At 38.5% G+C, this 57,671-nt stretch carries 45 protein-coding genes and 2 pseudogenes (2 of these 47 cut by a window edge); 38 read left to right on the top strand and 9 right to left on the bottom strand.

Features of this window, described 5'->3' with window-relative positions:
- The 3 genes from rpoB to msrA form a co-directional block, all read left to right on the top strand.
- Nucleotides 1–3,047: the 3' portion of a DNA-directed RNA polymerase subunit beta gene (rpoB, locus tag EM4838_RS13900; protein WP_010733925.1), read on the top strand. The gene continues 571 nt to the left of window position 1, outside the view; only the last 3,047 of its 3,618 coding nucleotides appear in the window; its start codon lies beyond the left edge, outside the window; it ends in the stop codon at nucleotides 3,045–3,047.
- Between the two features lie 80 nt (nucleotides 3,048–3,127).
- On the top strand, nucleotides 3,128–6,781 hold the full coding sequence (rpoC, locus tag EM4838_RS13895) for a DNA-directed RNA polymerase subunit beta' (protein WP_019722521.1): 3,654 nt from the start codon (nucleotides 3,128–3,130) through the stop codon (nucleotides 6,779–6,781).
- Nucleotides 6,782–7,069: 288 nt separating this feature from the next.
- Nucleotides 7,070–7,594: a peptide-methionine (S)-S-oxide reductase MsrA gene (gene msrA / locus EM4838_RS13890; RefSeq protein WP_010733927.1), complete on the top strand. Its 525-nt coding sequence runs from the start codon at nucleotides 7,070–7,072 to the stop codon at nucleotides 7,592–7,594.
- 91 nt (nucleotides 7,595–7,685) lie between these two features.
- Here msrA and EM4838_RS13885 read toward each other — a convergent pair whose 3' ends face one another.
- Complete coding sequence (locus EM4838_RS13885) at nucleotides 7,686–8,360, bottom strand: prepilin peptidase (RefSeq protein WP_071867570.1); 675 nt, start codon at nucleotides 8,358–8,360, stop codon at nucleotides 7,686–7,688.
- Between the two features lie 56 nt (nucleotides 8,361–8,416).
- Here EM4838_RS13885 and EM4838_RS13880 point away from each other — a divergent pair, with 56 nt between their 5' ends.
- The 3 genes from EM4838_RS13880 to EM4838_RS13870 all read left to right on the top strand — a co-directional run bounded on the left by EM4838_RS13880 (nucleotide 8,417) and on the right by EM4838_RS13870 (nucleotide 10,960).
- Entirely contained in the window at nucleotides 8,417–9,970 is a 1,554-nt protein-coding gene (locus EM4838_RS13880) for a gluconokinase (RefSeq protein ID WP_071867595.1), read from the top strand.
- Nucleotides 9,971–10,136: 166 nt separating this feature from the next.
- Complete coding sequence (locus EM4838_RS13875) at nucleotides 10,137–10,604, top strand: Dps family protein (RefSeq protein WP_062805959.1); 468 nt, start codon at nucleotides 10,137–10,139, stop codon at nucleotides 10,602–10,604.
- A 140-nt stretch (nucleotides 10,605–10,744) separates the two neighbouring features.
- Nucleotides 10,745–10,960 carry a hypothetical protein gene (locus EM4838_RS13870; RefSeq protein ID WP_233433741.1) on the top strand — a complete coding sequence of 72 codons (216 nt, stop codon included), beginning with the start codon at nucleotides 10,745–10,747 and terminating at the stop codon, nucleotides 10,958–10,960.
- 29 nt (nucleotides 10,961–10,989) lie between these two features.
- Here EM4838_RS13870 and EM4838_RS13865 read toward each other — a convergent pair whose 3' ends face one another.
- The 3 genes from EM4838_RS13865 to EM4838_RS13855 all read right to left on the bottom strand — a co-directional run bounded on the left by EM4838_RS13865 (nucleotide 10,990) and on the right by EM4838_RS13855 (nucleotide 14,828).
- Nucleotides 10,990–11,973 carry a hypothetical protein gene (locus tag EM4838_RS13865; protein WP_071867569.1) on the bottom strand — a complete coding sequence of 328 codons (984 nt, stop codon included), beginning with the start codon at nucleotides 11,971–11,973 and terminating at the stop codon, nucleotides 10,990–10,992.
- Nucleotides 11,974–12,129: 156 nt separating this feature from the next.
- Complete coding sequence (argH, locus tag EM4838_RS13860) at nucleotides 12,130–13,515, bottom strand: argininosuccinate lyase (protein ID WP_071867568.1); 1,386 nt, start codon at nucleotides 13,513–13,515, stop codon at nucleotides 12,130–12,132.
- Nucleotides 13,516–13,616: 101 nt separating this feature from the next.
- Nucleotides 13,617–14,828 carry an argininosuccinate synthase gene (locus tag EM4838_RS13855; RefSeq protein WP_071867567.1) on the bottom strand — a complete coding sequence of 404 codons (1,212 nt, stop codon included), beginning with the start codon at nucleotides 14,826–14,828 and terminating at the stop codon, nucleotides 13,617–13,619.
- A 376-nt stretch (nucleotides 14,829–15,204) separates the two neighbouring features.
- On the opposite strand from EM4838_RS13855, the gene rplM reads away from it, so the two are divergent.
- Nucleotides 15,205–15,633 (top strand): 50S ribosomal protein L13, encoded by a 429-nt coding sequence (gene rplM / locus EM4838_RS13850; protein WP_153830627.1) that lies wholly within the window; start codon nucleotides 15,205–15,207, stop codon nucleotides 15,631–15,633.
- A gap of 15 nt (nucleotides 15,634–15,648) precedes the next feature.
- Entirely contained in the window at nucleotides 15,649–16,041 is a 393-nt protein-coding gene (rpsI, locus tag EM4838_RS13845; protein WP_010733940.1) for a 30S ribosomal protein S9, read from the top strand.
- 200 nt (nucleotides 16,042–16,241) lie between these two features.
- On the opposite strand, the pseudogene EM4838_RS16915 reads toward rpsI, so the two are convergent.
- Nucleotides 16,242–16,352: pseudogene (locus EM4838_RS16915) on the bottom strand (hypothetical protein); the annotation flags it as partial.
- Between the two features lie 977 nt (nucleotides 16,353–17,329).
- Between EM4838_RS16915 and EM4838_RS13840 the strand changes: the two are divergent.
- Nucleotides 17,330–18,538 carry a DNA cytosine methyltransferase gene (locus EM4838_RS13840; protein WP_081367481.1) on the top strand — a complete coding sequence of 403 codons (1,209 nt, stop codon included), beginning with the start codon at nucleotides 17,330–17,332 and terminating at the stop codon, nucleotides 18,536–18,538.
- Complete coding sequence (locus tag EM4838_RS13835; RefSeq protein WP_081367482.1) at nucleotides 18,480–19,820, top strand: Eco57I restriction-modification methylase domain-containing protein; 1,341 nt, start codon at nucleotides 18,480–18,482, stop codon at nucleotides 19,818–19,820. The genes EM4838_RS13840 and EM4838_RS13835 overlap by 59 nt, the downstream gene beginning before the upstream one ends.
- A gap of 83 nt (nucleotides 19,821–19,903) precedes the next feature.
- On the opposite strand, the gene EM4838_RS16910 is transcribed toward EM4838_RS13835, so the two are convergent.
- The gene (locus tag EM4838_RS16910) at nucleotides 19,904–20,107 is read right to left on the bottom strand and encodes a transposase (protein ID WP_108173767.1); all 204 of its coding nucleotides are present in this window, start codon (nucleotides 20,105–20,107) and stop codon (nucleotides 19,904–19,906) included.
- A 1,320-nt stretch (nucleotides 20,108–21,427) separates the two neighbouring features.
- Between EM4838_RS16910 and EM4838_RS13830 the strand changes: the two genes are divergently transcribed.
- From EM4838_RS13830 to EM4838_RS17175, 3 genes and pseudogenes are all read left to right on the top strand, one after another.
- Nucleotides 21,428–22,642, top strand: coding sequence for a hypothetical protein (locus tag EM4838_RS13830; protein ID WP_081367471.1), 1,215 nt, complete (start codon nucleotides 21,428–21,430; stop codon nucleotides 22,640–22,642).
- Between the two features lie 19 nt (nucleotides 22,643–22,661).
- Nucleotides 22,662–22,952, top strand: coding sequence for a hypothetical protein (locus EM4838_RS13825; RefSeq protein WP_071867940.1), 291 nt, complete (start codon nucleotides 22,662–22,664; stop codon nucleotides 22,950–22,952).
- A gap of 580 nt (nucleotides 22,953–23,532) precedes the next feature.
- Nucleotides 23,533–23,730: pseudogene (locus EM4838_RS17175) on the top strand (Fic family protein); the annotation flags it as partial.
- Between the two features lie 26 nt (nucleotides 23,731–23,756).
- On the opposite strand, the gene EM4838_RS13820 reads toward EM4838_RS17175, so the two are convergent.
- Entirely contained in the window at nucleotides 23,757–24,224 is a 468-nt protein-coding gene (locus tag EM4838_RS13820) for a hypothetical protein (protein ID WP_081367470.1), read from the bottom strand.
- A gap of 1,485 nt (nucleotides 24,225–25,709) precedes the next feature.
- Here EM4838_RS13820 and EM4838_RS13815 point away from each other — a divergent pair.
- The 9 genes from EM4838_RS13815 to EM4838_RS13775 all read left to right on the top strand — a co-directional run bounded on the left by EM4838_RS13815 (nucleotide 25,710) and on the right by EM4838_RS13775 (nucleotide 35,337).
- Nucleotides 25,710–26,042 carry a hypothetical protein gene (locus EM4838_RS13815; RefSeq protein ID WP_071867939.1) on the top strand — a complete coding sequence of 111 codons (333 nt, stop codon included), beginning with the start codon at nucleotides 25,710–25,712 and terminating at the stop codon, nucleotides 26,040–26,042.
- Between the two features lie 27 nt (nucleotides 26,043–26,069).
- Nucleotides 26,070–26,891, top strand: coding sequence for a WxL domain-containing protein (locus tag EM4838_RS13810; RefSeq protein ID WP_071867938.1), 822 nt, complete (start codon nucleotides 26,070–26,072; stop codon nucleotides 26,889–26,891).
- Nucleotides 26,892–26,926: 35 nt separating this feature from the next.
- Nucleotides 26,927–27,703, top strand: coding sequence for a WxL domain-containing protein (locus tag EM4838_RS13805; RefSeq protein WP_071867937.1), 777 nt, complete (start codon nucleotides 26,927–26,929; stop codon nucleotides 27,701–27,703).
- Between the two features lie 30 nt (nucleotides 27,704–27,733).
- Entirely contained in the window at nucleotides 27,734–28,486 is a 753-nt protein-coding gene (locus EM4838_RS13800) for a WxL domain-containing protein (RefSeq protein ID WP_071867936.1), read from the top strand.
- Between the two features lie 227 nt (nucleotides 28,487–28,713).
- Nucleotides 28,714–29,859, top strand: a complete 1,146-nt coding sequence (locus EM4838_RS13795) for a WxLIP family cell surface protein (RefSeq protein WP_071867941.1) — start codon at nucleotides 28,714–28,716, stop codon at nucleotides 29,857–29,859.
- A 147-nt stretch (nucleotides 29,860–30,006) separates the two neighbouring features.
- Nucleotides 30,007–31,371 carry a helix-turn-helix domain-containing protein gene (locus tag EM4838_RS13790; protein ID WP_071867935.1) on the top strand — a complete coding sequence of 455 codons (1,365 nt, stop codon included), beginning with the start codon at nucleotides 30,007–30,009 and terminating at the stop codon, nucleotides 31,369–31,371.
- Nucleotides 31,337–31,801 carry a hypothetical protein gene (locus tag EM4838_RS13785; RefSeq protein ID WP_071867934.1) on the top strand — a complete coding sequence of 155 codons (465 nt, stop codon included), beginning with the start codon at nucleotides 31,337–31,339 and terminating at the stop codon, nucleotides 31,799–31,801. Before EM4838_RS13790 ends, EM4838_RS13785 begins: the two co-directional genes overlap by 35 nt.
- Before the next feature lie 225 nt (nucleotides 31,802–32,026).
- Nucleotides 32,027–34,459: a hypothetical protein gene (locus tag EM4838_RS13780; RefSeq protein WP_071867933.1), complete on the top strand. Its 2,433-nt coding sequence runs from the start codon at nucleotides 32,027–32,029 to the stop codon at nucleotides 34,457–34,459.
- 92 nt (nucleotides 34,460–34,551) lie between these two features.
- Entirely contained in the window at nucleotides 34,552–35,337 is a 786-nt protein-coding gene (locus EM4838_RS13775) for a class A sortase (RefSeq protein ID WP_071867932.1), read from the top strand.
- A 138-nt stretch (nucleotides 35,338–35,475) separates the two neighbouring features.
- Here EM4838_RS13775 and EM4838_RS13770 read toward each other — a convergent pair whose 3' ends face one another.
- Nucleotides 35,476–36,963 (bottom strand): helix-turn-helix domain-containing protein, encoded by a 1,488-nt coding sequence (locus EM4838_RS13770; protein ID WP_071867931.1) that lies wholly within the window; start codon nucleotides 36,961–36,963, stop codon nucleotides 35,476–35,478.
- A 538-nt stretch (nucleotides 36,964–37,501) separates the two neighbouring features.
- Here EM4838_RS13770 and EM4838_RS13765 point away from each other — a divergent pair.
- The 10 genes from EM4838_RS13765 to tkt all read left to right on the top strand — a co-directional run bounded on the left by EM4838_RS13765 (nucleotide 37,502) and on the right by tkt (nucleotide 48,548).
- Nucleotides 37,502–39,829, top strand: coding sequence for a WxL domain-containing protein (locus tag EM4838_RS13765; RefSeq protein ID WP_071867930.1), 2,328 nt, complete (start codon nucleotides 37,502–37,504; stop codon nucleotides 39,827–39,829).
- Nucleotides 39,830–40,756: 927 nt separating this feature from the next.
- A complete protein-coding gene (locus tag EM4838_RS13760; protein WP_071867929.1) occupies nucleotides 40,757–42,241 on the top strand; it encodes a BglG family transcription antiterminator in 1,485 nt (494 codons plus the stop codon).
- A complete protein-coding gene (locus EM4838_RS13755; RefSeq protein WP_071867928.1) occupies nucleotides 42,231–42,641 on the top strand; it encodes a PTS sugar transporter subunit IIA in 411 nt (136 codons plus the stop codon). The genes EM4838_RS13760 and EM4838_RS13755 overlap by 11 nt, the downstream gene beginning before the upstream one ends.
- 30 nt (nucleotides 42,642–42,671) lie before the next feature.
- Nucleotides 42,672–42,983, top strand: coding sequence for a PTS fructose transporter subunit IIB (locus tag EM4838_RS13750; protein WP_019722933.1), 312 nt, complete (start codon nucleotides 42,672–42,674; stop codon nucleotides 42,981–42,983).
- Nucleotides 42,984–42,998: 15 nt separating this feature from the next.
- The gene (locus EM4838_RS13745; protein WP_071867927.1) at nucleotides 42,999–43,448 is read left to right on the top strand and encodes a fructose PTS transporter subunit IIA; all 450 of its coding nucleotides are present in this window, start codon (nucleotides 42,999–43,001) and stop codon (nucleotides 43,446–43,448) included.
- Between the two features lie 21 nt (nucleotides 43,449–43,469).
- Nucleotides 43,470–43,784 (top strand): PTS fructose transporter subunit IIB, encoded by a 315-nt coding sequence (locus tag EM4838_RS13740; RefSeq protein WP_010734014.1) that lies wholly within the window; start codon nucleotides 43,470–43,472, stop codon nucleotides 43,782–43,784.
- A 25-nt stretch (nucleotides 43,785–43,809) separates the two neighbouring features.
- A complete protein-coding gene (locus tag EM4838_RS13735) occupies nucleotides 43,810–44,910 on the top strand; it encodes a PTS fructose transporter subunit IIC (protein WP_071867926.1) in 1,101 nt (366 codons plus the stop codon).
- A gap of 31 nt (nucleotides 44,911–44,941) precedes the next feature.
- Complete coding sequence (fsa, locus tag EM4838_RS13730) at nucleotides 44,942–45,595, top strand: fructose-6-phosphate aldolase (protein WP_071867925.1); 654 nt, start codon at nucleotides 44,942–44,944, stop codon at nucleotides 45,593–45,595.
- Nucleotides 45,596–46,285 carry a D-allulose 6-phosphate 3-epimerase gene (gene alsE / locus EM4838_RS13725; protein WP_071867924.1) on the top strand — a complete coding sequence of 230 codons (690 nt, stop codon included), beginning with the start codon at nucleotides 45,596–45,598 and terminating at the stop codon, nucleotides 46,283–46,285.
- Nucleotides 46,286–46,553: 268 nt separating this feature from the next.
- Nucleotides 46,554–48,548 (top strand): transketolase, encoded by a 1,995-nt coding sequence (gene tkt / locus EM4838_RS13720; RefSeq protein WP_100917286.1) that lies wholly within the window; start codon nucleotides 46,554–46,556, stop codon nucleotides 48,546–48,548.
- 126 nt (nucleotides 48,549–48,674) lie between these two features.
- Here tkt and EM4838_RS13715 read toward each other — a convergent pair whose 3' ends face one another.
- Nucleotides 48,675–49,826, bottom strand: coding sequence for an ROK family transcriptional regulator (locus EM4838_RS13715; RefSeq protein ID WP_071866494.1), 1,152 nt, complete (start codon nucleotides 49,824–49,826; stop codon nucleotides 48,675–48,677).
- A 258-nt stretch (nucleotides 49,827–50,084) separates the two neighbouring features.
- On the opposite strand from EM4838_RS13715, the gene xylA reads away from it, so the two are divergent.
- The 6 genes from xylA to xylB form a co-directional block, all read left to right on the top strand.
- Complete coding sequence (gene xylA / locus EM4838_RS13710; protein ID WP_071866495.1) at nucleotides 50,085–51,392, top strand: xylose isomerase; 1,308 nt, start codon at nucleotides 50,085–50,087, stop codon at nucleotides 51,390–51,392.
- Between the two features lie 103 nt (nucleotides 51,393–51,495).
- Nucleotides 51,496–53,112, top strand: a complete 1,617-nt coding sequence (locus EM4838_RS13705; protein WP_071866496.1) for a glycoside hydrolase family 43 protein — start codon at nucleotides 51,496–51,498, stop codon at nucleotides 53,110–53,112.
- Nucleotides 53,113–53,152: 40 nt separating this feature from the next.
- Nucleotides 53,153–54,664: a sugar ABC transporter ATP-binding protein gene (locus EM4838_RS13700; RefSeq protein ID WP_071866497.1), complete on the top strand. Its 1,512-nt coding sequence runs from the start codon at nucleotides 53,153–53,155 to the stop codon at nucleotides 54,662–54,664.
- Between the two features lie 41 nt (nucleotides 54,665–54,705).
- Nucleotides 54,706–55,671 carry an ABC transporter permease gene (locus tag EM4838_RS13695; protein ID WP_071866498.1) on the top strand — a complete coding sequence of 322 codons (966 nt, stop codon included), beginning with the start codon at nucleotides 54,706–54,708 and terminating at the stop codon, nucleotides 55,669–55,671.
- 25 nt (nucleotides 55,672–55,696) lie between these two features.
- Nucleotides 55,697–56,746, top strand: coding sequence for a sugar ABC transporter substrate-binding protein (locus tag EM4838_RS13690; RefSeq protein ID WP_010734026.1), 1,050 nt, complete (start codon nucleotides 55,697–55,699; stop codon nucleotides 56,744–56,746).
- Between the two features lie 41 nt (nucleotides 56,747–56,787).
- A protein-coding gene (xylB, locus tag EM4838_RS13685; protein ID WP_438745416.1) for a xylulokinase crosses the window boundary here: on the top strand, nucleotides 56,788–57,671 show its 5' portion. The gene runs 652 nt beyond the window's last position; 884 of the gene's 1,536 nt are visible here — the first part of the coding sequence; the start codon lies at nucleotides 56,788–56,790; its stop codon lies off the right edge, out of view.

Raw genomic sequence — 57,671 nt, 5'->3', positions numbered from 1 at the left:
CATTGACTGTGTTAGTTCGTGCATTAGGTTTCGGTTCAGATGACACGATTTTTGAAATCTTTGGGGATAGTGAAACATTACGTAACACGATCGAAAAAGATTTACACAAAAATGCAAGTGATTCTAGAACAGAAGAAGGATTAAAAGATATCTACGAGCGTCTTCGCCCAGGCGAACCAAAAACAGCAGATAGTTCACGTAACTTGCTGAATGCCCGCTTCTTTGATCCAAAACGTTACGACTTAGCAAATGTTGGTCGTTACAAAGTAAACAAAAAACTAGACTTGAAAACACGTCTATTGAACTTAACGTTAGCTGAAACATTGGTTGATCCTGAAACAGGCGAGATCATTGTTGAAAAAGGAACAGCTTTGACCCATCAAGTGATGGAAACATTAGCACCGTTCATCGACAATGGTTTGAACTCTGTGACTTACTACCCAACAGAAGATGGCGTAGTCACTGATCCAATGACTGTCCAAGTGATCAAAGTCTTTTCACCAAAAGACCCAGAACGTGAAGTCAACGTGATCGGTAACGGCTATCCAGACACAACAGTGAAAACTGTTCGTCCAGCGGATATCGTTGCTTCAATGAGCTATTTCTTGAACTTGATGGAAGGCATCGGCAACGTGGACGATATCGACCACTTAGGAAATCGTCGTATCCGTTCTGTCGGAGAACTTTTACAAAATCAATTCCGTATCGGATTAGCACGTATGGAACGTGTCGTACGTGAAAGAATGTCGATCCAAGATACAGAAACATTGACACCACAACAATTGATCAATATCCGTCCAGTTGTTGCAAGTATCAAAGAATTCTTTGGTTCTTCACAATTGTCTCAGTTCATGGACCAAACCAATCCATTGGGCGAATTGACACACAAACGTCGTCTTTCTGCCTTAGGACCTGGTGGTTTGACTCGTGACCGTGCCGGCTATGAAGTACGTGACGTTCACTACTCCCACTATGGCCGTATGTGTCCGATCGAAACGCCTGAGGGACCAAATATCGGGTTGATCAATAGTTTATCTAGTTACGCGAAAGTAAACAAATTTGGTTTTATCGAAACGCCTTATCGTCGTGTTGATCGTGAAACAGGACGTGTGACAGAGCAAATCGATTATTTAACAGCTGACATCGAGGACCATTATATCGTTGCCCAAGCAAACAGTAAGTTGAATGATGACGGTACATTTGCTGAAGAAATCGTCATGGCTCGTGCCCAAAGTGAAAACTTAGAAGTATCGATCGATAAAGTCGATTATATGGACGTTTCACCGAAACAAGTAGTTGCGGTAGCGACAGCATGTATTCCTTTCTTGGAAAACGATGACTCCAACCGTGCCTTGATGGGTGCCAACATGCAGCGTCAAGCAGTGCCATTGATCAATCCACAAGCACCTTGGGTTGGTACTGGTATGGAATATAAATCAGCTCATGACTCAGGAGCTGCGTTACTATGTAAACACGATGGTGTAGTTGAATTTGTTGATGCTTCTGAGATCCGCGTACGTCGCGACAATGGCGCATTAGACAAATACTCAGTGACAAAATTCCGTCGTTCAAACTCTGGAACAAGTTACAACCAACGCCCAATCGTTCATTTAGGTGAGAAAGTCGAAAAAGGGGATACCTTGGCAGACGGCCCATCAATGGAACAAGGTGAAATGGCTCTAGGACAAAACGTCTTAGTCGGTTTCATGACTTGGGAAGGATACAACTACGAAGATGCGATCATCATGAGTCGTCGTCTTGTCAAAGACGATGTGTACACATCGATCCATATTGAAGAATATGAATCAGAAGCTCGTGATACAAAATTAGGACCTGAAGAAATCACTCGCGAAATCCCGAACGTCGGTGAAGACGCATTGAAAGACTTAGACGAAATGGGGATCATTCGTATTGGGGCAGAAGTCCAAGACGGTGACTTATTAGTCGGTAAAGTAACACCAAAAGGGGTAACTGAACTTTCAGCAGAAGAAAGATTATTGCATGCGATCTTCGGTGAAAAAGCACGTGAAGTACGTGATACTTCTCTACGTGTACCGCATGGTGGAGGCGGGATCGTTCACGATGTGAAGATCTTTACTCGTGAAGCTGGCGATGAATTATCACCAGGTGTCAACATGTTAGTTCGTGTGTATATCGTTCAAAAACGTAAAATCCATGAAGGGGATAAAATGGCCGGACGTCACGGTAATAAAGGGGTTGTTTCCCGTATTATGCCGGAAGAAGATATGCCATTCTTACCTGATGGAACACCGATCGACATCATGTTGAACCCACTAGGGGTACCATCACGTATGAACATCGGACAAGTATTGGAATTGCATTTAGGGATGGCTGCACGTCAATTAGGCATCCACGTTGCAACACCAGTATTTGATGGTGCAAGTGATGAAGACGTATGGGAAACAGTTCGTGAAGCTGGTATGGCTAGCGATGCGAAAACTGTTCTTTATGACGGACGTACAGGTGAACCATTTGACGGACGTGTGTCTGTCGGTGTGATGTACATGATCAAACTTGCTCACATGGTTGACGACAAGTTACATGCACGTTCAATTGGACCTTACTCACTAGTTACGCAACAACCATTAGGTGGTAAAGCGCAATTTGGTGGACAACGTTTTGGGGAAATGGAAGTTTGGGCACTGGAAGCATACGGTGCGGCTTATACCTTACAAGAAATCTTGACATACAAATCAGATGACGTAGTCGGACGTGTGAAAACATACGAAGCAATCGTCAAAGGTGAACCAATTCCAAAACCAGGTGTACCTGAATCCTTCCGCGTATTAGTCAAAGAATTACAATCACTAGGATTAGACATGCGTGTCCTAGACATCCAAGACAGCGAGATCGAACTTCGCGACATGGATGACGAAGACGATGATTTGATCACAGTGGATGCTTTGACAAAATTCGCTGAACAACAAACAGCAAAAGAACTAGAAAAACAAGCTGCTGAACAAGTCGAAGATGAAAGACAAGATATCATCCAAAACTTTGAAACCGCAGAAGATAATTTAGACTAATCCGGTCTGAGATACTGTGAGGCGGTCGAAGATCAGCCGCCTTACGGTTTTGCCATTAAACGAAATGGAGGGAACCCCTTTTGATCGATGTAAATAAATTCGAAAGTATGCAAATAGGTTTGGCTTCTCCCGAAAAAATCAGAAGCTGGTCTTACGGTGAAGTAAAAAAACCTGAGACGATTAACTATCGTACCTTAAAACCTGAGCGCGAAGGGTTGTTCTGTGAGCGGATTTTTGGTCCTACAAAAGACTGGGAATGTGCCTGCGGAAAATATAAACGTATCCGTTATAAAGGAATCGTTTGTGATCGCTGCGGTGTGGAAGTGACTCGTTCAAAAGTTCGTCGTGAACGTATGGGTCATATCGAATTAGCAGCACCTGTTTCACATATCTGGTATTTCAAAGGTATTCCTTCTCGTATGGGTCTTGTATTAGACATGAGCCCACGCGCATTAGAAGAAATCATTTACTTTGCCTCATATGTTGTCATTGAACCAGGAAACACAAGCTTAGAGAAAAAACAATTGTTGACTGAACGCGAATACCGCGAAAAACGTGAACAATATGGTCAAGAATTCCAAGCAGCAATGGGCGCGGAAGCAATCAAACAATTACTTGATAACGTTGATTTGGATGGCGAAGCGGCTGAATTGAAAGAAGAGTTGAAATCTGCACAAGGACAAAAACGTACACGCGCGATCCGTCGTTTGGACATTTTAGAAGCATTCCGTGCTTCTGGCAATGAACCAAGCTGGATGGTCATGGACGTTATCCCTGTCATCCCACCAGATCTACGACCAATGGTCCAATTAGAAGGTGGACGTTTTGCAACAAGTGACTTGAACGATCTATATCGTCGTGTGATCAACCGTAACAATCGTTTGAAACGTTTGTTAGACTTGAATGCACCAGGAATCATCGTTCAAAATGAAAAACGGATGTTACAAGAAGCGGTAGATGCGTTGATCGATAACGGTCGTCGTGGCCGTCCTGTTACAGGACCAGGTAACCGCCCATTGAAATCTCTTTCTCATATGTTGAAAGGGAAACAAGGTCGTTTCCGTCAAAACTTACTTGGTAAACGTGTCGACTACTCTGGTCGTTCAGTTATCGTCGTAGGTCCTTTCTTGAAAATGTACCAATGTGGATTACCAAAAGAAATGGCGATCGAATTGTTCAAACCATTCGTGATGCGCGAATTAGTTCAACGTGAACTTGCTTCAAACATCAAAAATGCGAAACGCAAAATCGAACGTCAAGAAGATGAAGTTTGGGATGTCTTAGAAGACGTCATCAAAGAACATCCAGTTCTATTGAACCGGGCACCTACGCTTCACAGATTAGGTATCCAAGCATTTGAACCAGTTCTTGTCCAAGGTCGTGCGATCCGTTTGCATCCATTGGTATGTGAAGCATACAATGCCGATTTCGATGGAGACCAAATGGCCGTTCACGTACCGTTGAACGAAGAAGCACAAGCAGAAGCACGTATGCTGATGTTAGCTGCTCAAAACATCTTGAATCCAAAAGATGGTAAACCAGTTGTTACACCTTCTCAGGATATGGTTTTAGGAAACTACTACCTAACAATGGAAGAAGAAGGTCGTGAAGGCGAAGGAATGGTCTTTAGAGACCAAAACGAAGCAGTCATCGCATGGCGTAATGGCTACGTTCATTTACATTCACGTATTGGTGTGAACCCAACGACATTAGGGGACAAACCATTTACAGAATGGCAGAAAGAACGCACGATGATCACGACTGTTGGTAAGATCATCTTCAATGAGATCATGCCACCAGAATTCCCTTACTTGAATGAACCAACTGACTTCAACTTGACTGTCCAAACACCGGACAAATACTTTGTTGAAGCTGGAACAGATATTCCTGCTCACATCAAAGAACAAGAACTAGTTTTACCATTCAAGAAGAAAAACTTAGGAAACATCATCGCCGAAGTCTTCAAACGTTTCAAAGTAACTGAAACATCTAAGATGCTTGACCGTATGAAAGACTTAGGATACAAACATTCAACACATGCAGGTATCACTGTAGGGATTGCCGACATCAGTGTCTTGAATGAAAAACAAGTGATCATTGACGAAGCACATAAACAAGTAGAGTCGATCACGAAGCAATTCCGTCGTGGTTTGATCACTGACGACGAGCGTTATGAACGAGTAATCGCTGTTTGGAACTCTGCGAAAGACAGCATCCAACAAAAACTGATGGAAGGTTTGGAAGCGAAAAACCCAATCTTCATGATGTCAGATTCTGGTGCCCGTGGTAACATCTCCAACTTTACTCAGCTTGCTGGTATGCGTGGATTGATGGCCGCACCGAATGGACGTATCATGGAATTGCCGATCATTTCGAACTTCCGCGAAGGACTTTCTGTCTTGGAAATGTTTATCTCAACTCACGGGGCTCGTAAAGGAATGACCGATACAGCCTTGAAGACAGCCGATTCTGGTTACTTGACACGTCGTTTAGTTGACGTTGCCCAAGATGTCATCATTCGTGAAGAAGATTGTGGCACTGACCGCGGTCTTGAGATCCAAGCAATCCGTGAAGGAAATGAAATCATCGAATCTCTTGAAGATCGTTTGATTGGACGTTACACTCGTAAAGAAGTTCGTCATCCTGAAACCAACGAAATGATCATCGCCGGAAATCAATTGATCTCTGAAGATGTCGCAAAACAAATCGTTGATGCAGGTGTTGAAACTGTAACGATCCGTTCTGTCTTCACATGTAACACAAAACATGGTGTCTGCAAACATTGTTACGGACGTAACTTGGCAACTGGTTCTGACGTTGAAGTCGGAGAAGCAGTTGGTACGATCGCCGCTCAATCAATCGGTGAACCAGGTACTCAGTTAACAATGCGTACGTTCCATACGGGTGGGGTTGCCGGAGATGATATCACTCAAGGTCTTCCTCGTGTCCAAGAAATCTTTGAAGCACGTAATCCGAAAGGGCAAGCAGTGATCACTGAAGTAACAGGGGATGTCATCGATATCTCTGAAGATCCTGCTACACGTACCAAAGAAGTAACAATCAAAGGGAAAACAGATACACGTACGTATACAGTGCCTTACACTGCACGTATGAAAGTCGCTGAAGGCGATATGATCCATCGTGGTGCACCATTGACAGAAGGATCAATCGATCCAAAACAATTGTTGCAAGTACGTGACGTTCTATCTGTTGAAAACTATCTATTACGTGAAGTACAACGCGTTTACCGTATGCAAGGGGTAGAAATCGGCGACAAACATATCGAAGTAATGGTTCGCCAAATGCTTCGTAAAGTGCGCGTCATGGACCCAGGCGATACAGAAATCTTGCCAGGTACACTGTTAGATATCGCAGACTTCAAAGACCAAAACTACAATACGTTAGTTGCTGGTGGCGTTCCTGCGACATCTCGTCCAGTCTTGCTAGGTATCACAAAAGCATCATTAGAAACAAACAGCTTCTTATCAGCTGCATCCTTCCAAGAAACAACTCGTGTCTTGACTGATGCTGCGATTCGAGGCAAAAAAGATCCACTTCTTGGTTTGAAAGAAAATGTTATCATCGGTAAGATCATTCCAGCTGGTACTGGTATGCCACGTTACCGCAACATGGAACCAAAAGAAGTTGGCGTTGCAAGTGAAAACGTGTATAGCATTTCTGACATCGAAGCACAAATGGCTGCTGAAGATGCGATGAACGAGCAAACGCGATAAACCATGAGTTCACATAAAGAAGGTCAAGTTCCTGTTTGAGGGACTTGACCTTTTTTTTTGTGGATAAACTAGAATCAAGAAAGTAAAAGGTAACTGTGGATAAAAGAAATGGCAATAGATATCCACAGGGGATAATTATTATGTGTACCAAAATTTATCCACAAGTTTTCAAATAATAAAAGAAAAACAATAAAAATAGGCTAAAAATACCGGTAGGGGGTAAAACAAGCATATTACTATTTATTTCAATGAAAACGAGTATGATAAAACCAAAGGAGCTGATAAGAAATGGCAGTGAAAAAAGCTGTATTTGCAGGTGGCTGTTTTTGGTGTATGGTCAAACCTTTTGAAACACAACCAGGTATCCTCTCCGTTACTTCCGGTTATACTGGAGGACATGTACCAAATCCAACCTACGAACAAGTGACGACTGGAACAACTGGTCATACTGAAGCGGTAGAAATCGAATATGATCCTGAAATCATCACCTATGCACAATTGGTCGAGATTTATTGGCAACAGACCGATCCGACAGATGCTTTAGGGCAGTTTGCTGATCGTGGGGACTCTTATCGTCCGGTCATTTATTATAGTGATGAAGCAGAACGTGAAGCCGCAGAAAACTCAAAACAACAGTTACAAGCAAGTGGCCGTTTCGATCAACCGATCGTCACAAAGATCGAACCTCGTACGACCTTTTATCCCGCAGAGGAGTATCATCAAGATTACTACAAGAAAAACAAGATCCATTATCAGTTGTATCGTGAAGGCTCTGGTCGGGCGGGATTCCTTAGAAAAAACTGGAAAGACTAGCAGTATAAGTTACTAGAAAATATGAATTTTAAGTAATAAGAAAAGAGGAAGGTCGGACATTTTGTTCTAGATGCTTCTTCTTTTTTGTGTACTAGCGGAAATAGAGGACCAACCATAAGGCAATACTCAGAAAAGGAACAAAAGGGAGATGCTTTCTTTTCTTATGGAGTAAAGCAGTGACACAAAAATAACTTAAACCAAGACAACTGGCGATAAACATAAGCATGAGAAAATGTGTGGAGGCTAACCCACCACTCCAACTAAGTAAGAGTAACGTATCACCTGCCCCTAAATAAGCTTGCCCATAACGCAGCAAACCGTAACTGATCAAGCCGAACGCAAAGCTGGTTTCTAAGTGAAACTGCTCAGTCAGCACCCAGTAGGCCCATAAGAAAGTCCATGAGAAGTAAAGAATGCGAGTGTCGATCGCAAGGTAAAAAATATCCATCAACGAAAATAAAAAAGCAGTGAATAGCCAAATCAAATGAACTGTATCTGGCGAATAGCATCCTGCATACATAAATAGCGTACCGCTGATCAACTCGGCCAGTGGATACATGGGTGAAAGTTTGGTCTGACAAGAGCGGCAACGAAATCGTTGCATGAGGATCGAAAGTAATGGAATCAACTCATACCAACGCAATGTTTGGTGACAGTTGACACAATGTGAACGAGGGGAAATAATAGAAAGGTCTTGAGGAACGCGTTGTGCGACCAAGCACAAAAAAGAACCAAAGCAACAACCAATGATAAAATAAAGAAACATCAGACCAACCTCCTTTTGATTAAGATACGCAAAAAAGGAGAAGAGAGGTGGAAAAAATAATGATTGCAGTCGGGGTCGATATCGGTACTACGCAAACGAAAGCAGTTGCATTCAATGAACAAGCAGAAGAAGTAGCTACAGCCTACTTTCATTACCCGCTGATCCAAGAAATCCAAGGGATGGCTGAACAAGATCAGGAATTGATCGTCCATGCAGTGTATACGGTCATCAATGAAGTGATCCAACAATTGCCAGCACAGACAATCCAATTCATTTCATTTTCAACAGCCATGCACAGCTTGATTTTATTAGATAAAAATAAAAAACCTTTAACTCGTATGTTTACTTGGGCAGACACTCGTGCCGTCAATGAAGCAGAAAAATTAAAAGCAACTGAAAAAGGTCGAGTGATCTATGAACGGACGGGTACGCCGATCCATCCAATGACACCATTGATCAAAATCAATTGGTTGAAAAACGAGTTTCCTGATTTATTTGAGCAAGCGGTTTATTTTGTAGGGATCAAAGACTATCTTTTTTATGAGCTGTTTGCTGAATTAGTCAGTGATTATAGTACTGCTTCTGGCACAGGGTACTTCGATATCCACCGTTTCCAATGGTCAGAGCCTATTCTTGAAGAGTTAGGGATACAAGAAGAGCAATTACCGAGAGTAGCACCTGCGACTACCCAGTTCACGAAATTAACAGAACAAGCTCGTACGAGATTTCATTTTGATCAAGAAATTCCATTTATTTTAGGTGGAGCCGATGGGCCATTATCCAATTTAGGCTTAGGTGCATTTGGTGAGACGACGGCAGCGCTGACTGTCGGTACCAGTGGCGCATTACGATTTATTTCGAATCGCCCAAAGCTCCATCCAACAATGGAAACCTTTTGTTACGTTTTGGATCAAACACACTGGGTCATCGGAGGAGCAACAAGTAATGGCGCAGGGATCTTTGATTGGGCGGTCCATACATTGATGCAAGATGTCGTTCAACGAGCTAAGGAACAAGGAGAAGATCCGTATCAAGCAGTCCTTTCAGAAATCGCTTTTGTCCCGCCTGGCGCCAATGGGCTGATTTTTCAACCGTATTTATTGGGTGAACGAGCACCTTTGTGGGATGCGGAGGCATTTGGAAGTTTTATTGGTCTGCAACGATGGCATACAGAAAAAGACATGATGCGAGCGGTCCTGGAAGGGGTTTGTTTTAATCTCAAACGAATTTTGCGAGGTATCTGTCCACCCGATCAAGTGATTGAGTTACGTGCAACTGGTGGCTTTGCTCAATCAGTGTTATTTCGGCAGATCATGGCAGATGTATTGGGACAACCTATCCGTTTTCCAAAAGTTAAAGAAGCCTCAGCGTTAGGGGCAGTCATATTAGGTTGGCAGAGTCAAGGCAGAATCGAAACATTAGGTGAAGCTTCCGCATATATTGAATTAGCACAACAAGTGGCTGTTCAGAAAAAAGCCAGCCGCATATACAACAAAATATATCCTTTGTTTGTTTCGACACAACAAGAATTAAGCCGCTATTCTCAGTTATTTGCGGAACTACGAGAGGATCTATCAATAGAGATGATAGATGAAGAAGGCGAATCGTAAATGATGACATTAGTTATATTTTCTATTTGGTTGGCGGATTTTTTGCTATTTAAAAAAAGCATTACTCTGGGGATGAAAATCGTTCTCATCTAAAGGATTTTAGTGTACTTTTCCCTCAAAGTTTACTATGATTTTAATATAGGCAAATGCGAGGAGGCAGAATTACATGAAATTTCAACAAACAAAAGAAGTATTGAATCAATTAGTAGCAGATTTAAGCCAAATGTCGGTGATCGTCCACCAAACTCATTGGTATATGAGAGGTCCTGGATTCTTGACATTGCATCCAATGATGGACAGCTTCATGGACGACTTGAATGAACAATTAGATGAAATCTCAGAACGTTTGATCACATTAGATGGTTCACCTTATTCAACGTTACGTGAATTTGCAGACAACACAAAAATCCCTGATGAAGTTGGTCGTTGGGATCGCACGATGGAAGAACGTTTAGAAACATTAGTCGCAGGTTACCGCTATTTAGCAGATCTTTTCCAAAAAGGAATTGAAGCTGCTGGTGAAGAAGGCGACGATCCAACACAAGATATCTTCATTGATTTTAAAGCAGCAACAGAAAAACGCATCTGGATGATACAAGCACATCTAGGTAAAGCACCAGGAATTGACGCATAAACAAGCGAATCACAACTATAAGAGACACCCTGTTGACACACATCCTTTGAGACGTGTTTCGACAGGGTGTTATTTTTTCTATTAATTACAGCAGAAATTTATTTTCTGAGAATGGGAAAAAGAAATGGTTCTCGTTGTTGATGGTTGTAATGTTGTTGTCGTCGGTTTTCCAACCGACACTCTTAGCCTTTGCGAGTGATCGATCCTTCAAAGAAGCAACCTCACGTCCGGCTGTTGAGATTGATTTAAGTGGCACATCGCCAGCAAAAGATGAAAAAACATGGAACGAATGGGTAAAACTCCGAGGATTTACGGATACCCTTACAAGAGTCTTTCTGTCATTTTTTTGTAATTGACTGAGCATTGAGTACACCCTTTTGAATATTCAGGAGTGGATTTGTCGTAGCCCGCGTTCTTTGGAATCAAGGGCTTCAGATTGGAATTTTTCAGTGGAATAATGATCACGCCAGTAATATAGATTATGTAACTGATATTGATGAATAATAGCTAAAGTAGGGTTATTCAATCGCTCTCTTAAATCAAGATAATCAATATTCAACATCCATTTACTGTAAAAATCTCCATATATACCAAAGCTTATGTTATAGGGAGAACAACCAAATAGAGGAATATCTTCATAGCAAATCTCATATTCTTCCTCCGATAGACCACGTCTATCGTCGTCTAGGTCGTCTTCCTCTGGATCATAAGGACACTCAGCAAGAAAATATCCATCACTTGGACCAAAATCAATAAATGAATCATCATGGGTCACAGTTAGTCGAGAATCTAATTGATTTAACTGAGTTTCTAGAAATTCCGTATTCTTTTCTACAGCGGCCAAAGGTCGATGCTTAGGGTCAGTGAAGGTGATTAGTCGACTACTTTTTCTACCTTCACCGATCATCTGTGAAGTTCTTTGATAATGAGATGCGATTGTTTGTTGGAATTGTTCTTCTGGAAATAAATCCTTCCAGTAAGATAAGTTTTTTGCTTGATAAGTGTGAATAACAGTTAATATCATATCGTCAATTGCTTGTAGCGTTTTTCGATCCGAATGATTTACTTTTCCGTAATGTTCATCAATTTGTTCGCCATAAGGTGTAAAACAATAGAGCGTATAAAATTGATATTTCAATCGATACTCCGAATACACAAAATGTTCCATCGGATGATTTGGCACACGAGGATCCCAGTAAATCGACGAAAGTTGTGGAAAGACCTCTGGACCATAATCAATAAAGTTATCATTATGTATCAAAGTCAAATCTGGATCGATTGCATGAAATTTTTGTGTAAGTTCTTCTGTCATTTTTTTGATCGCTGCTTGTGGTCGACGGTTGGGATCGACAAAGGGGAAGAAATGCATAATAGTTTTTCCTTTCTGTATGAAAAAGTTTTTTAAAATAAAGTATGACATGTTTATTCTTGAAAGACTGAACTTTTTTTACATATTTTTGAAAAATGTAAACTAAAAAAGAACATCTTGAGACAACGTGTGGAAACATTGTCTCAAGATGTTCTTTTAGTTCTTGTCTATTTTCAACTGATGTAGTGCTTGTTCAATTTGTCTTTCTACTTGGTCAAAACCTGTACCACCTAATGAATTGCGACGTTTTACGGCAGTTTCCGGAAGTAAGGTGTCGTAAATATCGGCTTTGATCAGCGGGCTGATTGCTTGGAATTCTGTTAGTGGGATGTCTTGTAATGAACAACCTTGTTGCGTACAATGTAAGACGAGTTTACCGACAATCTCATGGGCCTGACGGAAGGGGATGCCTTTTGCAGCCAAGTAATCGGCTAACTCAGTCGCATTGGAGAAATCTTTTTGAGTGGCTGCATACATTCGGGCTTTGTTCACTTCCATGGTTTTGACCATGCCTTCCATGATCGAGAGACTAGCTAAAATCGTTTCACTCGTATCGAACATGCCTTCTTTATCTTCTTGGAAATCTTTGTTATAGGCTAAGGGCAAGCCCTTCATCAACGTGAGTAAACCAAATAAATTACCATATACTCGACCTGTTTTTCCACGAATCAATTCTGCCATATCTGGGTTTTTCTTTTGGGGCATGATCGAACTGCCTGTTGAAAAAGTATCCGAAAGTTCAATATATTGGCATTCATAACTACACCAAAAAATGATTTCTTCGCAAAAACGTGACAAGTGCATCATCAACAAAGAAGCATTACTTAAAAACTCTAGAATAAAATCACGATCACTGACGGCATCAAGACTGTTTGCATAGACAGCAGAAAAGCCTAATTCAGTCGCGGTGAATGAACGATCGATAGGGAATGTCGTACCTGCTAATGCCGCACTGCCTAACGGGGAAATATCGATTCGTTTCAGGCTTTCTGTGAAGCGTTCATGGTCACGAGTAAACATCTGATAGTACGCTAAGAGATGATGGCCAAAGGAAATCGGTTGGGCGTGTTGCAGATGAGTATATCCTGGCATGATCGTAGCCGTATGCTCCGCTGCTTTTTCCACGAACGTTTGGCGCAACGAATGAAGTTTGTCGATCAGTTCAAGTACCGTTTCTTTTAGATACAAGTGCATGTCTGTTGCGACTTGGTCATTACGGCTACGAGCAGTATGTAGTTTCCCGGCAACAGGTCCGATTTCCTCATGCAGGCATTTTTCAATATTCAAGTGGATGTCTTCATTTTCCACCGAAAAATGCAAAGTGCCATTCGTTAAGCGTGTTTGCAGTTTTTCCAAACCAGTGATGATCTGTTGCGCTTCTTCCTCGGACAAAATCCCAGTATGGACCAACATTTTCACATGGGCGAGACTACCTAAAATATCTTGTTCAGCTAATTTTTGATCAAAGGAGATCGAGGCGCCGAATGTATCGATCCATTGTTCACTTTTTCCTTGAAACCGTCCACCCCAAAGTTTATCCATGTGATTCCTCCTATGTTTTGAATGAAAGAAAAGAAGGTAAAAGGTCCTGTTTGAGTTCGCACTCAGCTTTTACCTTACTTTTCTTTTGATTGCTTTACTCGCTACTCTGATCCTACGGCTGTTTGTTGCTTCGTTTGAACTTCCGCATAGACTTTCGATGGCAGACCCCAAAGCTTGATAAAACCGACAGCAGCTTGTTGATCGAAGGTATCCGCTGAAGTATACGTTGCTAGTTCTTCGTTATACAGACTATTGGCTGATTTACGTCCTTCAACGATGACATTTCCTTTGAAAAGTTTGACGCGGACCGTCCCATTGACTGCAGTCTGGGTTGCCTTCAAGAAAGAGATCAACGCATCGGTCAATGGATTGAACCAGAGACCATCATAAATCATTTGGCTCAACTGTTGCTCGATCATTGGTTTGAAATGTGCTAATTCACGAACGAAGGTCAAATCTTCCAGTTCTTTATGTGCCTGCATCAAAGTGATCGCTCCAGGGCATTCATACACTTCCCGCGATTTGATCCCTACCAGACGATTCTCCACATGATCGATCCGTCCGATTCCATGCTTGCCGGCTAATTGATTCAAAGACAAGATCAATTCAGACAAAGGTAAACTTTCTTGATTCAAAGCAACTGGAACGCCTTGTTCAAAAGTGAGTTCAATGATATCCGGCTGATCAGGTGTATACTCCAAGGCTGTCGTAATATCATAAGCACCTGCTGGCGGAGTCGCCCAAGGGTCTTCTAACACACCACACTCACAAGCACGTCCCCACAAGTTTTGGTCGATAGAATATGGATTCTCCAAATCTGCTGGGATCGGCACATCATTTTCTTTTGCATAGGCGATTTCTTCTTCCCGAGACCATTGCCATTGACGAACCGGTGCAATGATTTTCATTTCAGGTGCCAAGGCATTGATTGCTACTTCAAAACGAACTTGGTCATTGCCTTTTCCTGTACAGCCATGAGCAATCGTCGTTGCACCAGTTTTTCGAGCTAATTCCACTAATTTTTTTGCGATCAAGGGGCGAGAAAGCGCAGAAACCAGTGGGTAAGACTGCTCGTAAAACGTATGACCTTGTAGCGCGATCAATGCAAATTCTTGAGCAAATTCCTCTTTAGCATCGATGGCATAAGACGCAATTGCGCCAACTTGAAGTGCTTTTTCTTTAATAAAAGCTGTATCTTTGCCTTCACCAATATCTAGGCAACAAGCAATCACCTCATAATCTTTTGCCAACCATTTGATTGCTACAGAGGTATCTAATCCACCTGAGTAAGCCAATATAATTTTTTCTTTCATAAAATCGCCCCTTTATTTTTAAGTGTTTTCAAAATAGATGTTTCAAATGATAACACCATAAAAATAAAAAAGCAATCAATAAATTAAATAAAAATACATAAATAAAGATAAAATAAAAATAATATTCAATAAATATAGAAATAAACAGTTTTTTATACAACCGGGTATATCTTTTTAAAAGACATCAAACTAGTGAGAAATCTAAAATGAAAGGAAAATTAAATTTTTCAGAAGCACAGAAAAACGTTGACATTATCGGTATTTGCAGGTAATATGTTAAATGGTATTGTTTGCCCCACAAAGAGCCCCGGAAACTCGAAGTGTATGTCAAACATCAGAACTTAAATTGGAGGAAAATAACGTGCGTACAACATATATGGCCAAACCAGGCGAAGTAGAACGTAAATGGTATGTAGTAGACGCAACTGATGTTCCATTGGGACGTCTTTCAACAGTTGTTGCATCTGTACTACGTGGAAAAAATAAACCAACTTTCACCCCTCATTTGGATACTGGCGATTTCGTCATTGTTATCAATGCAGATAAAGTGAAATTAACAGGTAAAAAAGCGACTGATAAAATTTATTACCGTCACAGCAACTACCCAGGAGGATTGAAATCAATCTCAGCTGGTGAATTGCGTGCTAAAAATTCTCGTCGTTTGATCGAAACTTCTGTAAAAGGCATGCTACCTAAAAATACTTTAGGCCGCAAACAATTTACAAAATTGAATGTATACGGTGGAGCAGAACATCCACATGCAGCACAACAACCAGAAGTTTTAGACATCACAAACTTAATCTAATAGGAGGGAATTTCATTGGCACAAGTTCAATATATCGGCACAGGCCGTCGTAAAAATGCAGTTGCTCGCGTACGCTTAGTACCAGGAACTGGTAAAATTACTATCAACAAAAAAGATGTTGAAGAATATATTCCACATGCTGACTTGCGTGAAGTTATCAATCAACCTTTCGGCGTTACTGAAACAAAAGGCGCATATGACGTATTTGTTAACGTAAACGGTGGAGGATACGCTGGACAATCAGGAGCTATCCGTCACGGAATCGCTCGTGCATTGCTAGAAGTTGATCCTGACTTCCGTTTAGCTCTTAAACGCGCTGGGTTACTTACACGTGACGCACGTATGGTTGAACGTAAAAAACCAGGTCTTAAGAAAGCTCGTAAAGCTTCACAGTTCTCAAAACGTTAATCTTTTATCAAAGATTCGAGACACTCTCCATTTGGAGGGTGTTTTTTTTTGATTTCTAAAAAAAATTAGAAAATTGTCTTTTAAAGGCTCTTCGACAAGTGGTGTTGGCGAGTTCAAATTGAAAGAATTTCACCGAGAATAAATTGAAGCAGAAATGTGTTTCGATTTATTCTTTTTTGTTCTAGATTGATATTGGAAAACTAAGCTTGAATCAAGTAAATACGGTGACAAAAATTGCGGTAACCATAAGCTACAAGTGTGATGACTTTGATTGTATTGTCTCTTCCTTCCGACGTCCTGTTACTATAAGGTGTTTGGAAAGCTTTTTAAATTCCTTTTCTATATTTATTTAAGGGAGTGAGTATCCTTGATTTATAATTATTTTACGTCTGAACTTTTAATTTGCAGACTATTATCATTTGAAGTCAGACTTATTGATTCACGAGTAAGAATTGCATCTTGTTCATTCAGTATTATAGAGTTTAAGTCCAAGTAATGCTCCACAATGATAAAGCAATAAGTACTAAGGTTTCAAAGTAATTACGATGACTGCTAGTAAGATATTAACGCAATATATTCATCTCAGTAATGGAAAGTACATTATTTCTCTTTTCAGCATCTTTTTCTCTAGTTTTTATCAAGCCTGTAAAGTTAGTGTTTAATAATCTTCTACCGCAAGTATTTTTATATAATAAAACATAACAGAAAAGTTATATTTTTTGAAAGTAAATATGAATTTAATTTTTTATAATTATAAGCATTATATAAAAATAATGCTAAGTCTCTTGATCATAGAGATTTAATTTTTTTTAGATTCCAGAAAATTTCTATTGAATAATTTATGGAGATAGGATGTTCCTGAAAAAGATTTATGAAGCTCATTAAGAAGCTCATTAACAAGAAGAGATGCAAATGATAGAATAAATTTTTAGCTTGATTCCTAATCTGGGTGAATTGTTGAGGAAAGATTATGATTTGTTTATAGATGCGCTGGAGCAGAGAGTATATTATAGAGATTTATCCTTAGAAGGTAGGTGATTGGTGTTATTAGATGGGTCAATGAGTAGATATATATGTCAACTTTAACTTGATTTGCTTTTAAAAGGCTATATAGCTTCTATTGATTTGTAATTTGTTATTTAATAATAGATACTGATTATATAGGAATGTAGATGTAAAGATTGTATCTAAGTCCTTCTCAAGTGCTACAAAATGTGTTACAATAGATTCTATATTTTGATAGATACAGTAAAGATTATGTTCATGGATGAGAAAGAGGTGAGTTGTTTTGAATTACATTAGTTTATTTAGCTCGTCAGGTATAGGTTGTTTCGGTTTTAAACAAGAAGGGTTTGAGGGTGTTGCAACATCAGAATTAATTGAAAGACGTTTAAATGTGCAACGAGCAAATAAAAAAGTGAAATATTCTGACGGGTATATACTTGGTGATATTACTAAACAGTCTGTAAAAAATAAATTATTTTTTGCTGTGGACCAGTATAAAAAGTTAGAAAATGTTTCGGATATCGATGTAATAATTTTTACAGCTCCTTGTCAAGGTATGTCCGTTGCAAATCATAAAAAGAATGATGGAACAATTGAGCGAAATTCTTTAGTTGTTGAGGCATTAGAAATAGTTAAAGAAATTAAGCCTAAATTTTTTATTGCTGAAAATGTGCGAGCATTTATGAATACAAAATGTATAGATCATAACGTTGAAAAAAAGATTTCAGCTGCATTTAACGATTGGTTAGGCGAAGATTATTGTTACGAGTCTCAGGTTATAAATTTTAAAGACTATGGTGCTAATAGTAGTCGCACCCGTACTTTAGTTATAGGGGTAAGAAATGATCTTACAAATTTGACTAGTCCTTCTTTCTTATATCCTACAAGGGAAAGTACAAAAAATTTAAAAGAAGTAATTGGGCATCTGCCTAGTCTGGATAAGATGGGAGAAATCTATCCGACAGATATATATCATAATTTTAAAAGATATAGAGAGGACATGCGTTCCTGGATTCACGATGTAAAACCAGGACACTCAGCTTTTGAGAACGATGAACTTTTAAAAAGACCACATCGTCTTATTGATGGTGAAATTGTTCCAAATGTTCAAAAAAATGGTGATAAATATACTCGACAGCGTTGGGATGCAGTAGCACCGTGTATTCATACACGAAATGATATAATGGCTAGCCAAAATACTGTTCATCCAGTTGATGATAGGGTTTTTAGTATTAGGGAATTAATGTTAATGATGAATATTCCAAGTACATTTAAATGGAGTGAAATTCCAGAAATTTCATTAAATAGCATGTCCCTCTCTAATAAAGAGAAATATTTGAAACAGAATGAAATTAATATTCGACAAAGTATTGGCGAGGCAGTACCAACCATAATCATGCAGAAGATAGCAAAAAATATTAAGGTGATATTAAATGAATCTAAACAAGAAAAAATTAAACCAACTGATAAACGATTACAACCTTCAGCATAGAGAGGATGTTCTGCGATTTGTAAAAAAAAATCCTGAGAATCTAGAAATAAATGATTTATCAAGGATAGCTGAATTAGTAAATAATTCTAGAAATGACACCGCAGCCTACTATACAGATGCGTCTATTTTGGATACGCTAAAAAATTTTCTTCCAGATATAAAAAAAAAAGAAATACATGTCCTTGAGCCGTCTGTTGGTGTTGGGAATTTTTTGCAGTCAATAATTGATAAATATCAGCATGCAGACAAGCTCATTATTGAAGTAAATGATATTGATTCAAAAAGTATCGAACTATTGAAAGTATTGAACAGTTACAGAAAAATTCCTAATAATGTTGAGATAGTATATCACAATGAAGATTTTTTAAGTCCGTTTTTCATTTCAAGTACAACGAAATATGATTTGGTAATAGGAAATCCTCCATTTTTAAAATTAAATCAAAAAAATGGTTTGCAAGATTACGCAATTACATTTAATGATATGACCACTAATAATATATCTGGTTTTTTTATGCAAAAAGCGACGGCTATTTCTAATTATGTAGCTTTGATTTTGCCAAAATATTTTTTAAATAATTCTGATTTTGGGGAAACTAGAAATAGAGTAAAACCTTACTCTATTGAAAAAGTCATAGATTTCGGGGAAAAGGGCTTTAAAGGGGTTTTGATTGAAACAATAGCAATTTTAGTTGATACAACTAAAGAACCTGATATAACTTTAAGTTATTCTGTAACAAAAGATTTTTATAATAAGCAAAAACAATCAGATTTAACAAGTGATGAATTTCCCAGTTGGTTACTATATAGGAATGATTTTTTTAATAAAATTGCTTCCAACATGGTGTTTTCTGTATTCAAAGTTTTTCGAGATAGGCAGTTAACAAATACTGTACTTAAAGATTCCGGCGATGTTAGAGTTTTAAAAAGTAGAAATATTGCTAGGGATGGTTCAGGAATTATATCAATTGAGGGATACGATAAATATATAGACTTTGAAGAATTATCACGATTTTCAATCGGTAACTACTATGAACGAGATGACGTCTACTTAAGTCCAAATATGACGTATTACCCTCGAGTAATAAAAAAACCTAAGAAGACAGTTGTTAATGGATCAGTAGCTATTTTAGAAAATATATCCGATTACAGTATCACTGATAAGCAGTTAGAATTCCTTAACAGTTCAACTTTTGAAGAATTTTATAAAATTGCCCGCAATTTAAGTACAAGAAGTTTAAATATTGATTCAAATTCCGTTCAATTTTTTGGGCTGTATAAATAATTAAAAGTATTCAGTTAATTACGGAATGCTTTTTGCACAGACTCTTCGACAAGTAAAGTTGGTGAGTTCAAATTGAAAGAATTTCATCGCGAATCAATCGAAGTAGAAATGTGTTTCGATTGATTCTTTTTTGTTCTGGATTGATATTGGAAAACTAAGCCTTGAATCAAGTAAATACGGTGACGAAAATTGCGGTAACCATAAGCTACAAGTGTGATGACTTTGATTGTATTGTCTCTTCCTTCCGACGTCCTGTTACTATAATGTGTTTGGAAGGCTTTTTTAATTCCTTTTTAATATTTATTTAAGAGAGTGAGTTTCTTACGAAACCACTCAGGAAGTTTTATATCTTAGGTAGGCGCCACTTCGAAAAATTGTTCGTATCTTTTTTATAGTGATAGAGAAAGAATTGACCTGTGTCATAGGCTCGCTTCAATGTAGAATCATAGCTTAGTAGTTTATCAACGGTGCTTTTTTTAGTCATCGGTCGCTTAAAAGGATAATCATAACGATAGCGTGAGCTATCCAATAGATAAAAATCCTTTAGAAATAACTTCTAGTAACGTTTAAGTCGTTTGTACTGCATGCGATCTTTGTTGCTATAAGTATCCATGATTTGAATCTGTAAATGATTCAATGCCCGCTAGATATGCTGGATAATATAAAAACAATCCGTGACAATTTGTGCATGGGGAAAAATACTTTTGGCTAACTCAAAATATCGAGTATTCGTATTTTGACGATATATTAGATCTATTGGACATACTCTTTTGTTCAACGGGTGTGACGAGATAGATAGGCACGTAGATAAACTAGTTTGCGACTTTCAAGAAGACCTAGAATTTGATTCATTTGGTCATCCATGAAGATAAAGTTCATTTTCCCAACACAGGATTTCGCCGCTTTAAATTTATCAAAGCAGAGAATAGAAAGCAAGTAGTCAAAGCGAGCTTTCACGTTCTTCCCCGCTACTTTCATGATTCGAAAAATCGTTACGTCTGATACGAAGTATCGAACAGTAATGTATTTTCTACTGGAGTTGATCACTAATTCGGTCATGATTTTTGTTTAAAGTCGACAGAAATCGAACAATTTCTATCGACTAAAGAAGTTTCAGCCGAGAAATTTGCACCACATTTTTTACATAGAAAGCGATTTTTTTAAGATTTAAGATAGTTTTATGTACATGAATCGGTAATAATTGAAACGTGGTTTGGTAGCTACCAAATTTAATCACTTGTCTTTCATTTTTAATTCCATATTTTGTACATCAAGAAGAATTGTGATCTAAGCGTCCATAAATTACTTAGGAGGTAATGCCTCTAGCAAATTTGTAGGGGGAATAATATTTTTATCTGTTAAACTGAGTAATTTATTAGTATGATCATCCATAGAGATATCCTTTCTTGATCGAGTTTATTTTAGACGACTGAATTCTATCAATTTGGATCTATCTGTTTTTACAAAAAATAGTCTTAGTAGAAAACAAAATTGTTTTCCACAAACACTAGACATTTTAGAACGTTTGTTTGTAATGATAGTTAATGAAATTTTTAATCAATAATGATAAAATGGAAAAAAGTACAAATATGGATGGAGATATCTGGATGATTACAGAAATGGAAGTTAAGCAATTTTTAACTCTAAAAAATTATGATATTCGAATAGAGAAAAATGGACGTTGGATTGACCAAAAATGTACTCCTGATGTTGTAAACATTATTGCAGATTGTGTATTGCAATATATTTTTGATTCGGATAGTTTAGAAGCTTTTTCAAGCGTAGATATTTGGCATTATAAATATACAAAAGAAAATATTCGAGATATTTTTAACAAACCAAGTACAGAGCATGAATTATCAAAAAATGAGTACGATAAATTTTTTGCACAGCCTTTGGAGATGTTAGCAAATGCAAAAGTGTTAAATAAATCAAAAAAAGGAAATAGAAATATTTACAGTATAAATGACTTAGATATTCTAGAATACATTTCTCTGCACGAAAGAAATGCGCTTAAATTTATTTCTAGCTATTGTGAGAGAGTACTGGTTGATAGTGATATCTGGGATTGGTTCGAAGATTTTTTTAATACTCAAACGCAAGAAGCTTACTTAAGTTTAAAAGATAATTTTGAAAATTTCATTATTTCTAATACTCCAATTAATGGAATTATAGAAGTAAGAAGAATTTTTACTAAAGTTATAAATCCATTGGCGTATACTCTTCGAAAATGTGGAACATCTAGAGGGAGAATTTCTAAGTATCCAATTACTTACTCGGAACTAATGTATAATCGTGAGAATTTTCGGGATTCTAATCATTTTAAACCTAAAGGTATGACCCGACAGGAATGGAATAAACAGCGAAAAATTAAGATTAATGTTAAATATTTCAAATATCAGTCCATTAAAGCAAAAAAATATTTGCGAAAATTTAATGACCAATTTCGCAATTCTATTTCAGAGTTGAATGATGATTATTCAGCAGGTGCAGCAATCCATATGCATCATATCTTTCCAGAGCATCAGTATCCAGAGATTTCAATGTTTTTAGAGAATTTAATTGCGCTGACTCCATCGCAACATATCACAAAAGCTCATCCTATGGGAAATACACAAAGAGTTGATGTGCTATATCAAGAACTTTTGTTAAAAACTAAGGCGAACTCAATTGAAGAAAATTTATTTGATGAAAATATTGATACTATTTATACGTTTGATAATTTTATTAAAGTTTTAAATGTTGGGTTTGGTTCAAGATATGAAGTAGAAGAGAACGATTTTGTTACTGCAATGTCAATTATCTCCAATCATTATTCATAATTAAAAAGGAGGAGCTATAATGAGTAAGTTAGTCTATGGGAGAAATGGTCAAGTTGTGTTTAATAATGAAGATGAAAAAAAAGAAGCATTTGATTACCTTTTAAGTGGGACGCCAAATATTAATTTCGTCAAAGAGAATAATCAAAACCAAGGTGCCTGGGGACCAGAGTATCGAATTCATTTTATTAGTAAAGATGGAGTACCTGCTGCTTTGTTAAGAAATATGACAGCAGGACGAGGTGGGATTGTTGGAAGAATAAATTGTGCGGAATTGATGGAAGAACTGGTAAAGTCTGGGCTACATTTTTAAATAATTTCTTGGAAATTCTTTATCTAAAGAGCCAGCAAATATACTTACTTATGAATTCATTACTACGACTTTTTTCGGTGCAAACACTAACAAAAATAATCTGATTTTATTACATTCATCTAAATCTACGAGGTAATGATGGCATAAAAACAAAGATTGATGAGTGTATATTTGGATAGAATTACTAATAAAATTCTTAATTTATGCTCAAAATGTTACTTACTGAAATTATTGCGAATTTATTAGCTTACGAATACAGTATGAGACGGAGATCTCGCGGGAAATCGAATACCAATCATTTGTATCGTTTCAAGACATTTTCCAAATTTGGGGAGTGTCTTTTTTTGCTCTTCGACAAGTAGTGTTGGCGAGTTCAAATTGAAAGAATTTCACCGAGAATAAATCAGAGCACAAAGAAGCGATTGTAAAAAAGATTTAGTCAATTTGAAGAAAGTAAGATAAATTTAGCCAATTACTCCGCCAATAGGTGTTTTTCTCCGCCAAATGAGATGAAATGGCGGTGAAAGATGTCTAGTATCGTGAGTTGAAAAAACTTTATTTTAGTAATAATCTGCTGAATATGATAACTAATATTCTTGAGTATAAAGGAAAGCAGGAGATGTATACTACGACAACGAATAGACGCTTGAAACAAATCGTGTCAGAAAAAAATTAAGTTTCGTAATCGGGATGGTTACGAATTCATGTCAGTTATGAATATATTCGAGTAGTGCCGAGTAATATTTTAACGTTACACAAGAACCTTTATAGTGCTAGTCATGCTCTGGTTTTTTATTCTTTAAATCATTCAAATAGAGAGCGATTCTCAAAGTTTGAAACATAGTCTAAAAAATAAATATCTCTATTATCTAAGTGCTCTTGTTCGATTCCTTGGCGTATTCTAAAGTCGATAGCTAATAAATTGCAATTTGTTTCCATAATCCCGAGTGACTCCTCGAAGATAATATAAATTGTTTCTTTCTTTAATCCAGGGAGTGTGATTGGATTTTTTGCATATGACTGATAATAGATGTTGCTTTTTGAATTGTCTGATACATAAAATAGGCGAAATTCGATCTTTTTTTCTTTTCGAGCATAGATCGAGTGAAGAACATTGATTTTTAACATTTCAAGATGTTCTTTATAAATAATGGAAATAGGGGTCTCTTTTACATCAACTAGTTCTTTCAATGTAGCTAAAGGTTCATTTCTCGTTTTCACACAATGTATTTTTTCTTTATATTTTTCAAAAAGAAAATCCGAATCTAGCAATATTCTGTTCCTCCTGAAATGTCATCAATTTATTACTACAGTAGCGTTATTTATCAATGCGGATCTCCAGCCAAAAGAAAGATAATAAGCTTGTAATGTCGAAGCATAAACATTTGCACGGGACTCGCTTGTAGGAATACTCATCGTACTAACATAACAGGTTCCAGTAGCTGCAGCAGTTGTTCCTTGATAAAAATTATTTACATTTAAGTAAGTATATGGATTTAGCAAGCTCAAATTCGTTACTCTAATATTGCTGGCACGCCATATATTAATTGGGTCTGTACCGACCAAGCAATGTATAATTGACAGGTGGTTTCACTCATTCTAATTATATATCCTGAAACAACGGTGATGCCTTTAGATAAGCTATTGTTATCCAGTTTAGCATTTTTTTCTTTATTTAAGTTTATTGTAGCCTGTTCTAAAGTATATTTGAAGGTAAATCTCTTCTATTTATTATTGTTGTATCAATATTTATTTCATTAGAAGGAGCCATTTGATCACTATAGACAATACTCTGAGTAACCATAATAATAGATAACACACTGAAAAGAAAAATAGAAATTTAAAAAAACTTTTTTGGTTAAAAACTTTTTTCATTAATTCACTAACTTATCCTCACTTTTTTTAGCAAGCGCTTGCAATTGCAGTTTATGGAAACGAATTAGATTATAATGTAACAACAATATATTTATTGTTGATATAACAAACAATATCTTTAATAAATTTAATTAAGTGAAAAATTATAGTAAAAACAAAGGTTCAAGACTATTGAAATTGGAGATCTTCCACCTAAAATAAAGGGATAATTTATTTTTTTTGTCATTGAGCAGTATTTATCTGAATATCTATTGAAGTGGTGGATTACAAGTATAGAGAAAATAATGGGATCATAAAAAAATAGTGTTAGAGCGATTACTTCAGCACATAAAGAGACTGGGACAATCGTCCTTTCGCACCTCCTGAAACCAAAAAAACGGTGGGAACAGAAGTAGCCTCTTTTTTTATATCTATTTATTAGGATACATAAGACGTGAGTGGATGATCGAATGTAAGCATCTACATTCTATGATCAAAGAATGAAATTTTTCAGATAGTTATCTTCATAGTTATCAAAATTTAATTATTTTGTTCTTTTTTTTTATACTATTTATTATTTATTTTAATTAATTACAAGTTTTATTTTAATAAATATGAAATGGACAATACCAATTATTCTATTAATAAAAGGATTTGTAAATTATTTAATACAGAAGAAATAAATATTAGACAACTTGTTTATACAAATTTAATAGTTATTTTATATTTTTTTTAAAATTTTTTATAAGAGTGACTCGATAAAATAGTGTATATTTTTCCAAGGCTTTTACAGAGGTGACTTTTTGTTTAATTTTTTTTCAGGAACTAACAGAAAATTAAGATGATGAAGAAACCGCAGAAAGGTATGATGAACGAGTACTAAGGAGGAGGAAGCAGGGAAAGATGTTTAAGTCAAAGCAAAAATGGATGACTTGTTTGGTTTTGCTTTTGCTGTTATTAAGCAGTAATGCAACTGTCGGTAGGGCAGATACTCAATCTTATGGAAGTTATGGAGAGACCGGATTTTATGGTAAATATGAATATATGACTCCCCCTAGCTCCGGACATTTAACAGAGGATGAGAAAAATGTTCTTTTGATAGCTCCAGACGAACAAATGAAAATACCAGCTGCCGGTGATAGCTCCAATGTTCTAATGTACGTTCTAACTGTTATTACTATGTTGGCTAGCTTGATTTTATACCGAAAATTGAGCCTAAATAAAAAAATCGCCTAAGCGAAAAAAGGAAGGAACAAATAAAAAATGAAAAAAATACAAAAATATTCTTTAGTAATGCTTGCCGGTGTTGGAATGATCTCTACATACGGAGCAACACTTGTCAATGCAGCAGCTGTTGGGCAGTACGATTCAAAGTCTTCGGTTGAATTTAAACAAGGGACAACGGTTACCCCCCCAGTCGATCCAGAAGACCCAGATCCAAGTATTCCGGTCGTACCGATTGATCCAACTGATCCAACAAATCCTCCAGGACCTGGCACGGGCGGGCCACTAGCGATTGACTTTGCTTCCTCGTTAGCGTTTGGTGAACAATCGATTACTTCTAAAGATGAAACTTACTATGCGCATCCTCAAGCATTTGACAATGGAAATACGACTGAAAACTATGTACAGGTAACGGATACCCGTGGGAATTTCGCTGGTTGGACATTATCAGTAGCGACAGATGCACAATTCCATTTAGACACAGTGGACCCAAGTGTGACAGATGAAAGCAGTGCTGAAGTAGGTGACTATTTAACAGGAGCACAATTATCTTTCAGTGGTGGTCATGTGAATACAGAAAAAGGCATAGATTCGTCTATCTATCCTAAAGAAGTAAAAACAGGTTCGTACGCAGTTTCTACCGCAGAAACAGTAATCGTTGCAGCAGCTAAAAACCAAGGGATGGGTACATGGACTTACGGATTGGGTACACCAACAGATTATGATACAACCGCAACAAGTGCAGATGCTATAGCAACAAAATCACCAATCACACTATCTGTACCAGGTGCCACAGTAAAAAAAGCGGGAACTTACACAACGAACCTTAATTGGACACTATCCGATACACCAGCAAACTAATGAAATTTAGATATTTTCCAAGGAAGGAGGACTATATGAAGAAGTTTTTATTGGCAAGCGTACTTTCTATGCTACTTAGTGTTACTGCCACTCAAATGGTTGATGCAGAACATCATGAAGATTTAGGAGAGTATGATGCGGTAAGATTTCAATCATCGAAAAAACCGACACTTCCTGTAGATCCCACCAACCCGGAAATTCCAGTTGATCCCATGAATCCTGACGGTTCTAAGCCTAATCCTGGAACAGGAGGGGCGTTGTCAATTGATTTTGCCAGTAGTTTAGATTTTGGGATGAATCAAATATCCAATAAAGATGAGTATTATGAAGCCCAGGCACAAAAGTATTTTAATGATCCGAGTTTAATCACCCCGAACTTTGTTCAAGTCACAGATAATCGCGGAACATTGACTGGATGGACGCTGAAAGTAAAAGAAACTCAACAGTTTCACACTGAAGAAGATGTCCAATACAAAGAATTAACTGGTGCAACGTTGTTCTTTCTGAAACCAGAACTGGTAAGTAACAGTAACTCTCCAAACCCAACTGCCTATGAAGTATTAGGAATGGTTCCCAATCAAGAAAGTGTAATAACCAGGGCAGAGTTCAATCAAGGAGCTGGGACATGGATCACTCGATGGGGAGATTTAACAGATTTATCCGAAAAAAAAGAAATAATTGAAGGAAAAGAGAAAACGACTACATTCACTTCCGCGATTCAATTGTTTGTTCCTGGATCAACCCCTAAAGATCCAGTGAGCTATAAAACGAATTTGGTCTGGATTCTTTCGGATCTACCAACAAACAAATAAAAAATGAGTCATCAAAAAGGAGAAATTCACATGAAAAAAGTAACATTGTATACAACAGCCGTATTAGCGTCATTGATCGTAACAGGTATAGCAACAACTGCATCAGCCGACGAAGTAGCAACTTACGATGCCTATGGAGCAATCAAATATACACCATCTACTAACGTAACTGACCCTATTGATCCATTGAACCCAACACAGCCAGTGACACCAGAAAATCCTGATCCAACTATCCCGGTTGTTCCTGGAACGCCTGGACCATTATCTATCGACTTTGCTTCATCATTTGATTTTGGAACACAAGAAATCACATCAGAAGATATGGTTTATAGTGCAGCAGCACAAAAGTACAAAGATGCTACAGGTAATGCAACTACTGGTCCAAACTATGTCCAAGTGACAGATAATCGTGGGACACTAGCTGGTTGGTCTTTAACTGTTAAAATGGGTGATTTTGCTTCGACAGATTCAGCTTCTGCTGGTAAACCTGGAGCAACTTTAGATGGTGCTAAAGTGTACTTGACTAATGCAACGATTGCTTCAGCATCTAAAACACCTGCGGATAAAGTAAAAACAATCACTACACTAGATCCAAATGTTCAATCAGACATCGTCATGGGTGCGACAGATGGAAATGGTGCTGGTACAAACTTGGTAGACTTTGGTAACGATTCAACAAAAGATTCTTCTGTAAAATTGGAAATTCCAGGTGCTTCAACAAAATTAGCAAGCAGCTACAAAGCAACAATGACTTGGTCATTAAGTGATACACCAGCAAACTAAAATTAGTAGAAAACAAATGAAACCAGATATGTCCGAATTCGGGAAGTAAAAGGAAGAACCCGGAAATACCCCCCTATTTTCGTCATTCTCCAGTATTTTTTGAATACAACATATTTGAAAAAAATAAATCTTTAAAAGAAGAGAGTGTGTCGAAAGTTTATCCGAAAAGTTCGGAAGCTTTTGGCACAACTTTTCTACATATAGAAACGAAGGAGAGCGCAACAGAAATGAAAAGGGCAAAATTTTATTTAACGATGTTCGTAATGGTGATGGTAATGATGATAACTAATCAAGTTGTCAAAGCCAACGAGTTTCAATTTTCAATGACACCAGTCTTACCAGAAAACCAAGCAGAAGATGTTTCTTATTTTGATTTATTGATGACGCCAGGGCAAAAACAAACAATCCAAGTCTTGTTAGATAATTCAACAGATAAAGTAGTTACTGTCGAAGCAAGTGTAGCAAGTGCTACCACCAACATCAATGGGGTGGTCGAATACAGTCCGACTGAAAACAAAAAAGATAAAACATTGAAGTATGATTTGGCAGAGTATGTGAAGATGCCTGATGAAATTGCTTTACAACCGCAGTCACAAACGAGTATTGCAATCGAGGTAACTATGCCTTCTGAAAAATTTGATGGTGTAATTGCGGGCGGTTTGACGTTCAAACAAAAGTCCTCCGAAACAGATACCTCGTCAACAGATAAAAAAGGTGTTTCATTGAAAAATGAATACAGTTATGTCGAAGCGCTTGTGTTGCAACAAACAAACACAAAAGTTGCGCCATCTTTAACGTTAAATGATGTTGCTCCTTCTCAAGTTAATGCTCGTAACGTGATCAATGCCAATCTTCAAAATTCAAAAATGGGCTATTTAAACCAAATGAAAGTGGATGCAACAGTCACCAATGTTGACGATCCAAACATGACGTTCACTTCAGTCAAAGAAATGATGCAAATGGCACCAAATACAAATTTTGATTATCCTATTGCAATCAGTAATCAAGGAATGTTGGATAGTGGTAATCCATCCAAACCGATGAAGGCGGGAACGTACCATTTAGCCATGGATGTGTATGGGCAAAAAGATCCTAGTGGAGAGTATGTCCAAACAGAAAAAGATCAAGAAGGCAAGGAAACGGATATTCATTATGTCTACAAATGGCATTTTGAAAAAGACTTTACTATCACTGCTGAAAAAGCAAAAGAATTAAATGCAAAAGATGTGACGGTCGAAAAGGATAATACTTGGATTTACTTCTTGATTGGTGGCATCCTTCTGGCATTACTTGCGTTTCTTTTGTTCTTTATTCTTTGGAAACGTCGCAAAAAGGACGAAGAAGATGAAGAAGATAAAATTTCCTTGCCGTAAGTTGATTCTGTCAGTTAGAAAAGGTGACACAAAATGATGTTGGAATTTCTAGATAAAAAATCCATAGGCAGACTTAGACTCCTCTTCTATCTGGATGCTCATGCTTCAGTTCCTCTGTTACAAGCCAATGTAATGGAGGAGTTGAAGATGAATAGATACGAGTTAGAAAGTTGCATAAAAGATGTTCAAGCAGATGTGAAAGAATTTGATTTAGCCGATCAGTTCGTGATCGAAACTGGGGTAAAGCCCAAGACTGTAAAATATACACGAAAGACATTTGCGAACATCTCTTGTTTGATTAGCTGTTATGCGAGCCAAAGTAAGTTGACGCCGTTAATCAAGGCAGTACTTATGGAACAAGTGGAAAATACGTTTGATCTAGAAGACGTACTGTATGCTTCGCGGGCAACTGTTTATAAGATTATGGCTAAAGCAAATGAATTATTGGAAATTTTTGAGATAGAAATTTCTAGCAGTTGTCAATTCGTGGGAAAAGAAAGAGATATCCAATCGTTTTTGTATGGCTATTACTACACGCTTTATGGAGTAAATGCGTATCCTTTTACAGATAGTATGAAAGATGAATTGGTCGAAATCATTCATCAACTTTCTTTAATCACTCACTTTCTTGACGATGATCTTTCAAATTCTCAGCAGGTTAAGTTGCTGTATCGTTTGTTTGTTTTAAAGGTCAGAAATCATTTTGGTCATCATGGGGAAAAAATCGTATCAACCTGTCAAAAAAAAGAATTAGTACAAAATATCACAGAAGTATTGAATCCATATTTCCAAAACTTACAAGAATCAGAAGTTTACGAATTATTATACTTCATTAGTAGTGAAAATTTGTCTCCTTATTGTCAACTGGTGCAAACAGAAACAATAGAGATCTTGAACCAGAAAGTTATTCATAGCGTCTTAACTGAATTTCAAGCAATTACCTCTTGGGGTGTCACGCATGAGGTGACTAAGGAACTTTCATTGATTCATAATAAACTGTTGTTTCAGAAGCGGACAAATTTTGAAAATTCAACGATTCAACAATTTTCATTTATCAAAGAAAACTATCAATTAGCAGAAACACTTGCTTACCGAATCGTGCAAGAATTATTAGAATTTGAATGGTGTACGGATACTGTTAAGGCAAATTATGATGAATTAGCAAAAGAATATATATTTCTTTTTTTATCTAGTTTACCTATCGAACTACTTTCGCCTAAAGTAAAAATCGTGATCGATTTTTCCTTTGGTCAAAGTTACAGCCGCTACATTCAAGAACAAGTGGATGCTTTCGGTAAGTTGAATATCGAATCGTATATTGGAGCGACAGAAGAAGAAGCGGATATTTATATTTCAGATATGTTAAAGCTTCATAGTCATCGTCATCAGGTGATTTGGTTATCACCTCCTACATCTTCTGATTGGGAAAAATTGGGCGATTTGATTGTACATGTCAAAATAAAGAAGAGTGGGAAGAATGATGAAAAACAAACCGAAATTATCAATGAATAAAATTAGTAAAGGTTATCTTTATGCGGGTATCTTTTTGGTTCTTTTTCTTCAGACGAATTACACGGTAGCTCTAGCAGAGGAAGAAATACTTAATCCAGTCAATCCTTCCGAATCGGTTACACCAAAAAATCCAGAACATATTCAACTTCCAGAGGAAGCAACAGTAACTTCACCTGAGAAAAAACAAATAGAAAAAAATGAGGAAACAAAACAAGTCCCACAACCTCATGTGAACCAGCAAAAACAATTGAAAGAATCAAAAGCAGTAGTGAAGAAAGATGATTTTTTTCGTCCAGTAGAGCGTGTGGTACTAAATAAAAAAACGCACTCTACTGCTGGATCGAATGAAGATGCAAGAGTGGGAAAAACGAATACGGGGATGATGCTAGCAGCATTGTCCGGAAAAATGCTCTTTGGTATTGACGGATAGTGGGGAAAGATGACGTGACCAAAATGGCCAGTTGCTGCTAGTACAAAAATGTAGATAAAGTTGGGATGATGTTTGATAGTTACCATTTATTTAAAGATAAGTCAGCCAGTTCAGCACTGGTTTATCCAACATTGTTGAGATACTTGATTCTTGTGGGTGTAAGACAAGTTTAGATGATATTGAAAATACTAATTTAAACATACGAAGGTAAGTACGGAGATGAAAATGAAGATAGGGAAAAAAAGAGTAAGACAAAATCGAAATCGACTAACTGGTTTAGTGTTAAGTACGGTTGTATTTATTTCTGCACCATTGATCTCAATGCAAGTCAATGCACAGACGAAGGAAGTAGTGAATCAGGATATTAGTACAATCACACAAACTGATGATTATGGGGAAATTACAGGAGATGGTTCTCTGGCTGCGAGAGATTGGATGTCCTATTCTTCCAGAAAGAAATTTGGATCTGGAAACTATGAATATGAGGCAGGGAATATGCCAGATATTAATGGGACGTCCGTTGGGCTAAAAGCAGTCGATCCAGTATTTGATTCAACTGGAAAAGCCGTATTGACAAGTACGGATAATCCACCAGGAATGACCGTCAATTCGGAGATCAACACCAAACAAAAAAAAGGACCTTACGGGCAAGCAGCCATTTTTTTAGATGCGATGATTGATTGGACATCTGATTTTACAATGACCTATGGGATTGATGGAAGTACGGGTTATGGTAACAAAGGAACAGGGTTATACTTTGCTCCTTTACGAGCAGAAGATTGGTTAAATTATGAGAATGGTGGGACTGTGCCATTTCCGATGGGCGGCACGGTCTTGCCAACACTTACCCTAACAGGCCCTACATTAGGATATCTAATATCAGAAATCCCAAATGCATTTGGATTGAATGCCTCAGGAGATCAATTGAGCTCCATGAGAATGGCTTATGTAAATGTCGATCGATTGGGAGTGACTTATTATGAAGGCGGCGCTACTATGTTCGATCCAAAGAATCCAGGAAAGACATTTATTTGGAAAAAAGGAGGAAGTTCAACCACCTTAGCTAGTGGTTATAGCCAGACTATTGCAGAAAATGGTGTAGAAATTGCTACTCCTTCAGAAGATTTTACAAGTGCTACCTATAGTGTCAAATATACTGCAAGCTCCGGTTTACTCACGATTACTTCTAGTGCGAAACTTCCCAAAGGTTTTACTGGAATAGGGAATCTAGCATCTGCGGCAGTCGGATCGACGCCTGTTTTTCAAACAACCATACCTTCTCAGTTAAAAGGTCAGATATATTCATTGGGTATTGGCAGAAATACTTATTGGACGCTAGGAATTGGACATGGAAAAGCGGTCTCTTCTGCCGGTCAGTCATTTCCAGATTATCCTTCTCAACCGCTAACGACTTCGGTTAAGGTTGGTGATTACTCATTTGGGGTGGCGACTTCATCTGTTGAAGTCCACTATGTCGATGAAAGTGGGAAAAGCATTGCCACTAATACGACGATCAAAGCAAATGTTGACACAATGATCGGAGTAAACGGCTTGTCACCGGATGCGGCCAATGCGCGCTGGTCGTATGATGCGAAGCCAATCAGCGGCTATAGCCCAATTCGTGCAGAAGATGTATTGGTAAGTAAAACGGATAAGAACGTGCTGACCATTACGTATGAACAAAAGTCATCACCTGCAACAACCACTTTTGATTTTGCTTATGATCCGACAGCGCAACATACACCAAGTATTCCAAAAAGTATTCTTGAAAATGGGTATGTCGGCGATAAGATTTCGACGACAGAAGCACAAATTATGACTAATGTACCTCTTGGGTATCAAGTGGCAAAGGTAACATGTCCAGACGGCAGTGAGAAACAGACAATTGCTGAAGCATTGAAGAGCTATCCGTCGATGACACAAGAGAAAAATACGTTTACTGTCCAGTTAGCTCCACGTACAGATAGTATGGTACAAATTATTTTTGCGAAAATAGATCCGTCGCAAAATTTTGCGTTGCCTGAAACTATATCGTACAAAGGAACTACCGGGGAAAACCTACCAGACATTGTTAAAGATGTGAATGATCAAGTGGAAGACCACCTAATAATCAAGACTGTAACTGGTCCTAATGGCAAGACCTACGATAATATAACTGATGCACAAATGGAAAATCCGTATTTTGTCGATCAAGGCGAATTTATTGTCCATTTGCTTGATCGCGGGGAGATTAACTTGACTGTGCCACATACGATTGACTTTGGTCTTAATGAAGTAACGAGCCAAACACAGCGACTCGTAGGAAAGCTAGACGATAAGATTGCGGTAAATGACAGTCGAGATTCAAGTTATCAATCGAATTGGTCTGTGGCAGTGGCTCAAAGGGAAGCAATTCATGAAGTAGATGCAACTGGCCAAACTGTTTTGAATGGGATCTCTTTTGATGGTAGGCTAGGATTTTATGATGGAACAAGCAATCAATTTTTAAGTAGTAGTCCATTGATCATTTTTAATCAAAATGCACCATCTACTGGTCTTACAGATATATCAGATAGTTGGGTCAATCAAAGATTTTTCTTAGAAGCTCCTGTAATTAATCAAAAAACGAATACTCGTTTTACTGGAACTCTCAGCTGGTCCTTGATTTTAGCGCCTTAAAAAATCTTTCGAAATCACTCTGCTGAAATCACATGTAAAAAATGACAATAAACTGCAGTTAGCTTATTTTTGAACGAATGGAGGTAGAAACAATGAGTAGCAAGTATAGACCAACGGGATATGTAAAGAGCAATGTTACTTTAAAACTTGTGATCAGTTTTCTGTTGATGCTCTCACTCATACTTTTTGCTATTCCATTTTCAAAATATTTTATGATTTCGACACATGCACAATTGACACAGACGGCGTTTCGAACAAATTTACCAAAAATAATTGACGTACCAGAGAAGATCGAGCGCTTGAATGTTAAAGATATCTTTACGCATACAACAGAAAAAAATACCTCAGCAATTGGTCAGATAGTGATTCCAAATGTAAAGATCATACAACCGATTTTTGTTGGACTAACGACAAAAAATATGATCAATGGTGTTGTCGACTTGTTTCCTGAACGTGAACCTGAAAGAGGGACATTGACACTTATTGGACACCATGTAGGTGAGTATAATCTTTTGTTTGCTCGAATCGATGAGCTAAAAAAGGGAGATGTGATCTATGTTCAATATTTTGATCACTATTACCAATACTTGGTAGAAGAAAATACGGTGATTGATGAAAAAGACATTGATCAACTTGCGAATAAGGGAGCAGATTACCTTTTCTTAGTAACATGTGATCAAGTGCAGCAAACCTCAAGACGCGTGTTTATTCAAGCGCGAAAGGTCAAAGGGAAATCACCGAATGCTAGCCAGTTCAGCCAAACGGCTGCAACAATAAAAAACGTAGAAGGTCAGCAATATATCACTACGTTTCTGCTACCATTCATTAGTTTGATTCTTATAGCTACTTTCTTCTTGATTTTCGTTTGGCGTACGTGACTGAAGACACTCCAAAAAAGTTTATCAGCGTTATTGCCCTTTCGTTTGATAAGGTTTCAGTTGTACAGGATGGTGGATAATCGAGATTTTAGATAGATTAGGCTGCCAAACTTAGGTTTTGGCAGCTTATTTTTTATTTTATAACAAATAACCAAATTGTTTTTTTGTTCGAACTGCATCAATGAAATTCACTATTTCAAGCCATTGAGACGGTGTCGGTTTCACACTTATAAAAAAGATTTCTGCCTGTGGATTGAGTATTCGTCCCTCTTTTAGTGGAAAGTCACAAAAAATAATATCAGGAGATTGATCATACGCAACTATTTCAATCGGTCGAGGATTGAGTTTTATCAAGTAGCTACTTAGCTCTGTCTTATGGATTTTTCCGAATTTAGATAGTATTGCTACTTTTACCGGTTCATGGTGTATTTCAAGAACACACGACAATAGTTGGAAAAGCGACGAACGAAAAGACTGACTAGTAATGATCCGTTGCCATTTTTCTTCCTTCAATGGCATTTGTGCGATGATCTCATCTATGATTTTATGGTAATGGTTTCTAGTCGGATCATTAAAATCAAAGTACTCTAAGTCGGAATAAGGAGGCACAAACTCGTCACTGCCATAACTGAGAAAATAAGTCGTTCGATAGATTATATTGACGGAAAGAAAATCTTCTTCTTGTGTCGTTAATTTTCGTTTCATATGTTGAGATAACTGGTGGAAAATCGTTTGTTCAATTTTGTTGTATTCTTTGTTATAAAAGTCACGAAAAGGTGGTAATTTTTCTTCAAAACAAGTATAAGTTGGTACGACGGTAAACACATAGTACAGATAATTGATCTCAACTTCATTCAGATTTTTTTTGAAAAAAAGATTAGTTATTTCTTTTCCTTGTATTTGTTGTTTAAAAACCTCATAAGAAATTAAAGGATTTCTTACTTTAGCAATCACTTCTGGCAATTCAGTGATCATATAGCCATTTTTCAATCGATGTTGCGTGATTTTCATAAATAGATAAAGTTTACGTATGTCTTCATGAGAATGCATGGGGAGACATTCATGAATCATAGTTGCTAGAGCCTGAAAACTTTCAGGATATTCAGGGATAATTGGATCTTCTTCGTCATGTAAATGCCAGAACAGCGTAAAGAAAAAATGACGAGTACGATATTCATCGCCACTGATTTTCTTCTTAAACAATAAATATTCAAGTGAGTATTCTTTTAATAACATACGAATGGGTTTAAGTTTAGGTAGAACGCTTTGTTGATGCAGGTGGACGGATTCAGCAAAACGATCCAAATTCTGAAAATTTTCATTATAAATAGAGAGGAGAAATTTAAATCCTACGGTTTCTTTAAACAGTAGAATATAAACTTTGAGCAATAAAAATTCTTTTGAAAAATGAATAGACAATCCATGTTTGTCATATTGAAATTGAAAAGTAGGGTATTTTAATTTGATTTCTTCCACACTATTACCAATCGCTTTATAGCGATATTCTGAAATATTGAGTGCCTCTTGGATACTTTTTTTAGGATAGTATTCTTTTTTGTTTATGTAACAATATTGGAAGAATTGTATGATTTCCTTTTCTTTATAGTTGAAAAAATACTCTCTCATGCTCTCACCCCCATTGAGTTTATATCTAATTGAAAATAAGTTTTCTTTTACTCATATTATATAGATATATGAAGGGAAATCCTAATGTAATCTACACTTAATAAAAAAATTCTCATAAGGGAATATGTGTGCTACTACCAACTTCAAAAAAATGGTATTTCTTTTCTGGAATGTTTATATTATATCGTTTGTTCGAATGTTTTTTGTAGGAAGGATTTGAATCTTTTTAAAATGAATATCTGTGTGATATTTTCCTTTTTTTCAAAAAAAATATAATAATGACCGAGTCTTTTCTGCTACTATAAATCAAGATGAGTTTTAAATATGGTAAGTATTAGGGAACATAAGAAATATTCATGCGAGACATCATTTCTTTACATGAACATCTAAAAATGAAGATGAAAAAGTAGATGACAGGTAACGTTATATAGTGATTAATCAAGTGATTTATTAGATATTTTTTTGTTGTTGAATACATACCATAGTCTAAGTGAATTATGAAGTGGGTTAACTATCCCAAAGAAAGAAGAGAACATTTATGTACAAAAAGAAAAAAATACTGGCTCGAGTGATTGTTGGAATGTCAATTTTTTTCCTACCAACCCTTACTCTTTTGAGCCATAGAATTGAGCTGAAGGTCGAAGCTGCTGTAATTACTTCGGGAGCATTAGAACCTGGGGGAAATTCCGATACAGGCAACCATGAATTGGATAGCGGATTCCAACAGAATGCTAATAACTGGAATATCTTAGCTGGTGACAGCAAATGGTGGAAATGGGATCCTTCGGGAAATAATTATTTATGGTTAGCGAACTCAGTTAAAAATTCATGGGTGTATCAATCAATCAGAGCAACACTTGATTTTTCTAAACCATTAACAATCAAAACGCCCTATTGGTATGATAAAGCAGATGTCTGGAAAATGGGGGATGCATCGGGATTCTTTTTGACTCCGGCAAATAATGACATGATCAAACAAAATGCACCCAATGCAACAGGACAGCAGCTAGGAATTGCAGGCTTGAAAGATAGTTTCTTTATAGGACGTGATATTTGGTATAACGGAACATTTGATGGACCAAGTGGCACCAATAAAGGACAAGATAAAATTGAAATTCGTAAAACAGATGCTAATGGCGCAATCGAACAATCAAGTTCTACCACTGTGCCGTGGGTACAAATATCGGCACCGTTACAATTTCAAGGTTCAGGAAGTACTAGATGGAGTTCTGAAACGCAAACAATGACATGGTCAAATATTGTGGATAATAAAAATGGTACTTATACGGGTACACTGAGTCTTACTGCAGCGCCAGATAGTGGGTATAACAACAATGGCGCATACAAACCACAAACAATTTCAAGAACAATCACCCTAAAAAAGAACATGTCATTTGGGAGTTTAGCCATTACCGGAAATAACACAGGAGTCATTCAAGGAGCGAATGCTTCTAAGAATGCATCGTTCTCTGCAACACGCGGAACAGTTACTTTCCCGGTGAATTTTATTGATAAAACGACGAATCAGCCAATCAAAGGTGTAACTGCTGCGAAAATCACTGCGAATACTGGGGATACGATTGGTGTAACAAATAGTCTCGCAAATGCATCAGATAATTACACATTTGTTGTGCCTAGAATCAATGGCTATAATTTTTCTTCTTCTACTTCAATCAAAGTCGCAAACTATGATGAATATAATGAAGCAAACCCTAATGCAATCAATGTGTACTATTCACCGATAGCCGAAACGGCGGATTTTAAGACATACTACACTGAAAAAACACCAGGAACGGGTATTGTCACAGATGCTATCACTGGGTTAACTGGAGGCGATCCGTCTTCAACTATGATAGTAACAGAAGGAGTAGCGGCAACTTTACCGGTCCCAAATCCAGCATTGGTTACCGGTGATTTTGGTCATTCAATTACGAATATTCCTTCGTTGACTGTACCAGCTGGCTATAAAGTGGATCATATCGTGGGGCCAGATGGAAAGAATGGGCAGACATATCCAGATCTAGCTTCTGCGATTGTAGCTAATCCTACATTTGATGACCTATCGAATAACAAGTGGGCAAACCATTTTAGTATTTATCTGACAGCTGAACGTGCCTCTGCGAGCTTTTCCTACAATTATGTCGATAGTACGCGAGCTGTAGCACCAAGTTTACCAGACATTCCTTCTGAGGTAGGTGTAACTGGTGGGGTCATCAAAGATCCTAGCGAGCAGTTACCTGAACTTCCTGCTGGTGTCACAATCAAAGATGTGACAGCACCTGATGGAAACACGTATGGAAGTCTGAGTGAGGCTTTAGCCGCTGGGGCGAATAAGTACTACCAAGCAGGCACTGTAGCTTTTACTCTAAATGTCACAGCGCCGCCAGCTATGCCAACACTTGATGAAGTACCAACTGTTGAGTTTGGCACACAGACATTGAAATCGGGAACTCACTCATACGGCAGTGAGACACAGACGGGTTTAAAAGTCACCGATGAATCCTATACAAACAAAGGTTGGCACGTTACAGCATCAATGTCACAACAATTTACGAGTGATACAATGGCTGATTTGGAGACTGCACCGTTCGGTACATTCTTAAAAGGTGCAAGTATCAGTTTTCATGCAGGCACTTTAAACACAACGACAGAGAATACTGCAAAAGCACCTCAAGCGCTTGACTTTACATTACAAGAAGATGGTGCTGCGGTTTCTGTCATGGATGCCGCCGCTGGAACTGGTCAAGGTGCTTGGGAGTTAAGTTATGAAGATGTCCAGTTGCAGGTCGATGGCGATAAAATAGCGGTAGGAAAACCTTACCAAGCGACCATCAATTGGTCATTAAGTGATGTACCAGCAAATTGATGAGAAATACCGTTTTTCATTGCTGTTAAAAGCGGTAATCCTCAAAAAATCAATATTTAACAATCAAAAAATTGAGGTGGGACGGTAGTTGTTAATCTCAATAAATAAGGTGATATCCATAAAAATCATTGGAATTTTTATGGATATCGCCTTATTTGCATGGAAGCTATCTCTGTGACAGATTGTGTATCCGATAGTAAAGACATTACGTGATTTGTGAGTCCACTTGTTTAACTTATTTGTAAATCATGAGTTTGGTAAGAAAGTTATCTTATTTAATAGTGATAGTTATTTTAAAGCTGTGAGGTTGTTCAAGTGATTTAAGTTGGAATTACGATTAAATCAAGCCAAATGAGGGAAATAAAATCTCTTATCAAAAATATTTCAAAAGGATATTTATGATGTTCGCTTTAAAATTGATGAGCAAAATGTTATGTTTTCATATAGTTATCTTTAGTTTCAAAAAATATAACTATTTGGTTGTTAAAATAGCTGACCTTCAAGAGTAAGCTGAAAAATAAAAAATATGAAAAGTTATTTTCTGATTTTCCATCTTACTGCTCAGGTCAAAACGCTTTTCTCACAACCTATGATAAACGGTGTTCAAGAAGCAACACTTCAATAATAAGCCAAAAAAATCAAAAATGAAAAAGCCATTTTCGATTTTTCTGTCTTATTACTCAGTGCTGAACGCTTCTTTCACAACCTAGATAAACGGTGTTCGAAAGCCAGCTCCTTCAATAGTAAGTCGAAACGTGAAAAAATATGGAAAGCTATTTTCCCACGTTCCGCCTTACTATTCGGAGCTGACCGGCTTTCTCACAACCTTGTGTAACCGAATACATTTTGTCCGCTGCAAGGGACATTATGTAGTGAAGCAGAATAAAAAAAATCGCTTATGATAAAGATACGGGGGGGGATAGAGCTATGACTAGTCAAATGGATCGAGGGAATAAATTAACGCTTCTTTTATCAAAGCAAAGAGATTATGTTACTGCTGAAGTGTTGGCAGAGTTAATGAGTACCTCTACCAAGACGGTCTACCGCTTGGTTAAAAAAATAAATGACGAGTTTCCGAATGGGCCACTGATTTTGTCTGAAAAGGGTCGGGGGTACAAACTGGATTATGAAAAATATATTGCACAGACGAACCAAACAATTGTGTCTTCTGTGGAAGTGCTACCGTCAGAACGGCAAAATAATGTGATGGAAGAATTATTATTATCCTCGCCGAAAGCCCTTAAAGTCATTGATTTGTATCAAACCTATTATGTTGGTGATTCAGCGATCGCGAATGATGAAAAAATCATTGCGGAACGGATTTCAGCGTATGATCTGCAATTGATCCGTAAAAATCGGACATTAGCCATCGAAGGAAAGGAAGAGAATATCCGTCGAGCGATCACTGAGTTGATTCAACGATTGAATATTTTCGATATTGATGAAATCGCTTTATCGGATGAATTCGACTTCAATCGGTATGATGCGAATTTTGTCATCGAACAGATCAAGCTGATTGAAAAGAAATTAAATGGCACGATTCCTTACCCATATAATATCAATATTTTCTCCCATCTATACATTGCGGTACGCCGCGCAAGAAAAACGAATTATCAAGCCACTGGAGAAAAATTAACGATGGAACAATTACAAGTTTTAGATAATGAATCTTTGATTCGCGATATTGCCATCGAAGTGATCCGCCAAGTGGAAGTGTATTTGAAAACGAAATTACCAGTAAGTGAGATCTACTATCTCTATCAATATTTACTTTCTTCCAGAACGGATAATAACCAAGCTAAAACGCAAACGTTTACAGAAGAAGTGTTGGAGATTACTTCTTATTATTTGTACCAAGTAGGTGAGAAGCTGAATCTCAATGTAGCGAATGAGATGATTTTTACAGATCTTGCTAATCATATCAAACCTTTGGTCAATCGATTGCGTCATCAAATCAGAGTGAAAAATAGTTTGTTGGATCAAATCCAATTAACGTATGAAACGATTTTTAATGCTGTTGCTGAAGTGTCGGAACAGGTGAGTCAAACGTTTCAGTTACCAACGATCACACCTGATGAGATCGGGTTTATCACCTTGTATTTTGCACGAATGATCGAGACGCACCAATTTCCGATCCAAACACTGATCATGTGTACAACAGGCGTAGGGACTTCTGAATTATTGAAGGTGAAGTTAGCCAAAAAATTTCCTGAACTAGAGATCGTGGATGTGATCAGCACTAAAAATTATCAATCGGTGTTAGAAAAGACGCCAGGAATCGAGTTGATTTTAACGACAGTTGGGTTGAAAGAAGCGTTTCCTGTTCAATCTTTGATCGTTAGTGCGATGTTGACCGCTGATGATCAGTCAAGAATCCAAAAGAAAATCGAGGATATTTATCATGATAGATAATTTCGTAGAAACATTCGATCAGATTGCATTAACGTCAAAGGCAGAAACCTATGAATGGGTCAGTCAACATGTCTTTCCTGCTTCAAAAGAAGAGGCACAAGCGATCCAACAGGCATTGTTTCAACGAGAAGCGGTAGGAGATATCCAAATTGAGGAAGGCGTGATTTTACCTCATCTTGAACATCCAGCGTTAGCCAAAACACAGGTCTGGGTGATTCGTCCCCAACAGCCAATTACTGAATGGTCGGAACGAATCTTACAAGTGGAATTGATCATCGTTGTCTTACTAGCAGAAAACGAAACACTGGCAGTCAAACGACAGCTTGCTGATTTTATGCGACAACTGGCTGATCCTGACTATCTAGATGAATTGAAAGCAGGTAATTTCACAGAACGATAAACATACTATCAAAAATTGGAGGAACCAATAATGAAAATCGTTGGAGTAGCAGCATGTACAGTGGGTATTGCCCATACGTATATTGCACAAGAAAAATTAGAGAATGCAGCGAAAAAAGCGGGTCATGAGATCCATGTCGAAACCCAAGGAACGATCGGCATTGAAAATGAATTGCCACAAGAAGCCATCGATCAAGCCGATATCGTGATTCTAGCAGTGGATGTCAAGATCAGTGGACGGGAACGTTTCGAAGGAAAGAAAATCATCCAAGTACCAACAGAGATCGCGGTAAAATCACCAAACAAATTAATCGAAAAAGCAATGGAAGTTGTCAGTAACTAATGAGGAGTGAGGAAAATGGAGATCAAAGAAATCATTGATCCAACAATCATCAAAACGAACTTAAACGGAAAAACGAAAGATGAGGTCTTGTATGAATTAGCCAATCGTTTATATGAACAAGAATACATTACGGATGTCGAAGCATTTGTGAAAGATATTTATTTGCGAGAAGCGCAAGGTCAAACAGGGATCGGTAATTATATCGCTATTCCACATGGAAAAAGTGCGTATGTGAAGAAGGTCGGTGTGGCGATCGGGGTGACCGAAAATGAAATCCCTTGGGAAACATTAGATGGTAAGGGCGTGAAAGGGATCATCTTGTTTGCAGTCGGAGACGATACGGAGGGCGCGCAAAAACATTTAAAATTGTTGTCCTTATTTGCCCGTAAGTTAGGAAATGATGAAGTGGTGGAACGTTTGATTGCTGCAAGAGAAATCGATGAAGTAGTTGCTGCATTTGGCTAGAGAGTGAGGAGGAAGAAAAAAATGAAAATCGTTGGAGTAGCAGCATGTACGGTGGGTATCGCTCATACGTACATTGCGCAAGAAAAGTTGGAGAATGCCGCAAAAAAGGCAGGGCATGAGATCCATGTAGAAACACAAGGAACGATCGGGATCGAAAATGAATTGACGGCAGAGCAAATCAGTCAAGCAGATGTCGTGATTTTAGCTGTAGATGTCAAAATCAGTGGTCGTGAACGTTTTGAAGGAAAACGAATCGTACAAGTACCGACAGAAGTTGCTGTAAAATCACCGAGTAAGTTGATTGAAAAAGTAGAAGAAGTAGTCGTACAACAATAATTACCAGAATGGGGGAGACAAAAAAATGGAGGCAATTAAAAAGTTAAATTTAAAAGGACATTTATTGACAGCGATTTCATATTTGATTCCAATCGTATGCGGTGCCGGATTCTTAATTGCAATCGGCATGGCATTTGGCGGAACAAGTCAAGGAACACTTGTACAAGGAGAGTTTTCGATTTGGGATGCATTAGCAACGATGGGTGGTGCTGGTTTAGGATTATTACCAGTTGTGATCGCTACTGGGATTTCTTATTCTATTGCAGCTAAACCAGGGATCGCACCAGGTTTCATTATTGGTTTAACAGCAAATGCAATTGGTGCTGGTTTTATCGGTGGGATTTTAGGTGGTTACTTAGCAGGGTATCTGGTTTTAGGTATTTTAAAACATGTCAAAGTACCAAAATGGGCAAAAGGATTGATGCCAACATTGATTATTCCATTTATTGCTTCAATTGTTGGTGGCTTGGTCATGGTGTATATCATTGGCGCGCCAATCGCAGCATTAACGCTATTATTAACGAATTTCTTAGATGGATTAGGCAATTCTTCCTTATTGATTTTTGGTGGTGTGATCGGCTTATTAAGTGGGATCGACTACGGTGGTCCAATCAACAAAACCGTATTTGCCTTTGTTTTGACGATGCAAGCGGAAGGGGTGAATGGCCCAATCACCGCATTGCAATTGGTGAATACAGCCACACCGATCGGTTTCGGGTTAGCTTATTTTATCGCCAAAATGTTCCGCAAGAATATCTATACAAAAGTGGAAGTAGAAACATTGAAATCAGCCGTACCAATGGGTGTCATCAATATCGTTGAAGGTGTGATTCCTTTAGTTATGAACGATATCGTACGTGGCGTAGTCGCAACAGCTATCGGTGGATTTGCTGGTGGTGCAACAACGATGATCTTAGGTGCGGATGCAACGGTTCCTTTCGGTGGTGTCTTGATGATCCCAACGATGTCTCGACCATGGGCAGGTGTGATCGCGATCTTAGTGAACGTCTTAGTTACAGCCGTCGTTTTAGCTGTGATCAAAAAGAACGTGCCGGAAGAAGAAATGGATTTAGTAGTAGAGAAAGAGGAAGAAGATATCAGTTTAGATGATATTCAGATTTTTTAAAATAAGTGCGTAAAAAAGAGGGGCAAAATCGATGAAATTTTTTCTAGATACAGCAGATGTAACAGCAATCAAAAAAATCAATGCGCTAGGTTTAGTCGATGGGGTGACAACTAATCCGACGATCATTGCCAAAGAAGGACGCGTGTTTGAAGAAGTCATCAAAGAAATCTGTTCGATCGTTGACGGACCTGTCTCAGCAGAAGTGACTAGTTTGGAAGCAGACGGTATGGTCGCAGAAGCGAAAGAAATCGTCCAATGGGCGGAAAACATTGTGATCAAGATCCCTATGACAGAAGAAGGATTGAAAGCGACGAACGAATTATCTAAATTGGGGATCAAGACCAATGTCACATTGATTTTCTCTGTGGCACAAGGGTTGCTAGCAGCAAAAGCAGGTGCGACATTTATTTCACCATTTTTAGGACGATTAGATGATACCGGAACGAGCGGGATCGAGCTTGTCGCAAAACTACGTGAAGTACTTGATACTTACGGGTTTTCTACAGAAATTATTGCAGCAAGTGTTCGCATTTCGGAACATGTGGAAAAAGCAAGTTTAGTTGGTGCACATATTGCTACTGTACCGCCATCATTGTACCAGACGTTGTGGAGCCATCCGTTGACAGATAAAGGGATTGCTCAATTCATGGCGGACTGGGAAAGCTTTCAAGGAGGGAACAAATAAATGGGAAAAGTGGAATTTTCACCTTCATTGATGACGATGGACTTAGATAAGTTCAAAGAACAAATCGAATTTTTAAATGATCATGTCGATTCTTACCATATCGATATCATGGATGGTCATTATGTACCAAATATCACGTTATCTCCATGGTTCATTGACGAGGTACGTAAAATCAGTAATCTACCAATGTCTGTGCACTTAATGGTTAAGGATCAAAGTTTTTGGGTGAATCAATTAATCGAGCAAAAGTGTGAATGGATCTGTATGCACGCCGAACTATTAGATGGATTAGCTTTTCGTTTGATCGATCAAATCCATGATGCAGGGTTAAAAGCTGGCGTCGTTTTGAACCCAGAGACACCGATCGAAGCCATCTTCCCATACATCGAATTGGTCGATAAAATCACGATCATGACGATCGATCCAGGATTTGCTGGACAACGGTTTATTGAAAGTACACTGGATAAAATCGTTGCTTTACGCGAACTCCGCGAAGAAAAAGGGTATAATTATGTGATTGAAATGGACGGCTCTTCTAACCGTAAATCCTTCAAACGAATCGATGCAGCAGGACCAGATATTTATATCGTCGGTCGCAGTGGCTTGTTTGGTTTAGATGAAAAAATCGAAAAGTCATGGGAAATCATGAAAACCGATTATGAAGAAATGACTGGGAAAACGATCGGGTAAAAAGAGGTTGTGAAAGGAGCGTTCAGCACTAAGGCATAAGTCAGGAACATCGAAAATGGCTTTTTCATTTTTGATGTTTCTGACTTATGACCGAAGTGTTGCTCCTTGAACACCGTTTATCAGAGGTCGTGAGAAAGTCGGTCACCATCGAGTAATAAGACAGGAAAATCGAGAATGCCTCATTCATTTTTGATTCTTCTGTCTTATTTTCAAAGTGAAATTTAAGGAATGGACATTATTTTATAGAAATGAACAAGGAGGAATTATATTGTTTGATAAAGTAGATCAGCTTGGTGTGAATACGATCCGTACATTGAGTGTTGATGCAGTACAAAAAGCAAATTCAGGACATCCGGGGTTACCAATGGGTGCCGCGCCAATGGCTTATGCCCTTTGGACGAAACACTTGAAAGTGAATCCGAAAACTTCTAAAAACTGGGCAGACCGTGACCGTTTTGTCTTATCTGCGGGACATGGTTCAGCGATGTTGTACAGCTTGTTGCACTTAGCAGGGTACCAAGTGACGATTGATGACTTGAAACAATTCCGTCAATGGGATTCAAAAACACCGGGACACCCTGAGGTCAACCATACGGACGGCGTCGAAGCAACGACTGGTCCTTTAGGTCAAGGGATCGCGATGGCTGTGGGGATGGCAATGGCAGAAGCGCATCTAGCAGCGACCTACAACAAAGACCAATTCAACGTCGTTGACCATTATACCTATGCGTTATGTGGCGATGGCGACTTGATGGAAGGCGTGTCTCAAGAAGCAAGTTCGATGGCTGGTCATATGAAACTTGGTAAATTGATCGTTTTATACGATTCAAACGATATTTCTTTAGATGGACCAACCTCAAAAGCCTTCACTGAAAATGTTGGCGCACGGTATGAAGCTTACGGTTGGCAACATCTCTTGGTCAAAGACGGCAATGATTTAGAAGCCATCTCAAAAGCAATCGAAGAAGCGAAAGCCGAAACAGACAAACCGACATTGATCGAAGTGAAAACGGTCATCGGATTTGGTGCACCAAACCAAGGAACTTCTGCGGTCCACGGCGCACCACTTGGCTTAGAAGGCATTCAAAAAGCCAAAGAGATCTATGGTTGGGAATACCCTGACTTTACCGTACCAGAAGAAGTGGCGGAACGCTTCCGTCAAACGATGGTTGAAGAAGGCGAAAAAGCTGAAAATGCTTGGCGTGAGATGTTCGCAGCATACAAAGCAGCGTATCCAGAATTAGCGCAACAATTCGAAGATGCCTTTGCTGGGAAATTACCAGAGAATTGGGATGCAGAGCTTCCAACATACGATGAAGGCGAAAGCCAAGCCAGTCGTGTCTCAAGTAAAGAAGTCATCCAAGAATTATCAAAAGCGATCCCAAGTTTCTGGGGTGGTTCTGCCGATCTATCCGGATCAAACAATACGATGGTCACAGCAGACAAAGACTTCACGCCTGAACACTATGAAGGCCGCAACATTTGGTTTGGTGTTCGTGAGTTTGCGATGGCATCAGCGATGAACGGGATCCAATTGCATGGCGGTACCCGGATCTATGGGGGAACATTCTTTGTCTTTGTGGATTACTTGCGACCAGCTGTGCGTTTAGCAGCGATCCAAAACACGCCAGTCATTTATGTCTTGACCCATGACTCTGTGGCAGTTGGTGAAGATGGCCCGACGCATGAGCCAGTGGAACAATTGGCTTCGGTTAGAAGTATGCCAGGTGTCCATGTCTTACGTCCGGCGGACGGGAACGAAACTCGTGCGGCATGGAAAGTAGCGATGGAATCCACAGATACACCAACGATCTTAGTCTTGAGTCGTCAAAATCTACCAGTTCTTCCAACAACGAAAGAAGTGGCAGATGATATGGTTAAAAAAGGTGCCTATGTCTTGTCTCCGGCTAAAGGGGAACAACCAGAAGGAATCTTGATCGCGACAGGTTCAGAAGTGGATCTAGCTGTTAAAGCGCAAAAAGTATTGGCGGAACAAGGAAAAGATGTCTCAGTGGTTTCTATGCCAAGTTTTGATTTGTTTGAACAACAATCCGCGGAATATCAAGAAAGTGTTTTGCCAAAAGCAGTGACGAAACGTGTTTCTATCGAAATGGCTGCTTCATTTGGCTGGGAGCGCTATACAGGGACAGCAGGGGCAATCATTGCGATTGATCGTTTCGGCGCGAGCGCACCTGGGGAAACGATCATCCAAAATTATCAGTTTACAGTGGAACATGTTGTTGAAGTGTTTGATCAATTGTAGAAGGTATTTTTGTTCTTTTACTATTTAAAATTTCAAGTTAAAGATACGAGTACTTTATTTAGATAAAATCTGCCAAACTGGAATTCAATGATTTCCGGTTTGGCAGATTTTTTTATTGATTCATGATTATTTTAATTTCAGGTGTTTGATTTCTAAAAAATGTTGGAGATTTAAGACCAATCCTCCTAGAAGTGTCGCTTTTTCGTTCAAGGAACTGTTGCGGACGACTAATTGATTCGAAAAATGATTGTGCAGATTCCCTTTTAATTGTTCGATCATATCAGGTATTTCGCGATAAAGTGAGCTATTCAAAATAATGATCGATGGGTCATAATGGGCGATCAAGTTGTTGATACCGATCGTCAAGTAGTTGATATTTTCCTCCACGACTTGTAATGCATCACGATCTTGGTTTTGAACATATTCTCGAAGGATGATGGCATTGACATAGTCCAACTTTTTTTTCTGAGCAAATCGATCGTAGCAGACTTTGTTGGCAGCGTACATTTCCAAACAACCTCGGTTGCCACAGCGACATTCCTTGCCGTCCATCACGATGATCTGATGACCGATTTCACCAGCAAAACCATGTGCACCAACCTCTAAATTCCCATTTTTGACGATTCCTGCACCAATGCCGCTGTGCATATTGATACTGACAAGATTTTCCGAATCTGAGGTAAAGCTATACTCACCTAAAGCTGCAAGATTTGCTTCATTTTCTAAATAGACAGGATAGTTTCTCAGTTTTTCAGCTATTTTACGAAAAGGAATGTGATCGAAATTGTAATGAGGGCCAAAAATTGGCTCACCTTGGTAGACAGGGCCATGCACGGCAATTGCTACCCCAATAATCCCATATTCTGTCGTCGGAAGATGTTGCTCAAATAACGTGAAGATTTCTGAAAGATATAGATGGATGGCTTCCTCATCTAATGTGATTGGCTTTTTTTGGATATGTTGGATCTCTTCCCCATCTAGATAAGTAAGGAGACCATGGATGTAATTATAGCCGATGTCAATGGAAATAGAGAGCCCAGCTTTTCCGTTATATTGAAGAATGATCGGTTTACGTCCACCGACATTACTAGATTCTCCAATGCCGGTCTCGATGACTAGTTGATCATCGATCAATTTTTTCACAATGGAGGACACAGTTGCTTTGGTTAGTCCAGTTATGGCTGAAAGCTCTGCACGGGAAAGAGCTGGTTGATTCATAATCAATTCTAAACAGAGAGACTCATTTGGGCTCCGTCGAGTATACGTTGGATTTTTCAAAGTAAATCACTTCCTATTCATTATGTAATGAGGATACGTTCTAAAGTATACTGGTAATCTCATTATTTTTCTAGTTATTTATCTATAGCTATTTCGTTTTGTAAAGTAAATAAATTAACTTCATTCGAATATAAATGCTTTGATAATAATAAAAAAATAACTTGACTATAATTATGAAAGCGTATACTATATGCTTGTTAAGTTAGTTTGTTAGATGAACTAACTAATAAAGAATGAATAAATTAGGAGGAATATGATATGAGCTATTTTCCACAAATAGAAAAAATCCAATATGAAGGAACAACGACAACCAATCCCTTTGCTTTTCGCCATTTCAATCCAGAAGAGGTAGTTGCCGGTCAAACGATGAAGGAGCATTTACGATTTGCTGTTGCTTACTGGCATACCATGACACAAGATGGCAGTGATCCATTCGGCTCACCAGTCAATCAAAGAACGTGGCTAGGTGCGACTGAAATGGAAACCGCAAAAAATCGAGTAGCGGCCTTTTTTGAGATTTTAGAAAAATTAGGTGTCGAATATTTTTGTTTCCATGATGTCGATATCGCGCCTGAAGGGAATAGTTTAGAAGAATTCTATGCAAACTTAGATGAAATCACAGATTTGATCAAGGAACAGATGGAGCGTACGGGAATCAAACTACTTTGGAATACTGCAAATATGTTCAGCCACCCACGCTACGTGAATGGGGCAGCTTCAACGAATCATGCGGATGTCTTTGCCTATGCTGCTGCTCAAGTCAAAAAAGGCTTAGACATATCAAAAAAACTCAACGGTCAAAATTATGTATTCTGGGGTGGTCGTGAAGGGTATGAAACGTTGTTGAATACGGATATGGCGTTTGAACAAGATAATATTGCACGTTTGTTCAAAATGGCGATCGCGTATAGTGAAAAAATCGGTCATACGCCACAATTCTTGATTGAACCAAAACCTATGGAACCGAGTAAACATCAATATGATTTTGATGCCGCAACGGCTTTACAATTTATTCAAAAATATGGTTTACAAGAGAAATTCAAACTGAATCTAGAGGCCAATCATGCTACGTTAGCTGGGCATACGTTTGAACATGAGATCGAAGTAGCACGGATCAACAATGCGTTAGGTTCCCTAGATGCGAATCAAGGAGATGTGTTGCTTGGTTGGGATACTGATGAGTTCCCAACGAACGTCTATGATGTCACATTGGCCATGTATGGTGTCTTAGAAAATGGCGGTATCGCACCAGGAGGAATCAATTTTGATTCGAAAGTCCGTCGTTCCAGTTTTGCCATGGAAGATCTATTCTTAGCACATATCGCAGGGATGGATACCTTTGCTAGAGGGCTGAAGGCAGCTGCGAAATTAAAAGAGAATCGCTTCTTTGATACCTTAAAAGAGAAACGCTATGCTACGTTCCAAGAGGGTATTGGGGAATCCATTGTCAACGACAAGGAAGATTTGGAAAGTTTGACTGACTATGCATTGAAGTTGAAAGATATCGAGCTGGAATCAAGCCATATCGAATATGTCAAATCTTGTTTGAATGATTATTTAGTTTAATCCAACTTATGGAGAGTCTCATTCAGTTAGCTAAGGATAGATGTCACTGACTCCTTTGGATGGTTGAAAGGGATTCTCCTAAAAAAATAGAGTGAGGTGTACGATGAAAATTAAAAATCCAGTATTAACAGGTTTTCATGCTGATCCGTCTATTGTGCGTGTGGGAGAAACATATTACATTGCCAACTCAACGTTTGAATGGTTTCCAGGCGTTCAGCTCTATGAGTCGCAGGACTTGATGAATTGGCGTTTAGTGGCACGTCCATTGGCTTCTGTCGAGATGTTAGATATGAAGGGCAATGAAGATTCAGGAGGGATTTGGGCGCCCGATCTCTCTTATGCGGATGGGAAATTTTGGTTAGTTTATACCGATGTCAAAGTGGTCAATGGAGCGTTCAAAGATTGTACAAATTATTTGACTACCGCAGAAGAGATCACTGGTCCATGGAGTCAACCGATCCGGTTGAACGGTGTCGGCTTCGATGCTTCTCTTTTCCATGATGACGATGGCCGCAAATACCTAGTTCAAATGGAATGGGATCATCGCGAATACCATCATCCATTTAATGGGATCAAATGCACCGAATATTCAGTAGAAGAGCAACGTCTACTGCCGGAAACAGGTAAGATCATTTGGAAAGGTACTGACGTGAAATTAGTGGAAGGCCCACATCTGTATAAGTTATTTGGTTATTATTATTTGTTTTGTGCAGAAGGTGGTACCGTCTATACGCACCAAGAAGTAGTGGCACGGTCAAAAACTTTAGAAGGAGCTTTTGAAAGCCAAGCAGAGACCTTTTTAACTGCCTATGACTCTCCAGAAAATCCACTGCAAAAATGCGGGCATGGTGCATTAGTCGATACACCAGAAGGCGAATGGTATTTTGCCCATTTGACTGGTCGACCGTGGCATCACAAAAATGAATCCATCCATGATCCTCGTGGCTGGTGTACATTAGGCAGAGAAACAGCGATCCAAAAAGTGACATGGTCTAAAGAATTGTGGCCAGAAATTGTTGGTGGAAAACAAGGGAGCATGGAGGTGGAAGCACCTAAAGGAGTGGCACCTCACCCTTATGAAAAACTGCCAGAAAGGACTAACTTCGAACAAAGCGAACTGCCACCACAATTTCAAACAGTACGTGTCCCTTTTACGAAGGACATCGGCATCTTGAAAGATGGAAAGCTGACATTACGAGGTGCCGGAAGTTTAGCCAATACACATGGAAACTCCCTAGTTGCTAGACGTTGGCAAGCATTTGAGTTTGAAGCAGAAACTGCATTGAGCTATTCGCCAACGACCTTCCAGCAAATGGCAGGGCTGACGAATTATTACAATTCGCAACATTGGTCAATGATCCAAGTGACTTGGCATGAAGAAAAAGGTCGTGTCATTGAACTCACTGAGAATAATCAAGGCGTATTCAAAAGTTATTTGCAGGAACAGGTCATTCCAATTCCAGAGGATGTAACAGTTGTTTATTTCAAAACGATCGTCAGAAGAGAAACTTACACATATGCTTATTCGTTTGACGGAAAAACATGGATCGAATTAGCGATCCAGTTAGACGCAAAAGTACTATCCGATGAATATGTCAACCAAACCCATGGTGGATTTTTTACGGGTGCGTTTGTGGGAATGGTCAACATCGATTACTCAGGATATGATTTGCCAGCTGTTTTTGATTATTTTGATTATCGGGAAAAGCAAAGTGAATAGGACAGTGTGGTCGCTTCAGGAGTAAGAGGGGAGATCTTTCATGGAAAAAGAACGTTTATTTTCAATGTCTAATATTGAAAAAAGTTTTGGCCCTGTCCACGTCTTGAAAAAAGCAAGACTTGAGATAAATAAAGGCGAGATCCATGCTTTTATGGGAGAAAACGGAGCCGGTAAGTCTACTTTAATGAACATTCTTGCGGGATTGATTGATAAGGACGAAGGAGAAATCATATTTGAAGGGAAAGAAATCCCTAAAATGACTCCTGACTTCGCACAAGAATTAGGGATTGCCTTTGTTCATCAAGAATTGAATCTAGCAGAAGATTTGTCTGTGGCAGAAAATATTTTTATTGGTCGTTTGCCCTATAAGAATAAGGCGCTAGGAATTGTTGACTTCAAAAAATTATATGAAGACACGCAACAATGGCTGAATCTAGTGGGATCTGCGATTTCTCCTACTACACTGGTTGCTTCGCTGTCTACTGCCAATAAACAATTAGTTGAAATTGCCAGAGCGCTTAGTTTGAATGCTAAAGTGATCATTTTTGATGAGCCGACGACTTCTTTGTCTGAAAAAGATGTCGAAGTTTTGTTTATTATCATTCGCAGATTGAAGGAAAAAGGTGTATCAAGTATTTACATCTCTCATCGGATGAAAGAGATCTTTGAATTAGGTGAACGAATCACGATCATGCGCGACGGAGAATATATCTTGACCGATGAAGTGAAAAACTTGTCTGAAGAAGCGATCATCGCTCGCTTAGTTGGGCGAGAAATCAACGATCTGTATCCGAAACAACCTACCCAATTAGGAGAAACTTACTTACAAGTTTTGAATCTTTCTGATTCTTTTGGGCGGGTGAAAAATGTTAGCTTCCAGGCAAGACGAGGGGAAGTATTGGGCTTTGCGGGGTTAGTAGGAAGTGGTCGAACCGAAACGATGCGATTGATTTTCGGTGCAGATCGAGCAAAATCTGGTGAAATCAAATTGGCGAACCAGCCGGTAGTGATCAAGTCACCGGTGGATGCGATTCGTCAAGGAATTGGACTACTAACGGAAGACCGTAAACATCAAGGCTTGTTTCTTGGTCTCTCGATCCAAGACAATATCACGATAACGAATCTAGGTGGATTTGTATTAAAACATGAATCACTTAATCAAACGGCTCATCAGTTTGTACAAGACGTGAAGATCAAGATCAGCGATATTGCGCGTCCAGTTGCCAGTCTCTCTGGTGGGAATCAGCAAAAAGTCGTTTTAGCAAAATGGTTGAATACCACAAATCAAGTATATATTTTTGATGAACCGACAAAAGGTATTGATGTGGGGGCAAAATCAGAAATCTATACGATCATCAATGAGTTGGCACGCCAAGGGAAAACGATTTTGATCGTCTCTTCAGAAATCCCTGAATTATTAGGGATCTGCGATCGAATCCATGTTTTTCGTGAAGGTGAGATTACAGGAGAAGTCGTCGTCGCTGAGTATCAGGGCAGAAAAGATGAGGCGCAAGAATTGATTATGACCTATGCTACGCTTAATGAGCATTAACGATTCTTCAGTTAGAGGATATGTAAACAAAGGAGAGAACGATGGAAAAACGAAACAAGTTAACGATCAAGTCACTTTTTATGAACTACTCTGTTTATTTAGTGTTAATTGCTTTAGTCCTATATTTTTCAATTGCAAATGCGAATTTTTTAAACACATTCAATATTGAAAATTTCTTCCAACAAATTCCACCGGTAGGCATTTTAACTGTTGCTTATGCGATGATTTTGATTTGCGGCTATGTGGATCTATCAATTGGTTATGTCGGAATGGCATCAGGAATGCTCGGTTTATATGCGGCAAATCAAGGAATGCCTGCGCCAGTCGTTGTGCTTCTAGCATTATTGACAGGGGCAATGTTAGGCGCGGTGAACGCTTTGTTGATCAAGAAATTTGATTTGCCTTCGTTTATTTTAACGTTAGGAACAAGTTATGTCATCAAAGGGATGCTCGGCTTTTTCACGGACGAACAATTTATCGGTTCCGAAAACGAGTGGTTCAATCGGTTAGCGAAAACGCCGATCGGCACGGATATGTTTAAAAGCAATGCCTTGATTTTTTTAATTATCATTATTGTATTTGCTTTTATAATGAAAAATACGCGTCTAGGAAGATATACCTATGTGGTAGGGTCAAATCAAGAAGCAGCCAGATTATCCGGTATCGATACGGATAAACATATCATCAAGATGTTTATGATTGAAGGAATGTTAGCAGCCATTGCTGGTTTGTTAATTGTTTCAAATTTAAATGGTGGCGCTTCCAAAGATGCGAATGGCTTAGACTTGTTCGCAATGGCGGCAGCTATCATGGGTGGTACATCATTTAGCGGTGGCATCGGCACGATTGGTGGAGCGGTAGCAGGTATCTTAACCTTACAAGTATTTAAAAATGGCTTGACATTGATGGGGGTAAATTCATTTTTACAAGATACAGTGACCGGTCTAGTCATTATTTTAGCAATCATCATTGATTATTTGAAACGTCGAGCAAGTCGTCAGTCATAATTACAACCTAAGGAGTGAAAAGACCATGTTAAAAAAATCATTTTGGGTCATCAGTATGTTCGTTGCGTTATTATTAGTTGGTACAGGATGTAGTACGAGTGATTCTGCGGATGCAGATAGTGAAAAGACCTTGTATTTCATTCCAATCGTAGACACCGGAGCTTATTGGAACCCCATGAAAAAAGGAGCAGAAGATGCGGCACAAGAATTGGGCTATACATTGGTCACGAAAACATCTCCTTCTGCTGAACCAAGTAAGAAAGAGAAACATATCGGCTTTATCAGAGAAGCAGTTGCCAAAAACGTAGCAGGAATCGCCATTGCACCGATTGAGAAAAAAGCGTTTGTTGATCCAATCAAAGCAGCCATGGATAAAAATATTCCAGTCATCACCTTTGATGCCGATTTAGAAAATCCAGAAGATCGGACAGCTTACGTCGGTACAGACAATGTCTCAGCTGGAAAAGAATTAGGGTTACGTGCTGCTGAAGAAATGAAGGCAAAAGGCATTACCGGCGGTTCGATCGCAATCGTTTGTGTGGACGTCGCACAACCAACTATGATCGATCGTGAAAAAGGACTGAAAGAAGGTTTTGCAGAGATCTATGGAAAAGATGCTGAGAACTTTAAGTTTTTAGCGACGATTCAAGACAATGATCAACCATCAGAATCTAAAAAACAATTAGAAGGCTACATTGCGGCGAATAGAGACTTAGTCACTGTCTTTTCATTAGGTTCAGAAGGGCCGAATGTTGGTGTGATGAGTGCGTTAGAATCTCAAGGAAAAGCAGGACAAGTGCTTCATTATGGATTTGATTATACGGACACTTGGTTAAGCGGAGTAGCGGACGAACGAATCACAGCGATTGTTGACCAAGATGCGTACCAAATCGGTTATCAAGTGATCGAGAATTTAGTGAAAGCAATCGACGGTGAAACAATTGACGCAACGATTCCGATCGATGTCAACTATGTGTTAGCGGAAGAGTTAGAAGAGTATGGAAAAGAAAAAAGTAAAGTGAAAACAGACTCAGTAGAAGATTCTTCGGTAGAAAGTACAGAAGAAACAGAATAAAAAGCGTATGTAATCAGTGGAAAGGAACAGGCGGTGTCTTGATGGAACGGACTGTTTCTTTCGCTTGTTTTTGTCGGAAAGGGGAACGATTCATGTATGTATTAGGTTTAGATCTAGGAACAAGTGCCTTGAAGGGCCTAGTGTTTGATCGAAAAGGAAAGTTAGTGGCAGAAGCAGTTGCTTCTTACCCTATGAGCAATCCGCAGATGGGGTATAGCGAGCAACAACCGGCGGATTGGCTCAAAGCAGCAGATCAAATATTGAAAGAATTATTAGAGGAAGTGACTGATCTTAAAGAGGAATTGGCAGGCATCAGTTTTTCTGGACAGATGCACAGCTTAGTTCTTTTGGATGAAGCAGATCAAGTTGTAAGACCAGCTATTTTATGGAATGATGTTCGTACGACAGCACAATGTCAACGAATCACTGAAATAATGGGGGATAAGTTGTTACAGCACACGAAAAACAAAGCCTTAGAAGGATTTACACTACCGAAAATCTTATGGGTTCAAGAACACGAACCAGCGAGTTGGGAAAAGGTTAAACACATACAATTACCGAAAGATTATTTGCGTTTCTGGTTGACCGGTTCGTATCATATGGACGATTCAGATGCGGCTGGAACGCTACTGCTGAATCAAGAAACGAAGCAGTGGGACGAAGAAATCTTAGAAGTATTTGGGATCGACCCAGCCATCTTACCTTCTTTAGTGGCTTCTACTGAAGTGGTGGGGACATTGAGAGAGGAATTAAAAGAAAGATACGGCTTTACCAAGCCAGTCAAAGTAATCGCAGGCGGTGCCGACAATGCCTGTGGCGCTGTTGGCGCTGGTATTTTAGAAGAAGGTCTGGGACTATGTTCCATCGGTACAAGCGGAGTATTCCTTCGATACGAAAAGAATGTGGACAGAGACTATCAAGGAAA

The sequence above is a fragment of the Enterococcus mundtii genome (genome assembly GCF_002813755.1).
Classification (GTDB): domain Bacteria; phylum Bacillota; class Bacilli; order Lactobacillales; family Enterococcaceae; genus Enterococcus_B; species Enterococcus_B mundtii.
Note: the sequence above shows the minus strand (reverse complement) of the source record. Positions and strands in the feature narration are given on the sequence as shown.

What these genes read in the sequence shown, in the direction of transcription:
- EM4838_RS13780 (WP_071867933.1), top strand. Translation starts at nt 32,027, where the DNA reads ATGAAGATAGGGAAAAAAAGAGTAAGACAAAATCGAAATCGACTAACT.
- EM4838_RS13760 (WP_071867929.1), top strand. Translation starts at nt 40,757, where the DNA reads ATGACTAGTCAAATGGATCGAGGGAATAAATTAACGCTTCTTTTATCA.
- EM4838_RS13770 (WP_071867931.1), bottom strand. Translation starts at nt 36,963, where the DNA reads ATGAGAGAGTATTTTTTCAACTATAAAGAAAAGGAAATCATACAATTC.
- EM4838_RS13825 (WP_071867940.1), top strand. Translation starts at nt 22,662, where the DNA reads ATGAGTAAGTTAGTCTATGGGAGAAATGGTCAAGTTGTGTTTAATAAT.
- EM4838_RS13790 (WP_071867935.1), top strand. Translation starts at nt 30,007, where the DNA reads ATGAATAGATACGAGTTAGAAAGTTGCATAAAAGATGTTCAAGCAGAT.
- EM4838_RS13765 (WP_071867930.1), top strand. Translation starts at nt 37,502, where the DNA reads ATGTACAAAAAGAAAAAAATACTGGCTCGAGTGATTGTTGGAATGTCA.
- EM4838_RS13870 (WP_233433741.1), top strand. Translation starts at nt 10,745, where the DNA reads ATGGTTGTAATGTTGTTGTCGTCGGTTTTCCAACCGACACTCTTAGCC.
- rplM (WP_153830627.1), top strand. Translation starts at nt 15,205, where the DNA reads ATGGCCAAACCAGGCGAAGTAGAACGTAAATGGTATGTAGTAGACGCA.
- EM4838_RS13800 (WP_071867936.1), top strand. Translation starts at nt 27,734, where the DNA reads ATGAAAAAAGTAACATTGTATACAACAGCCGTATTAGCGTCATTGATC.
- EM4838_RS13740 (WP_010734014.1), top strand. Translation starts at nt 43,470, where the DNA reads ATGAAAATCGTTGGAGTAGCAGCATGTACGGTGGGTATCGCTCATACG.
- EM4838_RS13705 (WP_071866496.1), top strand. Translation starts at nt 51,496, where the DNA reads ATGAAAATTAAAAATCCAGTATTAACAGGTTTTCATGCTGATCCGTCT.
- EM4838_RS13795 (WP_071867941.1), top strand. Translation starts at nt 28,714, where the DNA reads ATGAAAAGGGCAAAATTTTATTTAACGATGTTCGTAATGGTGATGGTA.
- EM4838_RS13700 (WP_071866497.1), top strand. Translation starts at nt 53,153, where the DNA reads ATGGAAAAAGAACGTTTATTTTCAATGTCTAATATTGAAAAAAGTTTT.
- argH (WP_071867568.1), bottom strand. Translation starts at nt 13,515, where the DNA reads ATGGATAAACTTTGGGGTGGACGGTTTCAAGGAAAAAGTGAACAATGG.
- EM4838_RS13695 (WP_071866498.1), top strand. Translation starts at nt 54,706, where the DNA reads ATGGAAAAACGAAACAAGTTAACGATCAAGTCACTTTTTATGAACTAC.
- EM4838_RS13875 (WP_062805959.1), top strand. Translation starts at nt 10,137, where the DNA reads ATGAAATTTCAACAAACAAAAGAAGTATTGAATCAATTAGTAGCAGAT.
- msrA (WP_010733927.1), top strand. Translation starts at nt 7,070, where the DNA reads ATGGCAGTGAAAAAAGCTGTATTTGCAGGTGGCTGTTTTTGGTGTATG.
- fsa (WP_071867925.1), top strand. Translation starts at nt 44,942, where the DNA reads ATGAAATTTTTTCTAGATACAGCAGATGTAACAGCAATCAAAAAAATC.
- EM4838_RS13855 (WP_071867567.1), bottom strand. Translation starts at nt 14,828, where the DNA reads ATGAAAGAAAAAATTATATTGGCTTACTCAGGTGGATTAGATACCTCT.
- EM4838_RS13815 (WP_071867939.1), top strand. Translation starts at nt 25,710, where the DNA reads ATGTTTAAGTCAAAGCAAAAATGGATGACTTGTTTGGTTTTGCTTTTG.
- EM4838_RS13690 (WP_010734026.1), top strand. Translation starts at nt 55,697, where the DNA reads ATGTTAAAAAAATCATTTTGGGTCATCAGTATGTTCGTTGCGTTATTA.
- EM4838_RS13775 (WP_071867932.1), top strand. Translation starts at nt 34,552, where the DNA reads ATGAGTAGCAAGTATAGACCAACGGGATATGTAAAGAGCAATGTTACT.
- EM4838_RS13735 (WP_071867926.1), top strand. Translation starts at nt 43,810, where the DNA reads ATGGAGGCAATTAAAAAGTTAAATTTAAAAGGACATTTATTGACAGCG.
- xylA (WP_071866495.1), top strand. Translation starts at nt 50,085, where the DNA reads ATGAGCTATTTTCCACAAATAGAAAAAATCCAATATGAAGGAACAACG.
- EM4838_RS13785 (WP_071867934.1), top strand. Translation starts at nt 31,337, where the DNA reads ATGATGAAAAACAAACCGAAATTATCAATGAATAAAATTAGTAAAGGT.
- alsE (WP_071867924.1), top strand. Translation starts at nt 45,596, where the DNA reads ATGGGAAAAGTGGAATTTTCACCTTCATTGATGACGATGGACTTAGAT.
- EM4838_RS13830 (WP_081367471.1), top strand. Translation starts at nt 21,428, where the DNA reads ATGATTACAGAAATGGAAGTTAAGCAATTTTTAACTCTAAAAAATTAT.
- EM4838_RS13745 (WP_071867927.1), top strand. Translation starts at nt 42,999, where the DNA reads ATGGAGATCAAAGAAATCATTGATCCAACAATCATCAAAACGAACTTA.
- EM4838_RS13810 (WP_071867938.1), top strand. Translation starts at nt 26,070, where the DNA reads ATGAAAAAAATACAAAAATATTCTTTAGTAATGCTTGCCGGTGTTGGA.
- EM4838_RS13805 (WP_071867937.1), top strand. Translation starts at nt 26,927, where the DNA reads ATGAAGAAGTTTTTATTGGCAAGCGTACTTTCTATGCTACTTAGTGTT.
- EM4838_RS13885 (WP_071867570.1), bottom strand. Translation starts at nt 8,360, where the DNA reads ATGTTTCTTTATTTTATCATTGGTTGTTGCTTTGGTTCTTTTTTGTGC.
- EM4838_RS13750 (WP_019722933.1), top strand. Translation starts at nt 42,672, where the DNA reads ATGAAAATCGTTGGAGTAGCAGCATGTACAGTGGGTATTGCCCATACG.
- EM4838_RS13835 (WP_081367482.1), top strand. Translation starts at nt 18,480, where the DNA reads ATGAATCTAAACAAGAAAAAATTAAACCAACTGATAAACGATTACAAC.
- EM4838_RS13755 (WP_071867928.1), top strand. Translation starts at nt 42,231, where the DNA reads ATGATAGATAATTTCGTAGAAACATTCGATCAGATTGCATTAACGTCA.
- EM4838_RS13865 (WP_071867569.1), bottom strand. Translation starts at nt 11,973, where the DNA reads ATGCATTTCTTCCCCTTTGTCGATCCCAACCGTCGACCACAAGCAGCG.